Genomic DNA, 57671 nt, shown 5'->3' with positions numbered 1-57671 from the left:
TTTAGGGCTTTTATGACTGAACACTATTTTAAAAACGCCTTGAGTATTACTTCAACTCAATTTGCAAATTTGCCTTTAGCTAGTAACAGTATTTTATTATTTAATGCTAAAACACTTGAGCTTAGTGACTTTAATTTGCCCGATTGCTTAAGCCTGTTTGAGTTAGCCATTATAAACCGCCGCAAAAGCCCGCAAGCTAAGCAAGAGTATTTAGCTACGCGGTTATTGTTAAAGCACCTTATTAAAATAACGCAGCCGCAACATGCGCTCGTAGCACTTAATAAAATGAGTACAGAATTTGACGAGGCAAGCTCAAAGCTGCAACTACATGTAAATGGTGATGTTATTAATACCTGTATTTCGCACTCGCATGGTTTAGTTGGGGTTGCGCTTAACCTTGGTAAAAGTGAATTTGGTTTTGATATTGAAAAAGTAAGCCTAAAGCGCCCATTTGAAAAACTCGCTAAGCATTTTTATCATAATGATGAAATTACACTTATTACCAAGCCCACTAACGTTCAAACTCAAGCAGATACGTTTTTTAGAATTTGGACATTAAAAGAGTCACTTGCTAAAGCCACCAGCCGCCCTATTGCAAAACTACTTAGCCCTAATGTGTTTGACGAATTAAATAGTGCAAAGCTCAGTGCTTGCAGTAATCGCGTTACTGTAGCTGATAGCAGTGACAGCAATGTTTGTTTTGATATAAGTGTGGTGCATAAAAAAAGCATCGACTGGCGATGCTTTTTATTAACTGATTTTGTTAACTAATTTTATTAAGTAACTTTAATAAATCGCTTTGCTGAATAAGCGCGATTTACGCAGCAAAATCATTTTCTAATAAACGACTATGAATAGACTGTACTACGTTATCTGACTCAGTTTGCTCTACTAAAAAGCACAGGTTGTGCTTACTTGCACCGTGACAAATTAATCGAATGTTAAAATCTTTTAGCACACTCATTAAGTTCATTTCGTGTTGGCGTAATTGAATCTCAGAGCCAATAAGTGCCACCAATGTTAGGTTGTTTTCTACCGAAACATGGCAAAACTCTGCAAGCTTATCTAGGCATTCTTGATCAAGCTCTGGACGCGAGGCATTTTGCGCGTTATCAAGCGTTATAGCTACACTGATTTCTGATGTGGTTACCAAATCTACAGATATATTGTATTCACTTAATAGTGTAAATACGCGTGCTAAAAAGCCGCTTGCTAGTAGCATTTCTGGGCTTTTAAGCGTAAGCAATATTTGGTTTTTACGTTGCGTTACTGCGCGTATACCTGGTTGCTGCGATTTTTCGCGCTCAATCCATGTACCGCCACGCTCTGGCTCGCGGCTAGAACCTACAAACACGTTAATGTGGCTACGGCTCGCTGGTAAAATAGTTGCTGGGTGTAATACTTTTGCGCCAAAGGTTGCCATTTCAGCGGCTTCGTCAAAACTTAAGCGTGCAATAGGCGTCGCTTTTGCGCACAAACGCGGGTCGGTGCTAAAAATGCCCACTACGTCGGTCCAAATATGCACACTTTTAGCGTTAATTGCTTCAGCTAATAATGCAGCGCTGTAGTCTGAACCACCACGTCCTAGCGTTGTGGTGTGACCGTATTCGTCACTACCAATAAATCCCTGAGTTACAATTACTTGAACGTCTAATAACGGAATTAAATGCTCTTTAGCAGCTTGCGCTGTGGCTGAAACATTGGGCGTTGCTTTGCCAAATTGGCTGTCTGTTTTAAGCACCTTGCGCACATCAAAGCGATCGGCATTTAAACCCTGTAAACGAAGTACCTGTGCAAACAAATACGACGACAAACGCTCACCAAAGCTAAGTAGCTCGTCGTGTTGCTGATCGGTTGTTAGTGGCTCTTGAGCCAATGTTTGAAATGCTTTTAGGGTTTCGTTAAAGCCAACCGCTAAATCGGCATCTAGCGATAATTCATCTAAAATAGTTTGTTGAATAGCAAGCACGCCGTTTATGTGTTCTTGGCGCTCACTTGAAGTAATGCTTGATTTACACAGTGCAACTAAGTGATTAGTTACGCCGGCACTGGCGCTCACGGCAACAATACGTACGCTTTTATCTGCAACAATAATTTCGCTACAGCGACTCATCGCTTCAAAATTTGCAACACTGGTTCCGCCAAATTTGGCAACGATGTAATCTGATTTTGCGCTTAACTCTGTTTTAGGCACTGTTTGTGGCGCTGATTGGGTAGTCATTTAGTCTCCTTTCGCGGTATCCAAACCGCAATAAAACAAGAAGAACTTGGCAAAGGAATGCTTGAAGATAAGTCCACTGCCAGAAGCTCTCCACCTATATTGGTGACAGTTTTGAGGATTCAGCCCCATAAACCGAAAAACAATGACGACGTACCATTATTTTCCTCGGCGAGTACTTCCCTCCTTAATGATCATCGGCTTTCGTCGCCTAACATTAAGTACCTAAGTATCGCACCTCTTCTGAATGCTTTATTAACCAGTGGCTAATAAAACAAAACCCCACTAAGTAGCGGGGCTTTGAAAGTTATCGTTTAGACGTCTAGCTGTCAAGCATTTAATAATTTATGAGTTAAATAAAACTGCCCATGTAATACGAGCCCGCATATCCAACCGTGTAACAAATTAATAAATGCAGCGATAAACGCAAGTAGCTCATAAAGGTAAGCGCTTTAACTTTACTCATGGCAATAATGCCCGCAGCCGAACCAATAATAAGCATTGAACCGCCCACGCCCGTTGCATACGTAAACGACAACCAGTGTTGTTGGCTCATTACTATATTGGCTTTTAATAATGCAGCGGTAAGCGGTACGTTATCGACCCCAGCTGATAATATGCCCATTAAGTAGTTTGCGTATTCTGGTGCCATTACCGTGTATAGGTCGGTAAATTTACTCAACATACCAATTTCTTTAAGTGCGCCAACAAGTAAAAGTACACCTACAAAAAACAATAATGTGTCGTATTCTATATCGCGAACAAAATCGATTATGTCTTTGTTTATGTCTTTTTTGCGCATTAAAAATTGCGCCACTAAAAACATCACTGATAAGCCAAACAAAAAGGTTAATAAAGGCGGTACGCTGTAAATTACACTCAACGTAAGTGTGCTCACTACGGTAGATAAAAATATAACAGCAATGGTTATGTCGGTTTTTTCAATGCGGGTTTTACCTGCACTAGCAAACTCAACACGCCCTTTCATACCTATAGACAGTAACGCAGCAAGCAGCATAACGCTTGCAAGTGCTGGCGCTATAAGTAGTAATAAACGAGCAATGGTTACTTTGCCATCTAAAAATATCATTAGTGTGGTTACGTCACCTGTTATTAGCGATACCCCACCTGAGTTCACTCCAAACACAATAAGCGTGGCGTATTTAACGAGCTTTTTAGGTTCAAGCTTTAACGACATAACAACCGCAAGCGATATAAGCGTCGCTGTTACGTTATCTGAAATCGACGAAAACAAAAACGCAAAACCACCCACCAAAAACATGAGCTTTTTTTCGCTAATACTTTTTGGCATAACACGGTGCACAATATTTTCTATAAACCCCTTTGAATTTAAATACGCGACAAAGGTCATTGCAGCCATTAAAAATAGCCATAATGAGGCAATTTCTAAAATATTTTCGTTTAAAAGATGCTGAATCGTATCGGGGCTTTGCCCGTGTAGGGGGTATATAAAAAGAAGAATCCAGCAAAGCGTACCAAAAAACAGCGTGGTTTTAGCTTTATTTACATGGATTATATCTTCTATAACGATCAGTAAAAATGCAATCGCTATCAGGGTTAGAATAATCGAGGAAACCATGGTAGTTAAACAACCTTTGATATAGTTTTAAAGAACACACAAATAACATTCCATTTCATGTGCCTATTTTCGGCGCGAATTTTAGCACTGCCTCTATGCAAAAACTATTATTAAATGGTCTTAAAAACGAATACTATATACAGACAAGGTTAATTAAAAATACGTAATAATGAGTCTTCTAAAAGAACTCAATAATAAAATACTAGGATGTTGTAACCCCTTATGATCCCAGCTAAAAAGCTGCTAAACACCATAACCGAACATTGGGGTGTATTAGAGCTATTATTTAAACGTTTTAAAATGGCTGACTTTAGCCTAAAAGACGTACAAAACGCGATTAAGCAAAAGCAGCCTACGTGGTCAAACGAACGCATTTATAAAGAAACAAATCGTTTGTTAAACCAAGATATTTTAATTCCACTGGCTAAATCCTCTCAACTTGAAATAAATCGTGCCATTGCCGATTTTGCTACTTTTTTACTGCAAGAAGAGCATTTAGGTTTAGCACAAGAAATTAGCGTATTAGTAGACGACCTGGCACGTTTAGGAAATCGCCTAGATAACGCTGGCGAAATAGAAGACTTTGACGACTTACGACGCTACAGCCGCATTATGGATGATCGGGTGCGTAAAATAATGAAGCTTTATACGCACAACGAAAACGCTATTTTAAACATTGTTGAACAAGCTAAATCTAATAATGCAGTGCAATCGCTGCAAAAGCGTTATAAAGCGGTAATAGAAGCCTTTGACGAATACATAGAGCCAATGCTTGAAATGGTTGATATTCGTGGTGAGTTTCATGCGTGTTTTACCCTCATTGAAGAGCAAATAAGTAAGCAAATACTGCACATTGAGCGCTCAGGTAAAGCGTATAACGACAAACGTATGCTGGAGCAATTACGTACCCGTATACTCGAAATGCATTTAATGGGCCGAGAAAGCTTACGTAAAAGTGCTGATATGCTTATGCCACTGCGCGAGGAGCTACGTCGTAATAACTTAATTACTCGCCAAGCAGCCAAAGTACTTGGGCTGGTGCGTAAAAGTGGTGTAGACAATATGCTAAGTGCTGTGCAGCCAAATTTTGTAAGCGACGCGCAGCGATATTCGCTTGGTCAGCAACGCCATATTGTGGCTTACATGGCAAGCTTGGTTGAATTTGAACACGAAGAATACCAATTGCCTGACCAGCAAGACGTGCCTGCATTTGTTACGCCTAATATTCCTGACTACAACGATGTTAAAACCAACTTTGCTAAGCGCTTTAATAAAAAACGCAAAAAGCCGCAGCCCTTGCTGCAATTTTTAGACGAAAGCTATCCAGATCTCGATGCCGACGAAATGCTATTTTTGTATCAAAAATTAGTCAGCGACAGCGATATTAAAATAATTCAAAGCGATGAAAAAGCCCGCGTAAAAATTGCCGGTCAGCACTTTTCTTTATATCCATTTAATTCAGAGCCTCAGCCAGATTCAAAGGCAGGTAAATAAACCATGACACACATAAACTTAGACGAGCTAACCCATCTACAAGCCATTAATAAAAAATTAGTAGCGGGTTATCACATTTGCGAGCAAGACAACGTAATGTGGCAAGAGCTTGACCAACACATAGAAGACTACACCGCCCTATTTACCGCCCTAGGTAACGATTTAAAACACGACAGCCGTGGCTTTTATTATTTTGGTAGCGACGAAAGTACGCCAAATATGGGCAAAATATCTCGCGCTATCGCGCTCACCATTTACATTTTAATTGAGCACTACGCCAATACGGGTAAAGACCCAATGCGCGCATTGTTTGACGACGTAAACGATTTAGAGCTTATGCAAACGCTGGTGCAAATTAACAAACATTTGTTTGATCAGCTTGAGATATTTTCGGGATCGGATTTGCGTAAAGACGTTTACCTGCGCATGGTGCGCTTAGGTTTAGCCCGTGAAGTAGAAGGCGGCTTTATGCTACAAGCGCCAATTCACCGCTACATAGATGCACTCATGGAAGTAAACGAAGAAACCTACATTACAGAGGACGAGGAATGAAAAATCTATACGGACTAAGCAAACTCGCCCTACTTAACACCGCAGGCTATGCAAAGTGTGTGATCCCGCTTGATAAAAGCAGCTCTATTTGCGCGCCCAATAACACCGGTAAAAGCTCGGTTATTAACGCCCTGCAGTTTCCGCTTATTAACGATTTGCGCTTAACAGAATGGGACGGACACGATTTAGATGAAACCCGTAAGTTTTATTTTTCATCCGATCAGTCGTACATTTTACTAGAAGCTAACTTGCCTCATGGCTCGGTAGTAATAGGCGTTGCGGGACTTGGTAAAATTGCCGGTTACGCGCATCAGTACTTTTGTTATCAAGGAAAGCTTGATTTAGAGCAGTACACGCAAGGTAAAACTATTATTAAATTTACCAAGCTGTTCAACCATTTAAAATCGCTTAACTACAACCCTATTGAGCTTAAAGCACAAGAGCTAAACGCGCTACTTACTGGCGGCGCAACGCCTTTTGACGGCGACATTAACCTAAAGATGATCCCGCTTAATAATGTCCAAGACTCCTCTATTTATAAAGAAATATTTAGACGTATTCTTAACTTACACAAATTGGGCGCAAGCGACGTAAAACGCTTTATGTTACGCGTTTTTGAACGCCATATGTCGAACTCTAAGGTCGACTTTTATGAAGTATGGCGTCGCTCGTTTGATAAAGTAAACCGCTCAAAACGCGAATTAAAAGCCCTTGAGTCAATGCAAGAGCCAATAGCCGCGCTTGAGTCAATGCTTGAAAACCAAACCGTGCTTAAAGGTAAATTGGCGGCGTACGCCCCTAAAATTGACCAAGCACTGATTGATTTTGATACCTATCAAGAGTCGCAACTCTCTGAGCTTGTCATCGCGCTTGAAGATATAGAGCACGAAAAACACGAGTTTGAGCAAAAGCAAAGCCTATACGTACAGCAATCGCGCGATATAGAGCGCAGACAAACACAAATTGAGCAGTGGTTTTTAGATTACGATGCGCTTAAAAGTGAATTTGAACTGGTAAATAAAGCCACGCTTAAAACCAGCCTGACTCAGTTAAAGCAAGATTACGAGTCGCTTTCGCACTCTATAACCAGCGCACAAGGGCAAAGCCTACATACGCTTGACTACCGCATTAGCGAAACACAAAAACAAATTAAGAGCTTAAAACTGCAACTTAAAAACCTTGAGTTTAATTTGTTTACCCGTATGCGCGAAGACTTATCGTTAAAAGAAGTGGAAGAAATATCGCGCATTTTAAACCCCGACATTCTCTCGTTTGCGACCACCACCAATGGCGATATAACCATTGATGACGAAGATGCATTTGGTGAGTTTTTATCGCTATTAAGTGAAAACGTAAAAGGCGGCGTATTAACGCTACCAGGTGCGAGCATTAAACTTAAAAAGCTATCTCCTGTGCAAATGCAAAGCGGCGAAAACAAAGAGCAATTAACCGCTCAGCTAAGCGCACTTGAGCATTCACTTAAAGAGTTTAAGCAACAGCGCGATGTTGCTGCAAACGTTGCCGACAAACAAAAAGAAAAAGACGAATTATACGATGAGCTAATGAGCCTTGAGGGCGCCCTAAAACGCTTAGAGCAGTTTGAGGTAATGCAGCAGTCGGTTGAAGCGCAAGCCATGCTAAAAGAGCAGTTATTAGCTGAGCGCGAACAAGTTGACGACTACCTGCAAGATATTCAAAAAAATAGTGGCTCAATTGCCGACCGCCGCTCGTTAATTAAATCGAAACAAGAGCAAATTAATCGTCAAACTGAGCGTCTGCGCCAAGTTAAGAGCGAGCGAATTGATCACACGCTTGATTTATACAGCGGTAAAGTAACTCCATACATGATTGATATTACAGTCGACTTTGATAACTTAAGCGACCTTGTTCATCACTTTAATAAAGACTGCCAAGAGCTGCGTAATTTTGACATAAACGTACGCAACACCTATTTGCATGTATATAACGCGGGTATTACTAAATTCGACAATGAAAACGACGAGTTTACTAAATACCAAAAACTAATAAGCGCCTTTCATAATATTGATAACGAACGCGATGCCGTTGAGCGCCAAGCACGCGTTGCGCTTACCGAAGTGGCCGCAACTATTAAAGGCTTGCGAGAAGATTTAGACCGCCTTCGCCGCGAAATGAATAGCTTTAATAAAGGCATAAGCCAGCACCGTATTTCAAATCTGCAAGCGTTTAAAATTAACGTAATACCTCGCAAAATGCTGGTTGATAGTATCGATACCATTATCAGCACGTCGCATCAGTTTGAACAAGGCGACACGCTTGATTTACTTAGCCAAGAACCTTATAGCGAAAGCGCGGTAAACGAAGCGAAAGATCACTTAATTAAACTCGCCTCAGATAAAGCGGGCTTAACACTTACCGATTTATTTGATATTCGCTTTGAAGTGGTTAACCGCGCAGGTGAAACCGAACACTTTGAAAAAATAGATTCTGCAGGTTCAAACGGCACACGTATTACGATTAAGTTATTGTGTGGCATGTTGTTTATTCGTTACTTATTAAGCGATCAGGAACAAAACCTATACCGTATACCTATTTACATAGATGAAGCGGCCGACATTGACCCACAAAATCAAAAAGCAATTATAGAAACCGCACTAAGCTTTGGTTTTGTTCCTATATTTGCCTCAGTTAAGCCGCAAATAAGTTGTGACTACATTGTGCCGATTCGCTCGGTAAAAGACGGTGCACAAAACTGGGTAGATGAAAAAGATTGGATTGAAGTTGAACACAATTAATTGGCCGTTAAGGCAAACCAACTAAACTAAAATATAGGACGTTTAAATAATACACATTTAAACTATGTGTGTTATTTTAAATTAATGCATTTTATTGGAGCAAACGTAATGAAAAATATACTTATTGTTGCAGCGCTAGCACTACTTACGGCCTGTACACAAACCCCTGATTGGGATTACGATAAATCAGCTAACTTTAGCAATTTTAAAACATTTGCTTGGGTAGAAAACGCCAGCCTAACTAAAGACACAAATAACTATCAAATAAATGGCCTAATGGAAAAGCGTGTTCGCACTGCCGTAAACGCAGAGCTGAGCCAAACATTAGGTATGAGCTTAGTTGATGCAGCACAGGCTGATGTGCTTGTTAATTATCATGCATCGGTAGACAAAGAGCTTGAAGTAGATACATTTAATGTAAACTACCGCCCGCATTGGGGTTATTGGGGTACTGGTTTTCAACGTGATACAACCGCGCGTGAATACGAAGTGGGTACGTTGATTATTGATATTGTAGATCGTGAATCTAACCAGCTTGTATGGCGCGGTGCGAAAGAAGGTCGATTAAAGAAAAATCAATCGCCAGAACAACGTGAAGCATCAATTAATAAAACAGTGAGCGAAATTTTAAGTAACTTCCCGCCGCAAAAGCAGCTGTAAGTTAAAATTAGTTTTTAAAAAGCTCACAGCATGTGAGCTTTTTTGTGGGTGTGTATTTTTGGAACTTTTAAAATAAAGTAATTACGAGCTACGCCCGTCACGCCAGCAAGCTGCACGTCTACAAAAACACCGTGTTAAATTTTATCTGTAGGCGCTAAGCTTGCTTGCGCGAGAAGCGATAGCTTCTAATTACTTGCCCTTATGTACTTATTTTTACTCTAAATTACGAGCTACGCTCGTCACGTCAGCAAGCTGCACGTCTACAAAAAACACCGCGTTAAATTTACGATTTATACTTATGCAGTAACTCAAGCGGTATATGGCAATAGTCATCAGGATGATTAGTTAAGCGGTCTTGATGCTCAGGATCGCTTGGCACGTAGTTAGTTAGCAGCTCTACTCCTACCACAATTTTATCAGCATCACTTCGCTGGCTTATATAATTGCTAGCAACCTCTAAATGATCTTGGCTTTTGCTATAGATGGCAGTGCGATATTTGGGGCCTACGTCATCCCCTTGTTTATTAATGCTGTATGGGTCAATAATTTCAAAAAAGTAGTCATACAGCTTATTTAGGCTAACGACTTTTGGGTCAAAAATTACCTTTACGCATTCGGCATAACCATCGTATTCGCCGTTAGTGGTTTTGCTTGTACCATTAGCGCGCCCTGCTTCAGTACTTATTACGCCTGGTAAGTGCTTTAAAAATTCTTGTACGCCCCACAGGCAGCCACCAGCAAAGTAAATAGTATCATGTTGTTTTATATTCATAATAAATGTGACCAAGTTTGTTAGATGCATTAACTTTGCAAATGATTATCAAATGCAGTTTTTAATGAATTAATGTACAATCGCGCCAAAATCGCAGTTGTTTAATTGAATTATTTTATCACGCCTTAAAAGTGTGTTCTGAATTTAATTGTTATCGTAATTGCATATAAAAAATGAGACACACAACATGAAATGGTCACCGCACTTTATACTCCCTGCACTGCTATGCAGCGTGAGCAGTTTTGCCTACGGCGAAGCTGTAACTGATAAAACTGAAACATCACCGGCAATCGAAAAAATAACAGTTGAGGCATCGCCCACTGCAAACACGTTACCTGTAGGTACATTTGACTCTCCAGTATCTAATTTAGAATATGACCCACGTGTTGATTTACAATCACGTAATATGGCTGAAGCGCAAGCCGATGTAACTATACGCGGTGGTATTTTTGAAAACACCGGCTTTAGGATTGGTAGTGCTACTTTACTTGACCCACAGTCTGGGCATTATTTTGCTGAAATTCCTATTGCACCGCAAATGCTTACCGGCCCTTATATTTTAACAGGCGCAGACAATGCGCTTAATGGAGCTAATAGCTCTGTAGGCACTGTATCGTTTGGCTGGAAACCAATTAGCACGGGCGGCAGTGTATCGGTAGGTACTGGCACAAACGATTTTAACTTACAAAGCTTACATGCAGGTGTGAGTATGCCCCTTGAAGGCGCAAAGGATTGGAAGCTTGGTTTTGAAGGTGAGATTTCTCATTCACAAAGCGATGGCACTATTGATAACGGCGATCACGACTTTACGCGTGCATCGGGTCGCGTTCAATTAGCTAGCGCTGATTCTCAAACAGATTTATTTTTTGGCTCACAAGATAAGTTTTTTGGTTGGCCAAATTTGTACACTCCATTTGGCGTTAACGAAACAGAAGAGCTAGAAACTCGCTTATTAATGCTAAACCATAAGCAAAATTATGCACAGGATAGTAATTTTGAAGTGTCGGCATATTACCGCACACACGACGATCATTATATTTACTCTCGCGAAAATCCAAGCGCTTTTGAAGCGTTTCACAAAAGTGAAGTTAAGTCGTTAGCGCTATCGGGGCATCATGCTCAAAGCGATGTATTTGCTGTAAATTATTCAGTACAGTTTATTGACGACTCAATTGAATCTACCACGCTTGAAAACAACTTTACCTCTCGTAAGTATTATAAATTAAGCGTATTGCCTGAATACAAAATGGCGCTTGAGGGTAACAAACAACTTACATTTCGTTTAGGTGCTGCGTTTGACGATACAAATAGAGACGACTCTGAACTGTCACTTATTGGTGATATAACGCTTAATACACATAACAGTAAAGGTTTTGAGCGCACGTTTTATCTATCGTACGCAGAGGCGAGCCAAGTAGCAGGCTATACCGCCATTGGCGGAAGTGATTCAGGCGGGTTATTTAGAAGTAATTACACCCTTGAGCGCGAAACGACTAAAAGCCTAGAGCTAGGTTTATTAGTTGATGAGCAAACTTGGCAACTTAATTCAGCTATTTTTTATCGCAAAGATGACAACTTAACCGATTGGACGTTTAATTTTGATTCAAGCTCTGCGCGCTTTGCAAACCCTGTAGATATAAATACGACGGGCATTGAGTTTTTAGCAACTAAACACTTTGAAACAACCGAAATTGTAGCGAGTTACACCTACCTTCATAAATCAGAAAATTACGGTGCGGCAGATATTGACGCTAGTTTTTACGCATTAAACTTTCCTGATCACCGCCTAACACTCGGCGCAGTTTGGAATCCTACTGATATATTGCAGTTTAGAATAGATAACGAGTGGCGCAAACAGCACGAAAATGCGCTGCGCGGTAGTGACGACGATGCTTTATTTACTCATTTAACGTTAAAAATTACGCCGCCAATGCTAAAAAACTTATTTATTACTTTAGCAGCAGATAACCTCTGGGGTGAATCGTTTGAAGAGATACCAGGTACACCAGGGCGAGGTGAGCAATATACGTTAAGCGCAACGTATAGTTGGTAAAATTGAGCTATCACATCCAAAGGCCTGTTTATTTAAAACAGGCCTTTGGATGAATGTTTAGCAAGGCATAAACAGCTCATCAAATATTAAGAGCATTGATTACTCAGCTTATATTGAACCAGAACGACATTGTCTTTTTCTTAGCTCATTATCAATTTGTAAAGGGCGACTAAGCTCGTCTGTAAGAACCTGCGAAACAACTGTACCGGTTTCGACCTCTTGTATCCAAATTGATATTTTATCCCCTTCCCTTTTTCTATTTAACATGTAACTTTTATCAGAATCTAAATTAACGTTAAAATTAACAAAAGCTTCTTTTTGACTGTTTAAAACATCAGGGTTTGAAACACTCGCCTTTACCCATAAATCATGCTCACCACTGTTATACTGCTTTGGTTCAGCCCATTGTGTCGGTTTTTTGTTAAAGCACATCAAGTGGACATATTCTCTATCTACGCCTTGCTCTCTTTTAAAGTTCTCGAGCCTAAAGTGGTCTTCTTTAATATCGGTTTTAATGGGTAAGTTTGAACAACCTAATAAAGTCACACCTAATGTAAATGCTGTAAGTAAATTTTTCATTTTTCTTTCCTTTTAAAAAATTAAGATTGAACGAAATCACCTATAGATAAGATGTATAAAAAGCATCTTACAATTTCCCATATTAGCAACAAAATTAAATATGTCTAATATTTCACCATTAAATAAATTAACGACTGCTTTTAATTGCTTTGTGAAGATTTTTATTTTTATAAATAATATATGTAAATAGATGTGTATTAAAAACGAAAATTAAGTTAGCTCTTCGAGCTCTGTAATAAGCGCTAGAGCTTGTGCATTTGTTGACCCGCACACATCAAGCGTAGCGCTAAAATCACTACATACTTTAGGTCGGCTTGAATCACCAAACAACTTACATAAATTACGTTCGTCTAGCTGAATACAGCGCTCTCCGGCCTTTTTACCATTTGGCATACCTGGAATAGGCGAACTAATACTTGGCGCAATACAACATGCACCGCAGCCTAGCCTGCAACTCATCGATTCGGTTTTCATAATATCCTCTGAATAAAACACACTTACATTAATTCCTTTTTAGGAACGTAATTAGCCGCATGTTGAGTTGTAATGTACATATGTAATGCTTTGTTACATCTTAAAACGCCTTGTAAACACTTTATTGCGTATTATTGCTCTGTCACCATCAATTATGAAGGAATGCCTTGTGGCTACTACAAAACAAATAATACTCCCAATTGCTGTTTTAGCAGGCGGTATTGCTTTAGCTTTCGCCTTTACGGCAATGAAAAAACCACCGGAAGAAAAGCCAGAGCAAGATTTACGCCCTTTAGTTGCAACACAAAGCATACTTTTAGATTCTATAACGCTCGATGTTAAATCGTACGGCATTGTTAAACCAAAGGACCGTACCGAGCTGATAGCACAAGTTAGTGGGCAAGTTATTTCGGTATCAGATCAATTTGTTGAAGGCGCGTTTGTAAAGCAAGGCGATATTTTAGCACGAATTGATGCAAATGATTACGAGGCAGACTTTATTGAAGCGCAAGCAGGTTTAGCACAAGCAAGCTCAGCACTTGAAATAGAACGCGCACAAGCACACGTAGCAAAAGCTGAATGGGAGCGTATTAAATCGGACTCAAGCGAAGCTATTGCCTCAGAACTTTATTTACGTAAACCACAACTGGCCGAAAAACTAGCGCGTTACCGCTCTGCTCAAGCAAGTGTTAAACGTGCTAGCCGCAATCTTGAACGTACTTATATTAAAGCCCCTTATGATGCCATTATTAATGAGCGCACAATTAGCTTAGGCTCCGTGGTAAACCCAGGTAATAGTTTTGGTGCATTAAGTGCAACCTCAGTTGCAGAGGTACGTTTACCAGTTGCCGACCAAGAACTGCAATATTTAAAAAATGGCGGCGTAGGCTCAAATGTTACATTTAACGCAGAATACGCGGGTAAGCAAACAATGTGGCAAGCCAAAGTAATTCGCACCGAAGGTGTGGTTGATCAAACAAGCCGTATGAGCTACTTGGTTGCACAACTTGCAACACCTTATGGCGATAAAACACGCCCTCTTCGTTTTGGTTCATATATTAACGCTACCATTGAAGGTCGCCCGCTTGATAACGCGATTATTGTTGCGCACCATTTAGTTAAAGATAATAAAATTGTAATTTTAAATGACGATTTAACATTATCATTTAAAACTCTCAATATTATACGCGAACAAAACGGCATGATTATAGCCAGCCAAGGGTTAAAGAATGGCGAGCAAATTGTTACCTCAGCGCTTGAATACCCAACTGAAGGTATGGCAGTAAAAATTGAAGATATTGCGCCTGATAAAACTGATGTAACTCAACTTGCGCTGAAAGAGGAATAATCATGAACACTCGTGAAACAGGGTTAATAGCATGGTTTGCCCGAAATCCCGTTGCTGCCAACCTACTAATGATATTTATATTAGTGGGCGGTATTTTAATGGCGATGACCATTCGCAAACAAATGTTCCCACAGTTTGAAAGCAACTGGATAAGCGTACAAGCAGTTTACCCAGGTGCAGCCCCGCAAGAGGTTGAAGAAGGCATAACCATAAAAGTTGAAGAAAACCTCGAAGGTATTGAAGGCATTAAACGCCTAATTACGTACTCTAACCGTGGTTTTTCACAAGCGTGGATTGAAATAGAAGAACAATACAATCCACAAGAAGTACTTGATGAAATTAAAGTACAAGTTGATTCAATAAACACCTTTCCTGCGGGAATGGAGCGCCCTGTTGTGCGCCGCGATAAGTTTGAGCAAGAAGTAATGATACTTGCGCTTTACGGCGACATGAGTAACTACCAGTTAAAAGAGCTTGGCAACGATATAAAAGACGAACTACAAGCACTGCCTCACGTTAACCTTGTTAATTTTAACGGCGGCTTAGAATACGAAATTGGTATAGAAGTCAGCCCCGATAAACTGCGCGAATATGGCTTAACATTTAGAGATATTGCAGGCGCGGTGCAAAACTTTTCGGCAAATATGTCGGCGGGACAAATACGCTCTGAAAATGGTTATATTTCGATGCGTGTTGAAAAACAAGCCTACCGTGGTTTTGAGTTTGAAAAACTGCCACTTATTACCCTTGCTGATGGCGCACAAATTTATTTAGGCGATGTTGCAACTATTAATGATGGCTTTGAAGAAGGTCTACAATATTCAAAATACAATGGTAAAAATTCACTCTCGTTTGAAGTAAACGCATCAAAAGATCAAGACATTACCGATGTAGCAAAAGTACTTAAAAGCTACATGGCAACTAAAGAGCCACTTTTACCTGCAGGCGTTAAGCTCTCTCCTATTGTTGATTTAACTTACTACCTTGAAGGTCGACTCGATATGATGGTCGATAACATGATTTGGGGTGGCTTGTTAGTAATGATAGTGCTGGCACTATTTTTACCGCTCCGCTTAGCATTTTGGGTAATGATGGGCTTACCGGTTTCGTTTTTAGGCGCATTTTTGTTTATGCCTATTGGCTTTTTAGATGTAACAATTAACCTAGCCTCTCTTTTCGCCTTTATACTTGTACTCGGGATTGTTGTTGATGACGCCATAGTTGTGGGCGAGTCAGCCAGTGCCGAAATAGAAAAATACGGTCACACACTTGATAACGTTGTACGCGGTGTAAAACGCGTTGCGATGCCAGCAACCTTTGGTGTACTAACGACTATTGCGGCATTTTTACCTCAAACACTCGCAACCGGCCCTGGCGCTGCTTTTTCTAAGGCCATTGGTGGCGTGATTATTTTATGTTTGATTTTTTCACTCATTGAATCAAAACTTATTTTACCTGCGCATATTGCAGCAATGAACCCACGTAAACCAAATCCTAAAAACCTATTACACCGCTTACGTATGGTGATTGATAGCAGCTTAAAAAGCTTTGTGAATAACTATTACCTTCCTTTTGTTGGCCGCTGTATTCATTATCGCTATACAGTGATTGTCGGCTTTATGTGTTTGCTTATTGTAAGCGCAGGTATGTTTGCAGGTGGTTTAGTTAAGTTTGTACCAAACCCTAAAATACCGCACGACTTTCCGCGTATTGATATAGAAATGAACCTTGCCTCATCTGAGCAAGCAACGCTTGAAACCGCACGTAAAATAGAAAGCGTGTTGTTACAGGTCGATCAGCAACTACAAGAGCAATACGGTAAACCGATGATCCGCGATTTATCGGTAAGCCTTCGCGGACGAACGCAAGCAAATATTATGGCTATTTTGGTAGAGCCTGATTTACGCCCTATCGACACCTTTGCTCTAAGTGCATTATGGCGCGAGCAAATGCCCGCTTTACCGGGCATTAAAACCATGACCATTCAAGACAGTATAATGAATGGCGGTCGAGATGATGGCGACGTTAGCTTTAAACTTGAAGGCAAAAATGCTGACGAGCTAAAAGAAGTGGCTGGTAAATTAAAAGCTAAATTACAAACAATGGAAGGCGTTGGCGACGTAAACGATTCAATGCAAAGCGCTACCGACGAAGTACAACTTGATTTAAAACCACTGGCTTATAGCATGGGATTAACGCTTGCTGATGTCGCATCGCAAGTAAGCTTTAGTTACTACGGCTTAGAAGCGCAGCGAATATTGCGTGAAGGCGAAGAAATTAAAGTCATGATCCGCTATCCAGAAGACGAACGTAACTCAATAAGTGACATAGCAAGTGTGCGTATTATTACGCCTACAGGCGCTGAAGTACCGCTAAGTGAAGTAGCCGAAGTTAAGCTGGTTGACGGTGTAAACCGTATTCGCCGCGAAAACTCTAAACGTACTGTAAACGTATGGGCTGCGGTAAATACCGACCAAGCCGAACCATTTGCGATTGCAGAAGAAATTCGTGATGAATACTTACCAACATTACTTAAAAGCTACCCTGGCGTTACAAGTGATGTAGCTGGGCGCATTCAAGAAGAGATGGATAGCGCTTCAGAGCAGCTTCGTGATTTTGGTATATCAATGATGATTATATTTGCCTTGTTAGCGATTCCACTTCGCTCTTACTCGCAGCCACTTATTATAATGTCGGTTATTCCGTTTGGTGTAGTTGGCGCGATGTTTGGGCATATGATTTTAGGCATGACCATGAGTAGCTTATCGATGTTTGGCATAATTGCTGTAGCGGGTGTGGTCGTAAATGACTCCCTCGTTATGGTCGATTTTGTAAACAAAGCCCGCGCTGAAGGTGTTTCGATTAAGGATGCTGTAATGCAAGCCGGTGCTCGTCGCTTTAGAGCAATATTACTTACCTCAATCACTACCTTTATTGGTGTAATGCCAATTATTTTTGAAACGAGTTTACAAGCTAAAATTGTTATCCCAATGGCTGTATCACTTGCTTTTGGTGTGTTATTTGCCACAGTAATTACACTGATACTTATACCGTGTCAGTATGTTGCACTAGAAGATGCTAAGCGATTAGTACGTAAAATGCGTGGCAAGCCACCACTAGTAGATGCCCAACCAGCGCCTACTCACAGCTAAATTAAGTAACATCCCAACCAAAAAAGCTCGGCATATTATGTCGAGCTTTTTATTTTTAGCTTAAAAATGATATTCACCTATTTGCTAACAATACTTCTATTACTTATTTTTTAACACGCAGGATAACTTTGGCAACAGTCCTAATAACTGAGAGAAATATTGCTCGTTTTTTATTCTTAATGCGTTATGGTATTTAAATAATAAATAGACATAATAAAATTAAGGAACAGCCATGAATACATCCCCCTCTGATCACATTCCTCAAGAAGCCTTTGATTGGTATGACGAGTACGCCCACGGTTTAATGGACCGACGTACTTTTATGAAGAAACTCGGTGGCCTTGCTGCACTTGGTTTTTCAATGGCTGTACTTACATCAGCATTATTACCTAATTACGCGCTGGCTGAACAAGTGTCGTTTAACGATGACGATATAACGGCAACGTACGAAGAATTCGATTCGCCAAACGGGCACGGTAAAGGCAAGGGTTACTTAGCAACCCCTAAAAACATAGAAGGTAAGCTCCCTGTTGTGCTTGTGATACACGAAAACCGTGGATTAAACCCATACGTAAAGGATGTAGCAAGACGCTTAGCGAAGGTAGGCTTTATTGCATTTGCACCCGATGCGCTCTTTCCACTGGGTGGCTACCCTGGTAACGATGATGAAGGACGTGCTATGCAAAAAACCATGGATCGCGCTAAAATTCAAAACGATTTTGTAGCCGCAGCGCACTTTTTAAAATCGCATGCTAACAGTAACGGTAAGTTAGGCGCTGTCGGTTTTTGTTTTGGTGGCTACATTGTTAATTATTTAGCGGCAGTAGATAGTAATTTAATCAGCGCCGGAGTGCCTTTCTACGGTACTCCAGCCAGCGAAAGTTTACGTAAAAACATTGAAGCGCCATTAATGATTCAATTAGGCGAGCTTGATAAACGTGTAAACGCGTCGTGGCCACAGTACGAACAAGATTTAAAAGCTAATAACGTTGAATACACTATGCATATGTATAAAGGGGCAAATCATGGATTTCATAACGACTCTACAGGTCGATATGATAAAGACAATGCCGAGCTTGCATGGCAGCGTACCGTTGAGTTTTTTAATAAAAAGCTAAGTTAGCGAATAAAAAATAATGCCACCTGCTCAAAGTAGGTGGCATTATTAAAGTACTTAGCTATTTTTTGCTTTAAACTTTTTTACTACGCATAACTAATAACGACAACAAAACGAGTAAATAAATACTCAAAGAGCCTCCGCTGCTAGAGCCATCTTTATTTTCGACTTTTGCAATTTTTTCTTCTTTAACACGTGTTTTAAACCTTGCTAGTTCTGCATCTAAATTAGTACTCATATCACTAACCGCTAGATTAAAACCTTCAGCCGACTTTTCAGATAACGTTTCATCAATACCTATTGCTGTTGTTCTTTTTTCAAGCTTACTTATACCAGGTGCTCTAAATAGCATTTTTCTACTTTTAATATCAAAAACAGCTGTATCCACAAAGGTTTGGATTGTATTTTCATTACCTGGAATAACGTACATACCCACTATTGTCCAATAAAGTAAGGCTGCATTATTTTCATAAGATTGCGTAATTTGATCATATGAAACCAGTGCCATTACATCTACATCGTAAAGTCGCCCTACTTGCTCGAGTGTTGTAAAACCTTCACCACCCTTTAAATAGGTGCTTGGTATAACTTCAATGCGGTCAATGTAATCATATTGAAGAAATGACTTTTTTACTTTTTCGAGTAATTCGACTTGGTTTTGGGTCTCTAGCCCGTCTGGCTGCCAGTTTTTAGACGGTACAAATGCAATTCCGACGGTAACAGGAAGTTTTAAAACAGGTATTTCAGGTTTATAGGTAGCACGGCTTTGTTGATCAGGATATAAAAAATCCATTAAGCTACTAGATTGTGTATTTTTACCTGTATTGTTACTCATAAACGAGCTACAAGAAGCAAGTAAGGCCGCCATCAAAATGATTATATATTTATTAAATTTCATATTTATTCCTTTTTATTTTTAATTTAATTCAGTTACGTGCCAAAGCTCACCCGATGGTCCCCATAAGTAAATAACGTACCCCAAGGGTCTAGGGCGTGTTGACCTTTGGTGGTTGAATTTGCAGCTGTGTGTTTGGTATTTAGGCAAGGCAGAGCCTATGATATGTGGTTGTTCCCCATACATAGGCGATAACGTAGCATAAAGACCAAACATACGCTGCCCTTTGGGTTCTTTCTAGGGGCGATTGACTCTTTGTTGCTCGGTTTTTACTTAGCCCACTAGGTTACAAACCCTGCGCCGCGATTAAATCGCCCCTAGATTGAACAAATTTCAATCCATAAAGTTCAACACGCCCTCGTTTTATACCCTCAAAGCGGATGTCAAAACCGTTTAGGTTACTAATGAGTTCGTATGCTTCATCTATATTTAACACACAAAGTTGCAGCATTAAGTTTTCAGCAAACGTTTTATTATAATAACGCTGTAAAAAGAACGTACATTCGCCAAAGGTACACACACATAAATCATTTGAGGCATCTTCAATCTTAAATCCAAGCGCTATATAAAAGCGCTGAGATTGCTCATAGCTTTTACAGGGAATAAAAACCCTAATATCATCAACTTGCATAACTCTTCCTTAATTAGCTCAGTACACTTTTATCAATAATGCCTTTATTTACCAACTGCTGCAAAATAGCTTGGGATTTTGCTCTGCATGCATCACGTAGTAAACGCACCGCAGGGGTTATTGACTGCCTACTTGGACAAATAAGCCAAAGTTCACCATTAACATGTTGATAATTTGGCATTACGGTAACCACCCTGTCGTTAAGCAAATCGTCGGCTATATCAAGTGCCGACTTTACAGCTAAGCCCTTACCCGCAACGCACCAGCGCCTTACTAAATCGCCGTCGTTTGAGGCGCGCCTGCCACCCATTTTAACTTTATATTTTGACTCACCATCACTGAATTCCCACGTATTATTTATAATATCCTGCAACTGATAAAACAAACCTTGATGCGACGCTAGATCATCAGGATGCACGGGAGTCCCGTTTTGTAAGAGGTATTCGTCAGTTGCACATAATAAGCGTGGTACGTTACAAATTTTAAAACCATAAACACTTGCATCATTAGGCGAGCCATAACGAAGTGCTATATCAACTGAGTCACGATAAAAGTCGATATTACTATCACTTATATGTGTTCGTAGGCTTAACTTAGGATAACTATCCATGAGTTCATCAATCCATGGGATCACTAAATTGCGCCCCAAATCAGATGAAAGTGCAACACGTAACTCCCCTTCGATTTCGTCATGTTCACCTTTAAGGTTTTGCTTTGCAAGTTCAAGCACTGCTAAAGCCTGCTCACATTGTGGTATGTAGCGCTCCCCAGCAGCCGATAACCTTAAATGACGTGTTGTACGAACAAATAGTTCACTACCAAGCGCAGACTCAACACGCTTAATAGCAGCGCTTGCTGTGGCTGTACGCATATCTAATTTAGCAGCTGCAAGCGTAATGCTTCTAAACTCAGCGACTTTTAAAATAAGTTTTAAATCTTCTATATTCATATTATCTATTTATATTTGATAATGATTCAATGATTATGCGATTTATTTAATGCAAAGCAAGCTGTATTATTTATACATAAAGTAAATGACGAATACTTTGTACAGCTAATCTTATTTATTTTGGAGAAACCAATGACTCACCCTATTATTAATGACTTAGAAAAGCGTTACACAGCAAAACGTTACGATGCAACGAAACGTGTATCTCAAGACGATTTAGCAGTTATTTACGAAGCTATGCGCTTATCTCCATCATCAATTAACTCGCAACCTTGGAAATTCATCGTAATTGAATCAGATGAAGCCAAAGAGCGTATGCACAGTACATTTGCTAATAAATTTGCGTTTAACCAGCCACATATTAAAACAGCGTCGCATATAATATTATTTGCTCATAACCCTAAATATACCCGCGATGATTACGCACAAATCATTGATGCAGATATTAAAAATGGCCGTACTAAAGCAGAAAATCGCGAACAAGCTTTTGGTGCTTATGCGTTTGTGGATATGAATACTGATGAGCAAGGCGGTAATGAAGAGTGGACTAAAGCACAAACTTACATTGCACTGGGTAACACTATGCATGCAGCTGCACGTTTAGGGGTTGATTCTACTCCAATGGAAGGCGTAGATGCCGAGCTGATTGGCGAAGTTTTTGAAAAAGAACTCAATGGTTACGTATGCGACGTGGCATTAGTGCTTGGCTATCATGATAGCGCTGAAGATTATAATGCTAAACTACCTAAATCTCGCTTGGCAAAAGAGCAAGTTATTCAAGTTTTATAAGTAATACGTTGTAAACTTAAATGATAACAATATTATAAAAACCACTTATTTAAATAAGTGGTTTTTTTCTTCAAAGCGGTTTAACTTACTTGAAGCTGCGCAGCCTGAATGTATTGTACTAAATCTTCAATAGAAACCACAGTCATATTATGTTTATTAGCATAATCACTCACCTCAGGTAAGCGCGCCATTGAACCATCAGGATTTGTTAGTTCGCAAATTACACCAAATGGTTTTAAGCCGGCAAGCTGCATTAAATCAACCGATGCTTCAGTGTGGCCACGACGAACTAATACTCCGCCCGATTGTGCTTTTAAACCAAATACATGCCCTGGGCGCGATAAATCACTTGGTTTAGCGTTATCGGCTGTCGCCGCTTTTATAGTCGTTACTCTATCAGCAGCAGACACACCTGTTGTAACGCCATGCTTAGCTTCAATAGTGACTGTATAAGCGGTGTTATTTTGACTCGTGTTGTGGGTAACCATTTGCGGTAAGTCGAGCTGTTTAATACGCTCCTCCCCCATGCATAAGCAAACAATGCCGCTGCCTTCGCGGATCATTTCGGCCATTTGAGAAGTCGTTAAATGCTCAGCTGAAAATACAAAGTCGCCTTCATTTTCACGGTTTTCGTCATCAACAACAAGTACGCCTTGCCCTTGCTGTAGTGCAGTAATTGCGCTTTGTACGCGGATTTGGCTTTCGCCGAATTGAGTAAGTAGAGACTGAATCATCATTATATTCCAAATAAAAAATAATAGATTCAGGACACTGAAAGGCATGGCAAAGCCATACAAATAAAATTGCATGAATTAAACCAAAACAGCATTAAAAATGCTCACCAAAAAGCTACGTTTTGGTGTACATAAATAAGCTATATTCTCTTTCATCCGGACTCTAACCGTCGGCTCTGGCATCTCACCAGATCTGCTTGACCTTTACTTAACCGTAAAAATAAGTTAAATAAAGCGCTCGCGGGCTCGTTTGAGTTACAAGTAACTTTAAACATACCGCCGGTGGGGAATTTCACCCCGCCCTGAGAATTTACAGTAAGCATTAGCACTTACTGCAGGCACATTATACGCCTGTACTTATTTGTTTTTCAAAACTAAATGCGATAAAAACTACGAAAGTTGAATATTTAACGATGCACTGTTTACTATACCTTCATTTATATCAGCAATAAGCGTACACGTAGCGCCGTTAACTAAATTTAAGTTAGGTTGAACATGCCCTATGTCAGCATCAAAAATGACTGGGAATAAACACCCACCCAGTGCTACATCAAGCGCATGTCGATAGTCAAAGGCATCATAATGACTTTGAGTAATTTCACTTCGCCCTAAAACCAAACCATTAATGTCGTCAAATATGCCAGCTAATTTTAATGACAGTAAAAATCGTGCAACGGTTGTAGGTGTAAGTTCTGAGTTTTCAAGGTATAAAATAAGCCCTTCGGGCGCACTGTCCTTTTTAAATTCATGTAGTGCTAAAAATGGTGAGTCGAGCAGTAAACCTACTGTATCTAAACATCCGCCAAATAAGCGACCTGACATTTCTATGGTGCGTTTATCTGTGTAGTTTAAACATTGCCATTTTGTTGGCTCGCTAGGACTTAGTAATTCATTTGGGTTTTGCGCGTAGCTAGGCTTGTTTTTTTGATATAAAGAGGAAGGCCCTTGCTCAAATTTACTACCCGCTTCGTAAGTAAGGGTTTCGAATATTTGTAAGCTATACGGATTTTTTTCATCAGGATGCAACTGCATAAGGTTAGCACTGTGCAGGGTCGCCCATTGGCACTTAGCCGTTAATGCACAGGCAATAGTACTCACATCAGAAAAGCCAACTAACCATTTAGGCTTTGCTTGTTTAATGGCATTAAAATCAAGCAGTGGCAGTATTTCCATTGCCAGCTCACCACCCATTGGCGGCATAATTGCATCAATTTCTTCATCTAATAAAAAGCCCATTAATTGCTGAGCATGTGCTTTAGCATTAAGCTGTTCACGCGGTTTGTTTTGACGTAAAAACTCGCCTTCAACAACATCATACCCTCGATTTTTTAATCCATTTATAACAATGTCTAATCGTGCATGGAACTTTTCTTTAAGACCTGCTGAAAGTGAGCAAATTGCTATTTTTGATCCTACTTTTAAAGGCGCAGGGTAAAGTATATTAGCCATTGAGTGTTCCTTTTAATGAAGTGATTATGTACCTATATCATCATGCCTACTCTTTATGCAATATGAACGCCCTTATCAGTATAGTAATTTATTTAAGACATAAAAAAACCGATGTAATTACATCGGCTTTTATTTAAAACGTTAAAGTGAGTTGTGCGTTAAAGATACTCAACTTCAATGATTTCGTACTCAACAATACCTTTTGGTGTTTCAATAGACACTGCGTCGTCCATTTGTTTACCAATTAAACCACGCGCTATAGGCGAGTTAACAGATATTAAATTGTTTTTAATATTTGCTTCATCATCGCCCACAATACGGTATTTTACTTCTGCATCGGTTTCTACATTTACAATAGTTACCGTAGTGCCAAAGATAACTTTACCAGTATTCGGCATTTTAGTTACGTCGATAATTTGAACATTTGAAAGCTTTGCTTCAATTTCTTGAATTCGACCTTCACAAAAACCCTGTTGCTCACGCGCAGCGTGGTACTCAGCATTTTCTTTTAAGTCACCATGTTCACGTGCAACCGCAATATCACTTACGATTTTAGGACGGGTAACTGTTTTTAATTCGTTAAGCTCTTTACGCAGTAAATCTGCGCCACGAACTGTCATCGGAATTGATTGCATACTTTTCTCACTTAACACCAAGGCCCTAGTTGGCCTTGGCACATTTCCTTAGTTCAATCGCAGGTGTAGCTCTTGAACTGACGTCACTTTACTGCGGTCATCTGCTTTATTAGCAGTACAGTTAGCGAATGCCGCGTTCAAGGTTGTCGTATAGTTGGTTTTATTTTGCAATGCACCACGACGTAACACCTTCGAATCTTCGATCGCTTGGCGACCTTCGGTGGTATTAACGATATAGCTGTACTCTTTATTCTTGATATAATCAAGAATATGCGGGCGGCCTTCATATACTTTGTTTACACGTCGTACTTCAATGCCAGCTTCTTCAAGAGCTTGTGCCGTGCCACCAGTTGCGTCAAGTTCAAAACCTAAGTCGGTCATGATTTTGGCTAATTCAACAATACGTGGCTTATCGCTATTACGAACAGATAATAGCGCGCGACCACCGCGTGGTAAAGTGTTGCTTGCACCTAATTGTGCTTTTGCGAATGCTTCGGCGAAAGTATCACCAACACCCATCACTTCACCCGTTGAACGCATTTCAGGACCACGGATTGGATCCACCCCCTGAAACTTAGCAAACGGCAGTACAACTTCTTTAACGCTGTAGTATGGAGGAATCACTTCTTTAGTAATACCTTGGCTTGCTAAAGACTGACCTGCCATACAACGTGCAGCTACTTTTGCAAGCGCCACACCGGTTGCTTTAGATACAAACGGTACAGTACGTGCAGCACGTGGATTAACTTCAATTAAGTACACTTTGCCATCTTTTACTGCAAACTGTGTATTCATCAAGCCAACAACACCAAGTTCAAGCGCCATGTCGGTTACTTGCTTGCGCATTACATCTTGCACTTCTTGCGATAATGAATGTGCTGGTAATGAACATGCTGAGTCACCTGAGTGAACACCCGCTTGTTCAATATGCTCCATGATACCGCCGATGATTACTTGCTCGCCATCACAAATTGCGTCAACGTCAACTTCAATCGCATTATCTAAGAAACGGTCCAGCAATACAGGCGCTTCGTTTGATGCTTGCACAGCTTCGGTCATGTAGCGACGTAAATCATCTTCGTCGTATACAATTTCCATTGCACGACCACCAAGTACATACGACGGGCGTACAACCAATGGGAAGCCAATTTCAACTGATTTAAGTAAAGCTTCTTCAGTTGAAGTTACTGTTGCGTTTTCTGGCTGAAGTAAGTTTAAACGTTCAACAAGTTGTTGGAAACGTTCGCGGTCTTCTGCACGGTCAATCGCATCAGGTGAAGTACCAATCACTGGCACGCCATTCGCTTCAAGCTCACGCGCTAGTTTAAGTGGTGTTTGACCACCATACTGCACGATAACGCCTTTTGGCTTTTCAACACGTACGATTTCGAGTACGTCTTCAAGTGTAATTGGTTCGAAATATAACCTGTCAGATGTATCGTAATCGGTAGATACCGTTTCAGGATTACAGTTAACCATGATGGTTTCATAACCGTCTTCACGAAGCGCAAGCGAAGCATGTACACAACAGTAATCAAACTCAATACCTTGACCGATACGGTTAGGGCCGCCACCAATAACCATGATTTTATCACGATCAGTTGGGTTAGCTTCACACTCTTCATCGTAAGTTGAATACATATAAGCAGTGTCTGAGCTAAATTCAGCTGCACACGTATCAACACGCTTGTATACTGGCACGATGTTTAATAGATGACGCTTTTTACGAATTTCAGCTTCAGATACACCCGCAATTTCAGCTATACGCGGATCTGCAAAGCCTTTGCGTTTTAGTTTACGTAGGAAGTCGGCATTTAAACCAGCCATACCTACTTCACCAATTTTTGCTTCGTCTTTTAAAATGTCTTCTATTTGTACTAGGAACCAGCGGTTAACTTTAGTCAGTTCGTAAACATCATCAACGCTCATGCCATGGCGCATTGCATCGGCAATGTACCAAATACGCTCAGCGCCTGGCTCGCGTAATTCGCGGATGATTTTTTCTTTTGCTTTAGGGTCATCAAGTGCAACTATCGGGTTAAAACCTGTTGCACCCACTTCAAGACCACGTAATGCTTTGTGTAATGATTCTTGTTGGTTACGACCAATCGCCATTACTTCGCCAACCGATTTCATTTGCGTAGTTAAACGATCGTTCGCACCGGCAAATTTTTCAAAGTTAAAGCGAGGAATTTTTGTTACAACGTAATCGATTGAAGGCTCAAAAGACGCTGGTGTTTTACCGCCAGTGATGTCGTTTTGAAGTTCATCAAGCGTGTAACCTACTGCTAGCTTTGCAGCAATTTTAGCAATTGGGAAACCCGTTGCTTTAGATGCTAATGCAGATGAACGTGATACACGTGGGTTCATCTCAATAATAACCATACGGCCATCAGCAGGATTAATACCAAACTGTACATTCGAACCGCCAGTTTCAACACCAATTTCACGCAATACCGCCATAGAGGCGTTACGCATAATTTGGTATTCTTTGTCGGTTAGCGTTTGCGCTGGTGCAACGGTGATTGAATCGCCAGTGTGAACACCCATAGGGTCAAAGTTTTCAATAGTACAAACAATAATACAGTTGTCGTTTTTATCACGTACAACTTCTGTTTCGTACTCTTTCCAACCAATCAGTGATTCATCAATTAGTAATTCGTTTGTTGGCGATAAGTCTAAGCCGCGCTCACAAATCTCTTCAAACTCTTCCATGTTATACGCTACACCGCCGCCGGTGCCGCCCATAGTGAAAGATGGACGAATAATACATGGCAAGCCAATGCGAGTCATTGTGTCTTTAGCTTCTTCCATTGTGTGAGCAATCTCAGCACGTGGACATTCAAGACCAATATTTTTCATTGCAATGTCAAAGCGTTCACGGTTTTCTGCTTTGTCGATTGCATCAGCCGTTGCACCAATGAGTTCAACGCCGTGCTTAGCCAATACACCGTGCTTGTCTAGTTCAAGCGCACAGTTTAATGCTGTTTGACCACCCATTGTAGGCAGCACTGCATCTGGCTTTTCTTTTTCAATAATTTTTTCTACCACTTCCCAATGAATTGGTTCGATGTAGGTTGCATCGGCCATATCAGGGTCGGTCATGATAGTTGCAGGGTTTGAGTTAACTAATATAACTCTGTAGCCTTCTTCTCTAAGTGCTTTACACGCTTGTGCACCAGAGTAGTCAAATTCACAAGCTTGACCAATTACAATTGGGCCTGCGCCTAAGATAAGAATGCTTTTTATGTCGGTACGTTTTGGCATTATTACTCCAGTTAAATTAGTGTTTACGCGCTTGCATCAAATCGATGAAGTGGTCAAATAATGGGGCTGCATCGTGCGGGCCAGGGCTTGCTTCAGGGTGACCCTGGAAGCTAAACGCAGGTTTATCTGTACGATGAATACCTTGAAGCGTTCCATCAAATAACGATTTGTGCGTGGCACGAAGCGTACTTGGCAGGCTTGACTCTTGAGCTGCAAAACCATGGTTTTGAGCCGTGATCATCACTACATCGCGGTCTAAGTCTTTAACTGGGTGGTTAGCGCCGTGGTGGCCAAATTTCATTTTTTCGGTTTTAGCACCTGAGGCAAGGGCTAATAACTGATGACCTAGACAGATACCAAAAATAGGTGTGTCGGTTTCTAAAAAGGTTTTAATTGCATCAATAGCGTAAGTACATGGCTCAGGATCGCCAGGGCCATTAGATAGGAAGATACCATCAGGGTTTAAAGCCAGTACGTCAGCGGCAGAGGTTTGCGCTGGTACTACTGTAAGTTTACAGCCTCGGTCTACAAGCATACGTAAAATATTACGCTTTACACCGAAGTCGTAGGCAACAACATGAAACTTTTCATCAGCAGTATCGAGGGTTTTAAATCCTTCGCCTAATGTCCAGCTTGATTCGCGCCACTCAAAATTTTCCTTGGTTGAGACAACTTTTGCTAAATCCATACCTTTTAAACCTGGGAAGGCTTGCGCGGCTTGTAACGCTTCTTTCTCGTCTAACTCGTCGCCAGCAATAATACACCCGTTTTGTGCGCCTTTATCACGCAAAATTCGAGTTAATTTTCTGGTGTCGATGTCCGCAATACCTAAAATATTACGTTCTTTTAAGTAATCATCTAACGATTGCTCGTTACGGAAATTACTCGCTAGCAGTGGCAAATCACGGATCACTAGGCCTTTAGCCCAAATTTGATTCGCTTCTTCGTCTTCGCTGTTGGTACCCGTATTACCGATGTGTGGGTACGTCAAAGTTACGATTTGTTCCGCGTATGATGGATCAGTCAAAATTTCTTGATAACCAGTCATAGACGTATTGAATACTACTTCACCGACAGACATGCCGTCAGCGCCGATTGCAGTACCGCGAAACACTGTGCCGTCTTCTAGGACTAACAGAGCGGATTTAGTCAAGTTAAACCTCCTAACAGTAAAAAACGGGAGTAAGCATATGCCTAACACCCCGCCAATACCCAGAGGGTTCGTCAAAACCAGATTTTTGTGAGCTTAAATTGTTTTACGCAGTCTTAAATGATGCAGATGTAAACCACTAAACCTTCAATCATTTTTCTTGCCTAAAACTATTTTTATTCCCACTGAAACCCTGGATTTACTAGCCACTTGGGTATAATTGGAAACACGCATTTAGTAATTTTTGGCAAATTGGCTGCATATTACATGAATATGCTATTTAGGTCTAACATTATTTGGTAAATTGTTACAAACAAGTCACTGTAGGTAAAATTAGACCCAAACAGCTAAAAAAGTAACTAAACTACTTCAGATCTAGTACATCTTGCATATCATAAAGTCCTACAGGTTTATTTTTCAACCAGCTTGCAGCCCTTACAGCACCTAGAGCGAATGTCATTCTTGAACTTGCTTTATGGGTTAATTCGAGTCTTTCGCCCATTGTGGCGAAGTATGCGGTGTGTTCACCTACTATATCGCCCCCTCTTAGTACCGAATAACCAATTTCGTTTTGCGATTTAGCGGTCTCCACTTGGCTGCGGTCATATACAGCAACCTCGTCGTGATCCCAGCCTTTTGCCTCTGCGATTGACTCACCTATAGCGAGCGCAGTACCCGATGGTGCGTCTATTTTATGGCGATGATGCGCTTCAAATATTTCAATATCTAAATCGTCACCAAATTTAATCGCTGCGGTTTGCACAAGGTTCAGTAATACATTGACTCCTACACTGTAGTTCCGCGCAAATACAATAGGAATATGCTTAGCGGCATCGTGTAAAAGTGCCATATCGTCGCTTGTTAAACCCGTTGTACCAATAACCATAGGAATTTTTTGTGCTACAGCGGTTTTTAAATGGTTTTTCATACCCGCGGGAAGCGTAAAGTCGATTAAAACATCTACATTATCTATTGTGGTTTCTTCGCTAAAGCTAACACTATTATCGGCTGCGCTATTTACTTGATTTACATTAATACCTAATAACGATGAACTGCTACGAACGTATGCACCTGTAAGTTCTGTTTGCTCTTTAATTGTTGCAGCTTCCAGTAATGCTAAGCCCATTCTGCCGTTAGCACCAAAAACGCCTATTCGATTTGTAGTCATTGTTTTTACCTAATTTAAATTTGAATCCGTTTTTTACTAATCTGAGTATATATCCGGAGCATTGCAAATACGCGTTTGGGCATTTTTATGCAGTTGGACAAATATTAATCGCTGAAAATAGCGTTACTTTGTAGATATTATCTAAAAGTCATGCAATAGTCAGGTAACCCTTTAATTAAATAATAATAACAATACCAGTTTACTTTAGCCATCTATACATTTAAACTTCTCTTTCGCGTCGATTTGGTCTTTGGCTTGCGGGCGCTGCATTCTCCTAATTTTGTTAATGATTAACATAGTAGGTAGATTTGCTAAATTCAGCTAAAAGAGGAATTTTTGGCTGTTGTAAATTAACTGGTTTCGAGGATTATGATGCAGCCATCATTTAACAAAAACAAAGCAATACTTTCTTTACTACCCCTTTTAACCTTTGTAGCACTATTTTTGGGCTCTGGTTTATATTTACAATCTCAAGGGGTTGACTACGCTTTTTATCAACTTCCTGCTCCAGTGGCTATATTACCTGCCATAATGCTTGCGTTCATTTTAAATAAAGGCACAGTAAATGAATGTGTAGAAACCTTTATTAAGGGTGCCGGGCACAACAATATTATTACAATGTGTTTAATCTACTTACTTGCAGGTGCTTTTTCTGCCGTTGCCAGTGCAACCGGTGGTGTGGATGCGGTAGTAAATGCAGGCTTATCTCTTATTCCAGCTGCGTTGTTGCTTCCTGGCTTATTTTTAATTGCAGCGGTTGTATCCACAGCAATGGGTACGTCTATGGGAACGATTGGTGCTATTGGGCCTATTGCTTATGCTGTATCAATTAAAACAGGTATAGATCCAGCTTTAATGGCAGGTACGATTGTATCTGGTGCTATGTTTGGCGATAACCTATCAATTATTTCCGATACCACTATTGCAGCCACGCGAACTCAGGGCTGTGAAATGAAAGACAAGTTTAAAGAGAATCTTAAAATTGCAGTCCCTGCTGCAATACTAACTATTGGCTTATTGTTTTATTTAACACCTGCGGCGCAAGTTGTTGAAACCAAAGATTATGATATTTGGTTAGTACTTCCTTATGCCTTTATTTTAGTGTTAGCCGTTGCTGGCTTGAACGTATTTGTAGTGTTGTTTAGCGGTATTATTTTTGCTGCATTAATGGGCTTTACAGGAAGTTATGAAGGCGCAAGCTTTGTAAAAGACATTTACAAAGGCTTTACCGATATGCAGGAAATATTTTTACTATCAATGTTTATTGGTGGCTTATCTGAATTTATTCGGATTAACGGTGGCCTTGATTACATTGCTCAAAAAATTCAAGCCATAACTAAAATCATCGCAAAATGGCACCGTAAAGTGGCCGATCAATTAGGTATTGCAGCATTGGTTATGACAAGTAATATGTGTATTGCCAATAACACCGTATCTATTATTGTTGCTGGCCCTATTGCTAAAAAGCTGGCAGATGATGGTGAAATAAGCGGTAAACGCTCTGCAAGTTTACTTGATATATTTGCTTGTGTAACGCAAGGCTCACTTCCTTATGGCGCACAAGCGCTACTGTTAGGTGCTACGTTTAAAATTAGCCCGTGGGAAGTATCAACGTCTTCTTATTACTGTTTTATTTTAGCATTTACGGCGATTACTATTATTTGTTTACGCCGTAATAAAGCGTAATAAATTGAGTTATTACATGTTGCAGCTTATTAAGTAGGCTGCAACATGTGTTAAATTAGCGATCAACAAATCAATCTCTTCTGCTATAATTGCCGCTTCCGCGTGTCACTAAAATTATAGTTATTAAACAGTTATGAAATTTAAAAAATTACTCCCTTTTATTACCCTTACTTCTCTAGCTTTATCATCGTCGGCTTTTGCTGCCAATTGGAGCAGTACAGCACTACATATAAATAATGGCAGCCAAAAAAATCCATTCACTGAGCAAGAGTCAGACACCACAGTTTACTCGGTTCAACATGCATCGGGCTATGACTACGGCGATAACTTCTTTTTTATCGATTACAGTAAAGACGATATAGATGATGGTTACCAAGATGCTGATTTTTATGGTGAGTGGTATTCAACGGTAAGCTTATCTGCCATCACTGGTAAGCAAATTGGCTCTGGCGCATTATTAGATGTTGGCCTAACGGGCGGTATTAACGTTGCTGGCGATGCAAAAGTAATGAAGTATCTACCAGGTGTTAAATTAAGCTGGGATGTACCTGGGTTCAACTTTTTTCAAACGCTGTTCACAGCCTACATTGACGATAGTGAAGGTGTCGCAAAAGGCGGCGCACCTATTGAAACTAATAGCTGGATGCTTGATGTAGCTTTTGAATATCCTTTCACTATTGGCTCACAAAAGTTTAGCTTTAAAGGCCACGCTGAATACATTGCAGAGCGTGAAGATGAATTTGGTAACGATGTAGAAGCGTGGATACTCGCACAGCCTATTTTAGTGTGGGATATGGGTTACGCCCTTCAAATGAAAGAAAACACACTATTGCTAGGTATGGAGCTTCAATACTGGCACAACAAATTAGGTACTGAAGTGACCGAATCGGTTCCACAAATACATGTAGAGTGGACATTTTAAACAGCCACACTGCGTTAAAATTACATATATTGGAGCTCTTTTAAGCGCTCCCTTTTTTATGCATAAAAAGTATTTAATTGAACAGCGTCTAATACTTAGCTATTGTCGTACTTCATTTAAGCCACACGCTTGCCTTACTAGGAGTATCAACATGTCATCAATCAAAGTTATTTGTTTTTCTGCATTGTTAGCTTTAACTAATAATGCTTTAGCAAGTAGTGAAGTAAATACAGAATCTCTATCTTACGATGCACTTTTAAGTAATTACGAATACGATTTTAAAGTAAATTATTTTGCACTTGAGTCGCAAAAGCAATCATTAAAAATGGCCTATATTTACTTAAAGCCAACCAAATCCGACATGCCTACAGTTACGCTTATGCATGGCAAAAATTTTAATGCAGATTACTGGACTACAACTGCGCAATACCTGCAATCTTTAGGTTACGGCGTATTAATCCCTGATCAAATTGGTTTTGGCAAATCGTCTAAACCAACGGATTATCAATATTCATTTGCGGCGCTTGCTCATCATACTCACGCGTTAATAGATTCACTTAATATAAAGGAGTCGATTGTATTAGGGCACTCAATGGGCGGGATGCTAGCGAGTCGTTTTGCTTTAATGTATCCAAACACCACTAAAAAGCTAATTTTAGTAAACCCTATTGGGCTTGAAAACTACTTGCAGTATGTTGATTACAAAGATACTAACTTTTTCTATAAAAATGAATTAGCAAAAACACCTGAAGGTGTAAGAAAGTATCAACAAAAAAATTACTACGATGGTAAGTGGAATACAACATATTCAGCCTTAACTGACTTTATAACAGGGCAAATACAAGGCCCAGATAAAGAAAAAATGGCGTGGGTAAATGCTAAAACATATGACATGATTTTCACTCAGCCTGTAATAACCGAATTTAAAGATTTAACTGTGCCGGTTAAATTAATTATTGGTACACGAGACAGGACCGGTCCAGGTCGCAACTGGAAAAAAGACGGTGTTGATTACGAGCTTGGTCGATACGATAAGTTAGGTAAGCATGCTGCATCACTTATCCCTAATGCTCAACTATTTGAACTGAATAATTTAGGTCATTTGCCGCAAATTGAAGATTTTGATCGTTTTAAAGACGTATTTAACAAGGCACTTAATACTAAATAACCTGAATACTAGATAATAAGTTTTTATAGTAAAAAAACAAAAACCCTGTAAGTAAACTATTTACAGGGTTTTTATTATATAAGCTAAATTACAGCTTACATTGTGGGTTTTTACCCTGCGCTTTAGCTGTACTTTGTTCGCCAAGAGCCTTGCTCATTTGCGCTTGTAAGTTTTTAATACGGTTAGTTGGCGCTGGGTGAGTTGATAAAAACTCAGGTGTTGTACCACTGCCTGCAGCACTCATATTTTGCCAAAGGGTTACTGATTCTTGTGGATTAAAGCCTGCTTCCGCCATTAAATCTAAGCCAATTTCATCAGCTTCTGACTCGTGCGAACGGCTAAATGGCAAAACAACACCATACTGTGCGCCTAAGCCTAGACCCTGCATAATTTCGTTACGGTATTGAATATTACCCATTTCAAGTGCTGCACTACCAAGTTGCATACCGGTATCTAAAATAGAGCTTTGTGAAACACGCTCATTAGAATGCTCAGCAATAACGTGCCCTACTTCGTGCCCTAGCACTGTTGCTAATTGATCTTGATTCGTGGCTATTTTTAATAAGCCCGTATGAACCCCAATGTAACCACCAGGTAGTGCAAAAGCGTTAGCAGATTCATCTTCAAATACAACTACTTCCCAATTTTGCGACGCGTATTCTTTTGGTAATACAGCCACTACTTTTTCAGCAATGCAATTTACATATGCATTTGTTTTTGCATCTTTATTAATTGGTTGGTTTTTTTTCATATCTGCAAAACTAGCAGTGCCCATTTCACTCATTTGTTGATCTGAGTAAAGCGCTATTTGTGTGCGTCCTGTTGGCGACGTTTTACAACCGGCTAAAACAGCTGTCGCTAATACTGCAAGTACTAGTTTTTTCATGGTAATTCTCTTAAGTAATAAATTTTTTATTGCTTGTAGAATAGCAAACACAGTACCAATTTAAAATATTTGCTTTATATACCTTTATATTAAAAGATGCGATGAGACGATAAACTTAGCAGGCAAACTAAGTTTATCCAAATACAATGCCCTGTTACACTATAACCCTTGTTTTTAGTGATTGTTGAGTTTACACATGGACGCCTCAGCCTCGTCTTTTAATACCCGTATTTTATTGCCTTTATTAGCCAGTATCGTAGCGATTACTCCATTGGCGATTGATATGTATTTGCCCGCCATGCTGGTAATTGCAAACGATTTACAAACTAATATGCCAAATGTACAAATATCGTTGAGTATTTACTTAGCTGGTTATTCATTAGGTATGTTATTTTTTGGCCCTATTGCCGATCAAATTGGCCGTCGTAAGCTCGCACGTATTGGCTTAACCCTATTTGGCGCAAGCTCACTTGCACTGGCATTTACCACCGAAATCCATGCATTTTGGACTCTTAGAGCAGTGCAAGCATTTACGGGAGCTGCAGCAACCGTAGTCGTACCGGGTATTATTCGCCATATTTATCAGCAAAATACAGCTAAGGGAATGTCGTATGTGTCGATGATCATGATGGTAGCACCGTTAGTAGCCCCCTCTGTTGGTTCGTTTATTTTAGGGTTCTCTGTTTGGTCGAGCATATTTTTAGTACTTGCTGGTTATAGCTTTTTAATATTAGCGTTTGTACAAGTGTATTTAATAGATATACCTATTCATACAAATGAAAAAAAGGGCCTTGCTCTGTTTTTTGATAGCTATAAAACAGTACTCAGTAATAAAGACGCACGTGCGGATATACTCAGTTCTATGTTTGTATCGTTTGGATTTTTTTGCTTTTTAACCTCAGTACCTTTTATATATTTAGATTTATATGAGGTTTCAGAACAATTATTTGGTGTGCTATTTGCGTTTAACGTAATGGCGCTGATGTTTGGTAACTTTTTAAATACGCGAATTGTACCAAGGCTGGGCTCTCGAAAAATGCTCTATATTGGGCTTGTATGTGGGTTTGTATCGGGGCTTTCGCTGTTAACATTTAGCATATTGCACTTATCACTTTATTATATTGTGGCTGCTATTGCGCCATTAATGATGAGTTTAGGTGTCACTGCAAGTAATGCTGATTCGCTAATATTAATGAAATTTGAAAGAAACACAGGTACGGCAACGGCCGTAATTGGCACACTTCGTTTTGGTAGTGGTGCATTAGTTGGCCCGCTACTTGCCATTATGCATGCAGAAAGCGCAGTGCCATTTTCAAGTTTAATGTTTAGCGCCGTGTTACTCACTATGCTCGTGCAGTTAATTCACTATAAAACAGACAAAAAAAATGCCTCAATATGAGGCATTTTTATCAAAGCTAATAATCTTAAATTAATTAAGCATCAGCAGCTTTAGAAACCATAACCATCGCAGGGCGTAATAAACGACCATTCAATGTGTAACCTTTTTGCATAACAGCAAGCACTGTATTAGGTGTTACATCGTTACTTGGCTGAATTGACATTGCTTGATGAAAATCTGGATTAAACTGCTCACCTTGTGGGTTTACAATTTCAACACCAAATTTAGAAACAGCGTCATTAAAGCTCTTAACCGTCATATCAATACCTTCAAGCAACGGCTTTAAAGTCTCATTTTCTTTATCAGAAAATTCAATAGCACGTTCAAGGTTATCAATTACAGGTAATAATTCGTTGGCAAATTTTTCTAGTGCAAATTTATGTGCTTTTTCTACATCTTGTGCTGCACGACGACGAATATTATCTACATCTGCTGCGGCACGAACAACACCGTCTTTTTGATCAGCAATTGTTTGCTTTGCAGCTTCAAGCTCTGCATATAACATAGCAATTTCTGCTTCAGGGCTTTGCTCTTGTTCTGCATGCTGATCAGCGGCTTCTACTGCTGCTTCTACATCAGCCTGCATTTTAGAAATTTCTTCGTTTAATTCTACTTCTTGCTCAGGGTTTTGTGTCTGCTCAGACATAAAATACGTGCTCCAATTCTTTACAACTGCGGTAATTATGGGGATTGAATAAAAAGATTCAAGAGTTAGATGCCTCAATTAATTTAAATTCTTGAATTATTTCTTCAATCTGCGCTGATTTAGGACAAATTATACAAAAGCGGCTTTGATATTCTTGATTTTGAAAGTATGGCACACTTATTACAATCAATTCGTTGCACTCAGTAAAAGGCAGCTTTTCGCTATTAAGTACTGATAACCCGTTTTTAAAAGCGAGCTTATCTTCTACGTAATTTAAAAATGAAACACCAATATTTAAGCTCTGCTCGCAATCAATTTGTTTGTAGAGGTAATTTTCACCAACAACAATACTGTTATCTGAGCCTAATTTCTGGCTCAATTGTCGCGTCCATTGATTAAGCGAATCATGGCAATTTCGAGGCGCTGTATTTGCCATAGCTTGCATACGGTACAAACCTTCCATTAAGGTTTGTTGGCTAAATACTGTATTTAACCATGTGGCAAATTGATAACGAACAGAGTCTGACGAATCATGAGGTTTATCAATACAAATATTGTGACTCTGCCCTGCCCTATCTATTAATAAAATAAGCCAGTCGGTAGAATCAAAATCAAGCACTTCTACTCTAAATACTTGCTGTGAGCTGGCTTGAGGTAAACCAACACAACAACAGACTTGATATTTTTGGCTCAAACCATGGGCTAACTCAACGAGTTGTGATTGCTGTGGTTGCCAATAATTAGCGATATCGCCAAGCACAAAAAATTCGTCAAACCAATAATCAAATCCTTCATTTGTCGGCACTCGCCCAGCGGATGTGTGAGGTGAATACAATAAGCCCACTTTTTCTAAGCGAGCCATAGCATTACGAACTGTAGCCGAACACACTGCCATGCCTTTGAGCTTGGCAATTTTTGTTGATGGAACAGGCAAGCCTTCACCATTACAGTACATGTTCATAACAGCTGAAAAAATTTGCTGATCTCGTGAGTTTAGTTTCATGGTATCTACATCTTGTTGCATGAAAGAGATATCGGGGCGTTTAGTTCTTTTTCAAGTCGTGCAGCTAACTCACTGCGAATAAAATTGAAGGTTTATAATATTGCTATAATCTGTATTTTCAAACACTTCTGTTTTGAGTTACTCTACTATTATTAAATCTCTTTGTGCGTACATTATGGACTCTCCTTTTAACACCATAGGCCTAATTGGCAAACCTAATCACCCGGGAGCAGCGGCTACTCTGCAGCGTTTACATACCTTTTTACTTGCGCTTGGCTTTGAGGTAATAGTAGAAAAACGTACAGGGAGCCAGTTAGACGATATTCCGCATGACAAACTTGTTAAGTTAGTCGACTTAGGTGAACAAGCCGATTTAGCCATTGTTGTAGGCGGTGACGGTAACATGCTTGGCGCAGCACGCGTGCTTGCACGCTTTAACATTGCTGTAATTGGTGTAAATAGAGGTAACCTAGGCTTTTTAACTGATTTAAACCCTGAAGGGTTTGAAGCAAGCTTAGAGCAAGTACTCAGTGGTGAATACTTAGAAGAAAAACGCTTTTTATTAGAAGTAGAAGTATATCGACATAATGAATTAAAAAGCGCCAACTCAGCTGTTAACGAAGCGGTACTTCATGCCGATAAAGTGGCGCACATGATTGAATTTGAAGCTTTTATAAATAATGACTTTGTGTTTTCTCAGCGCTCCGATGGTTTAATAGTATCAACCCCGACAGGCTCTACAGCCTATTCGCTATCAGGTGGCGGGCCAATCTTAACGCCCGAGCTAAATGCAATCTCGTTAGTACCTATGTTTCCTCATACCTTATCTAGCAGACCTTTAGTGGTAGATGCCGATAACGAGGTTCGTTTAAAGCTAAGCCTAGAAAATACAGATAGCCTTCAGGTAAGTTGCGACAGCCATGTAGTTCTTGCCGTATTACCCGGCGATGAAGTAGTAATTAAAAAAGCCGATAAACAGTTGCGCTTAATTCATCCAAAAAATTACTCTTACTACAACGTTTTGCGTACAAAACTAAATTGGGGTAGTCGTTTATACTAATTTTATTGCTAAAAGCAGTACTATAGAGCAAAATGTCACTATAAAAATAATTAACCATTTCAGGAACGGATAATAATGACTTATGTTGTTTTTTTTGCTCTATTGTTATTGATTACATTACTAGCTACTTACCTTAAAGTAGAAAGTAATCGTAAAAAGGCAATTGAAGCTAGAAAAAAGCTATTTAATGAACGTGTTTCGCATGTAAATACTCGCCTTAAAACAAAGCTTAATGAACTACTTGATGCTAAAATAATTCGCCCAAAATACATTCCTCGCATTCAAGCTATTGTGAATAATTTTTTTGTAGTTCAACCACATACAGACGAGAACTTGCAACAGCTTGAAGATATCGCCGACTTGCTAATTAACACGTTGTCTAACGAGTTAATTAAAACTAATCAGACAAATATAATTCAACCATTGATTGATAATATACAGTACTTTGTATCTGAATTACCTCAGCAAGGAATTTTATACAATAAGAGTTTTTATATAAATGTACTACCTCCCCTCATATCTCTAATTAAAACTGAAGACACTGTACAACTTACTGATATTGTTTATGATAAAATTGATACCTCCTCCCAGACTACCGAAACACAGTTTACTCAAGATGTAAGTGTTGCGTAAATAATACAAAATTAATTTGCAAAAAACCAAAACACTGTATAAATTAACAGTTAATTGACTGGATGGATAAACAGTATGTTAATTGGTTTAGAAGTTAAAAATTTCGCAATCGTGAGTAATTTAAGCACCGAGTGGCGCAGCGGTATGACCGCGATCACAGGTGAGACAGGTGCTGGTAAATCTATTGCTATAGATGCCCTATCCCTGTGCTTAGGTGAACGCGCTGAAGCATCAGCAGTGCGCCCAAGTTCTGATAAAGCAGAAGTATGTGCACAATTTGACTTAACAGATCTACCGCTTGCTCAAGCATTTTTAGAGCAACATATGCTAAGCACTTCAGACAATGAGTGCTTGTTGCGTCGTGTTGTTTGCAAAAACGGCCGTAGTAAAAGCTATATTAATGGTAGTTCAGTTACCGCGTCACAATTAAAAGAACTTGGACAATATTTAATATCTATTCATGGACAACATGCCCACCAATATTTATTAAAAGCTGAGCATCAGTTACAGCTTTTAGATGCCTATGCAGGGCATCACCACTTAGTTAACTCGGTAAATAAAAACTATAAACAGTTTGCTAACTTACAAAAAGAATTTAAACACTTAGAGCAACAGCAGCAGCAGCAAGCTGCGCAAAAACAATTATTAGAATATCAAGTTGCTGAACTTGATGAATTTGCATTGCAAGAGAATGAGTTTGATTTAATTGAAGCTGAGCATTATAAGCTTAGTAATAGTCAAACGATATTAGAATCGTGCCAACGCGAATTACAACAGTTATACGAAAGTGATGAGCAAAATGCCTGTTCATTACTCCAGCATAGTGCTCAACAATTTACTGAGCTGGCTCAATATGACGAAAGTTTAGCAAGCGTAGCTGCTATGCTTAGTGAAGCCGCAGTACAAGTTGAAGAAGCAAGCCGTGAAGTGCGTAATTACACTGAGCAAGCAGATTTAGACCCTGCCCGCTTAGTTGAAGTAGAGAATAGACTAAGTGGTGCGATGGATTTAGCGCGTAAGCATCATATAAAACCCCAGCAGTTAGTTGAGTTTCATCAATCAATTGCTCAAGAGCTTGAGTCAATAAGTAATAATAGTAATCGCCTAGAGCAACTTGAGTCAGAAATAGAAAGCGCATTACTTAGTTATAAGCAAACTGCTGATGAATTAAGTAAAAGCCGCTGTGAGTATGCTAATACACTGAATATATTAATAAGTGAAAGCATGGCTAATTTATCTATGGAAAACGGTGTTTTTGAAATAGCCTTAACTCAAGAGAGTAATCGTACACCAAACAGCTTAGGCTTTGATAATGTTTCTTTTTTAGTATCAACTAATCCGGGGCAACCACTTCAACCATTAGCTAAAGTAGCATCAGGTGGTGAGCTTTCTCGTATAAGCCTTGCTATACAAGTTATTATTGCCCAAAAAGTAACAACTCCAACACTTATTTTTGATGAAGTTGATGTCGGTATTTCTGGCCCAACGGCATCTGCTGTAGGTAAGTTATTACGCCAGTTAGGAAAGTCGACCCAAGTAATTTGTGTGACTCATTTACCGCAAGTTGCCAGTAGTGCACATCAGCAATTTTTTGTAGCTAAAGAAATAGCACAAGGGGAGACATTTACTCATATGCTGCCTTTAAATAAAGATGGCCGCATTAATGAAATAGCCCGTTTACTAGGCGGTGACAATATAAGTAAAACAGCTAAAGCAAATGCTAAAGAACTAATAATGGCTCACGCCTAATATGTTAGTAAATAACGTCTTCAAGGATTAAATAATGCACAGTACTTTAGTTGATTTTTGTATAATTTTAAGTTGGTTGTTATTAGTACTAAGCACCTGTTTAATTATATTTAGTAAATATAAACATACTTGTTTTAAACAACGCTTATTTCGTTTTTTAAATAGCTTTTTAGTTTTTCACCTAGCGGTTGTGGCCTATTACCTTGCAAGCGAAAAAGAAAATGGATTAAGTGGTTTAGGTATTACTTATTGGGCTTTAATCACGGTACAAGTTGCGTGCAATATATTTTGCTATATGAGCGTAAAACGCAGAAAAGCTAAAATAAGGCCATCTCTAGATTCGTTCTCGATGGATTGAAATAAACATTTAAAAAGAGCACGTTCTGTTTTTACCTTGCTCTTTTGCTTTATAAAGTAGTTCATCAGCATGCTTAATATCTAGGTCAATTGAGCGCTCAGCGTTTGCAGCTGTGATGCCAATGCTTAGCGTTATATTTACACTATCAGAGAATAGGCTTACAGCTGAAGATTCAAGGGCATTATGGATTTTTTCTGCAACGAGCTCCCCCTGCTCAACTGTTGCATCTGGAATCACAATTAAAAACTCCTCACCACCCCAACGGGAAGCAATCGCATTTTGCGGAATATTATTTTCAAATGTTTTGGCTAAATGGATAAGAGCTTCATCGCCAAAATCATGGCCAAATTGATCATTAATTTTTTTAAAATTATCTACATCAGCTAATAATATTACAAACGGAATATTATTGTTTTTAAGCTCATTTTTAAAAACTATAAGCTTATTCATAGTGAAACGGCGGTTTGGCAGATTAGTGAGTGGATCTATAGTTGCTAAAAATTCATTTTTTTGGCTTAAAGCAATTAATTTACTGCTGTATTTTTCTCTTGAAAATTCGTAATAACCACTCAGCGATGCAACAATTATAAAAGCGAGTATGATTCTGACTGGAAACTGCTCAGGATTGTAGTCATATATATTAAATGTATCAGCGCAATAGAAACCGAGAACAATCGCCGATAAAAATAAAACAATATCATAAGTACCTCGCTTAAGCCCACGTATTGAATAAGTAACAGGAGATACTATAAATATCCATATTGGTCCTGTTCCTTGTGCTCCACCGGTGAGGACTAGGTAAAACATCAGTGCATAAAGGTTGTATAAAATTATGGTTGCAGATTTCTCTACACCTCTACCTATATTGAATGCCAATAAATAAACAAACGAAGAAGCTACTAAAGTAAATGCTAATAAATAGCTATTATTGATAAACGCTAAGCTAGCCATCGAAAAGGTTGCTATAAAGCCTATCGAAGAAAAGAATCGGACAATGAGCTTCCTTTCTGAATTGTTTGAATATTCGTACATAATTTATATTTATTTTATCATTATAATAAGAGCCAACCTTATTATATAAAGTAAGCAAACCGTAAACAGCCTTTAATAATGAACTGACTTTATATTTAAATCAACTATTAAGGTTAGTAATTAGCACTGACAATTGTGCCTATATATTTAGCCTTTTGCACTTATCCCAGATAAATACATTTTTATGAAATCAAATTACTTAGTCCTAATACCATTTTCTAAAATCATTTAAGTTTGCCCTTTTATTTCTTTAATAATTGAACTGACTGGGTGTAGAGCAATAACATAAACCTGCTCAGCTAAAGGTGGTAATAACGGTTCTATGAATTGTGTGTGGACCTAGTACACAACACATTAATTAATTTCAGAAGTTGAGCTTAATGCTAGCTGCGTTAACGCTTGTGAGATACGACTGCATGAATGCAGAGTACTGTAAGAGGACTTAACGAGAACAGCTAAATAGCGAAAATTTAGCCTTATTATCGACACGATTCTATTATCTCAAGATAGACCACTTAATTAACCGAACTAGTATTAGAATATAAAGAATAAAGGAGTGTCGGAAACGTTTGTATGTATGAAACTAGCCCATAAAGCTGGTTAGTAGATGCCAAAGCAAACGCATTAGGCTTAGAAAGAACAACCACTAATGACAAAGCAACTTTTTCTGGTAGTTACTATATGAAGTTACTGTATGAAGTTAGTAACTGGAGATATGGCTAAAGAAAATCATACAAAAGGCGGTGTGAATATAGCCCCGTTTGCCACAAATTACGTTGATATTACATTCGAATAGAACAAATAAAAAAGCAAGCCTCTTGGCTTGCTTTAAATATCATTTAATCAATACGAGCAATTAAACTTTTAAGTAATCCATAATACCTTCTGCAGCGTTACGTCCTTCAAAAATAGCAGTTACCACTAAATCTGAACCACGTACAATGTCGCCACCAGCAAATATTTTAGGGTTAGTAGTTTGATGTGTAAACTCACCTTGTTCTGGTGCATTGATGCCACCCCAGTGGTTTATTTCTACATCGTATTTTTCTAACCAATCCATTTTGTGAGGTTGGAAACCAAACGCCATAATAACTTGGTCTGCTTCAATAACATGCTCTGAACCAGGTACTTCTTCAGCGCGGCTTCTGCCTTTTGCGTCAGGTTCGCCTAATTTAGTTTTAACCATTTTAACGCCGGTCACTTTACCTTTATCGTTCAATACAATGCCTTTAGGCTGAACGTTATACGTAAATATAACGCCTTCTTCTTTCGCGTTTTTAACTTCACGTTTAGAGCCTGGCATATTTTCTTTATCACGACGATAAGCACACGTTACTTTTGCCGCATTTTGTCGAATAGACGTACGTACACAGTCCATCGCTGTATCACCACCGCCAAGTACAACTACTTTTTGATTAGCCATATCAATACACGGTTGTTTTGTCTCGTCGTAGCCCATTACACGGTTCGTATTACCAATCAAAAACGGCAATGCATCGTGAACACCTGGTGCATCTTCGTTTTCAAGGCCCGCACGCATACTCTGATACGTACCAACCCCTAAAAATACAGCGTCGTAATCAGCTAAAATTTGATCAAGTGTAATATCAACACCTACTTCAACATTTAACTTAAACTCAACGCCCATCTCAGTAAATATTTCACGGCGCTTTTGCATTACTGATTTTTCAAGTTTAAAAGAAGGAATACCAAATGTGAGTAGTCCGCCAATTTCTGGATGACGATCGAACACCACTGGTTTAACACCATTTCGTACTAAAATATCAGCACACCCTAAACCTGCAGGGCCCGCACCAATAATAGCTACTTTTTTGTCGGTCCATGTTACATAAGACATATCAGGCTTCCAGCCCATTTTAAATGCCTCATCAGTAATATACTTTTCAATATTACCAATTGTAACTGCACCAAACTCTTCGTCGAGCGTACACGAGCCTTCACACAAGCGGTCTTGTGGGCAAACACGCCCACAAACCTCTGGTAAGCTATTTGTACGATGAGAAAGCTCAGCCGCCTCGATAATACGGCCTGTGCGTATTAACTTTAACCATTGTGGAATGTAGTTATGTACTGGACATTTCCACTCACAGTATGGGTTACCACAATCTAAACAACGGTCAGCTTGTGAGTTAACCTGATTCTCTGAAAAGGGTTCGTAAATTTCTACGAAAGATTTTTTACGTGACGAGATTGGTTTCTTGCGTGGGTCTACACGCTGCACGTCTATAAATTGATATACATTTTCGCTCATACTGCCCCCTTATTGCGCCTGAACACGTAGTTCGGCACTACTGCGAGCGCGATGCCCGAGTAAACTTTTTACGTCGCTTGATATCGGTTTAACTAATTTAAACATAGGTAAGTACAATTCAAAGTTAGCTAAAATACTTTCTGCACGGCATGAGCCTGTAAGCTCTAAATGCTCGGCAATTAAGCCGCGTAAATGCTCTTGATGCGATGTTAATTCATCCAGTGTTACTATTTCTACAAGCTCTGGATTAATGCGTTTTTCAAAATCATTTCGTTCATCTAAAATATAAGCAAAACCACCTGTCATACCCGCACCAAAGTTAACACCTACATTGCCCAGTACACATACAACGCCGCCCGTCATGTATTCACAACCGTTGTCACCTACGCCTTCTACAACCGCTTGCACACCTGAGTTACGCACTGCAAAACGCTCGCCAGCACAACCTGCAGCAAATAGTTTGCCACCCGTTGCGCCGTATAAACATGTATTGCCTGCAATTGTTGCTTTATGACTTTCAAAAGACGAACCAAGTGGTGGACGAATTACTAGCTTACCACCCGCCATGCCTTTACCTACGTAATCATTAGCATCACCAACCAGTGTCATTTCAAGACCCCCAGCATTCCACACACCAAATGATTGACCCGCAGTACCATGTAGTTCAATTGCTACAGGGTCTGCCGCCATACCTTGATTACCATATTTATCAGCAATATAGCCAGAAAGCATTGCACCAACCGATCTGTCCGTATTACAAATACGACTTACTAGTGAAATACCGCTTGATGCATCAATTGCTTCTTGTGCCTTAGCAAGTAGGCTCTCATTGAGCTTTCCTAAATAATGCGAGCTATTAGGTACACTGCAATAAAGAGTCTCACCTGTTGGGTTATTTGGCTGAGCAATTACAGAAGATAAATCAATTTTCTTTTGCTTCGCTGTTTTACCTTCAATTTCTTCTAGTAAATCCAGGCGACCAATTAAGTCAGTTAAATTTGCAACACCTAAGCTTGCCATAATTTCACGCGCTTCTTGAGCTATGAACTTAAAGTAGTTCATAGCCATTTCTGGTAAGCCGTGGTAATGCTTTTGACGAAGTGTTTCGTCTTGTGTTGCAACACCGGTCGCACAGTTATTTAAGTGACAAATTCGTAAGTATTTACAACCAAGCGCAACCATTGGGCCGGTACCAAAGCCAAAGCTCTCGGCACCTAAAATCGCTGCTTTAATAATATCTAAACCTGTTTTTAAGCCACCATCTGTTTGTAAGCGAATACGATGACGAAGGCCATTCTCAACAAGTGCCTGCTGCGTTTCAGCAAGACCAAGCTCCCAAGGGCTACCAGCATATTTAACAGAAGTAAGCGGACTTGCGCCTGTACCGCCGTCGTAGCCAGAAATAGTAATTAAATCGGCATATGCTTTAGCAACACCTGTTGCAATAGTTCCTACGCCTGGTTCTGAGACCAGTTTTACAGAAATAAGTGCTTTAGGGTTAACTTGTTTTAAATCGAAAATCAGCTGTGCTAAATCTTCAATTGAATAAATATCGTGATGTGGTGGTGGCGAAATTAACGTAACACCCGGTACCGAATAACGAAGTTTTGCAATATACGGGGTTACTTTTTCACCCGGCAATTGTCCACCTTCGCCTGGTTTTGCACCTTGTGCTACTTTAATTTGAATAACGTCAGCACTGCGTAAGTAATGAGGCGTTACACCAAATCGACCTGAAGCAACTTGTTTAATACGCGAGTTTTTCTCTGTACCATAACGCAGTTTATCTTCGCCGCCTTCACCAGAGTTTGAGCAACCACCTAAGCGATTCATTGCAATTGCTAGCGCCTCATGCGCTTCTGGAGATAGTGCACCAATACTCATTGCTGCTGAGTCAAAACGCTTGTATAGGTTTTCTGCAGACTCTACTTCATCGATGCTTATACCTTGCTCAGGTAATTTAAGCGCTAACATATCGCGCAAAGTCGCTATTGGGCGATTATTAACTAAATCAGCGTACGCACTGTAGTCTTTATAATCACCTGAACGCACCGCTTTTTGAAGCGTTTGAATAACATCAGGGTTATAAGCATGATACTCACCACCGTGAACGTACTTAAATAAACCACCGTGGCTTAATAATTTACGCTTACTTAAAGCAAGCTTGTGCAAACTTTGCTGATCGTCATCAAAGTCAGTAAAGCATGCACCTTGTATGCGACTTGCCACACCTTTAAAGCACATGTCAACAATGGCATCAGATAGACCAACTGCTTCAAACAACATTGAACAACGGTATGACGCAACCGTACTTATGCCCATTTTAGACATAATTTTGTATAAGCCTTTATTAATGGCTTTACGGTAAGCAAGAGTAACCTCGCAGTACGATTTATTAATAATTTTGCTGTCGCTCATCGCAACAAGCGACTCATACGCTAGGTATGGATAAATTGCTGTAGCACCAAAACCTAATAACACAGCAAACTGGTGCGCATCACGCACACTACCTGTTTCAATAATAATATTTGATTCACAACGAAGGTTGTTATCAACAAGGCGCTTTTGTACAGCGCCTACAGCCATTGCCGCAGGGATTGGTAAATTCGTTTCATCAAAATTACGGTCAGTTAAAATAAGCATGATACAACCAGCGGCTGCTTTTTCTTGTGCTTGGTCACAAATACGCGTAACCGCGTTTTCTAAACCCTCTTCAACTGTGTAAGTAATGTCAATTTTACAGTAGCTGTAGTGCGCTTCATCAGCATTTAATAGCTGCTGCATATCTGCGTACATTAAAATTGGTGTATCAAACTGTAGGCGTTTAGCGTGGCCTGTAGTTTCGTTAAATACGTTTTGCTCACTACCAATACAGGTTGCAAGCGACATTACATGGTTTTCACGCAGTGGATCGATAGGTGGATTTGTTACCTGCGCAAATTTTTGGCGGAAGTAATCATAAAGCGAACGGTGTCCTTCACTAAGCACAGCAAATGGCGTGTCGTCACCCATAGAGCCTGTCGCTTCTTGACCATTTTCACCCATTACACGGATAACGCTATCAAGCTCTTCGTTGGTATAACCAAACATTTTTTGATATTTAGCTAACGTTTCGTCATCAAATGAGCGATTACCGGCGTCTTGCTCAGTCAGTTCTTCAAATGGAACTAAACGCTTAACGTTTTCTTCAAGCCATGATTTATAAGGGTGGCGAGATTTTAAATCTTGATCAATTTCATCAGAGTGCCAGATTTTGCCAAGTTTAGTATCAATGACTAATAATTCACCTGGACCAACACGGCCTTTTTCAACCACTTCATCGGCAGTGTAATCCCAAATACCTACTTCTGATGCAAGCGTAATAAAACCATCTTGTGTAATTACATAACGCGCAGGACGAAGCCCATTACGGTCAAGGTTACAAGCCGCAAAACGACCATCCGACATAACAATACCGGCGGGGCCATCCCATGGTTCCATATGCATAGAGTTAAAGTCGTAAAATGCACGTAAATCATCGTCCATTGCACGGTTTTTTTGCCATGCAGGTGGCACGAGCATACGCATAGCGCGGAATAAATCCATGCCACCAGCTAAAAACAGCTCAAGCATATTATCTAGGCTTGATGAATCAGAACCGGTTTCGTTTACAAACGGCGCTGCGCTTTGTAAATCAGGAATAAGCGGTGACGCAAACTTATATGAACGTGCGCGTGCCCACTGGCGGTTACCTTCAATAGTATTAATTTCACCATTGTGTGCTAAATAGCGGAAAGGTTGAGCTAAAGGCCAACGCGGTTGTGTATTAGTAGAAAAACGCTGATGAAAAACACAAATCGCACTCGTCATACGAATATCAGCTAAATCTAGATAAAAATTAGGTAAATCTGCAGGCATCATTAAGCCTTTATAGATAGTTACCAAACCAGATAGACTTGCGATATAGAAAGCTTCGTCATCAACAATGCGCTTTTCAGCACGGCGGCGCGCTACGTACAAGCGACGCTCTAAATCTTTAGAGCGCCAACCTTCTGGCGCGCTAACAAAAATTTGTTCAAAACCCGGTAATTGCTGTACAGCAATAGGACCCAGCATTGATGGGTCGGTTGGTACTACACGCCAACCTAAAATATTTAGCGTTTCTTTTTCTAATTCTTCACTAAGTATTTTTTTTGCAGCTTGCGCTAAAACGGGATCTGAATTTAAAAATATCATACCCACTGCATAGTTTTTGCCTAAGTGCCAGTTGTGTTCACTAGCAATAGCACGGAAAAAGCTATCTGGCTTTTGTAATAATAAACCACAGCCATCACCTGTTTTACCATCAGCAGATATACCGCCACGGTGTTGCATGCGATCAAGCCCCGTAATAGCTGTACGAATAAGCCTATGGCTAGCTTGACCATTAACTTGAGCTATTAAGCCAAAGCCACAATTTTCTTTTTCTAACTTTGAGTCGTATAACATAGACCCCTCCCCTTGCTGCACTGTTAGCGTGGATGAACTACTCGACGATTTGCTAACAGACGGACAAAACTAGCCTCTATCTTAAATAGAGTCAATAGCACTTTGAATACATATTCACATTCTTGAATATTTCTCACTTCATAGCAAGATTTCTTTTTACCATTACTTTTAACATTTAGCGTTATTTTAACCACTATTTTTTCATGACACTGGTGTCAACTTTAACATATTGTAAAAAATACAAGGCTTCGTCGTGACAGCTTACGTAAACGTAAAGGTAGCAAAAAGTGAATAAGTATTCAGCAACGGAGGGGCTATTCAGTTAACATTTAGATAGTTTTGTGCTATTTCATTACTTTAATGACTTAACATCCCCGATTATTGCTGCTCATTAGTATAGTTATGAAAGTTCATGTCATTTTTTGTACGTTAATAGTGAATTTTTATTTAAACCAGTGTCCGATGCGGACACACAAACTGTCCGCGGACATGAATTTAAAGAACAAAAAAAATAAAATCACTTAAATATCAATACCATAATTGTTGGCATATTAATCGTATAGCTTTATATATAATCGCTAATTGGAATTACTATGTTTACTCTGAGCTTATTTTTACTCTCTCCTATTGCCGCTATTTGCACAGCAGCTTTATTACTGCTGTGCGAAAAATACATAAAAGCAACTTAGGGGAAATTAAATGATTAAAGATACCAGCGCACAAGACGTACAAGTAAAGGCTCCTATAAGCTATAAAAAATACGCGATAATCACTGCGATTGTTTTCATTGTGGTCTCTGCAATTGCTTATATTTTTTTAACTAGCCATAGCGCTAAAAGCTCTATTAGCCGCTCAATAGTGCAAATTGCAAAAGTACATGTTAAAGCACTTATTCGGGACATTGCCGCCAGTGGTAAAATTGTTGCTGCCAATGCCCCTCAAATCTATAGCCCAGAACGTGGATTTATAGATTTAAAAGTAAAGGCCGGTGATACAGTAAAACAAGGCGACACACTTGCCCTGCTGCAAAGTCCTGAGTTGACTAATGAATTAAAGCAACAGGAGTCTGTACTTAAAAGGCTTGAAGGCGAGCAGCAAAGGCAACATTTGCAAGCAAGACGCCAAACACTCACCTTAAATAAAACACTCGATATGGCACAAGTTGAGCTTAACGCCGCTGAGCGCGAAAATCGTCGTGCGCAGTTATCAATTCAAAAGCACTTAATCAGCCAAATTGATCTTGAAAAAGCAGTTGATGATTTATCACGTGCAAGGCTCACATATAAGCATGCACAACAAGAAGTATTACTTGCCAAAGACACGCTCGCCTTTGAACTACAAGCAGCTAAAAGTGATGTAATCCGCCAACAACTTATTGTTGATGACTTAATCCGAAAAGTAAGAAACCTATCTATTAAGGCTACCGTTACAGGGATTGTGGGTAACCTATTAGTGCAACAAAAAGCCGCAGTGACGCAAAGCCAACCTCTTATGACTCTCGTCGACTTAAGTAATTTTGAAGCCGAACTCCAAGTTCCTGAAAGTTACGCAAACGAATTAGGGCTCGGTATGGAAGTAGAGCTTAAGTTAGGCAATGAAACAGTGATGGGGAATTTATCCGCCATATCACCAGAAGTAAATAATCGTGAAGTAACAGCACGCGTCCGGTTTAAAGGTGTTACTAACAATATTCGTCAGAACCAACGCTTAACTGCACGTATTTTACTCGACAACCGAGAAGGTGTAATGCAAGTAAAGCGTGGTGCATTTATGCAGCAAGGCGGAATTATAGCTTATAAGGTAGAAGGCAATATTGCAAAGCGTATACCTATTACAATAGGCGCCACCAGCATTAATGCGGTTGAGCTTTTAAGCGGACTAAAAGAAAACGATGAAATTATTATTTCAAGCTACAGCGACTTTAAGCAAGCCAACACGATTTTATTAAATTAAACAGACGTTCTCAACCAACGCTAAAAATAATTAGGAACAACCATGTTACAAATGAACAATGTAAGTAAAGTATACCAAACAGAAATGGTACAAACCCATGCGCTTCGAGATTTTAATCTGCACGTAAAAGAAGGCGAATTTATTGCTGTTACTGGTCCTAGCGGCTCAGGAAAAACAACCTTTTTAAATATTGCAGGTATGCTCGAGCCTTTTAACGAAGGTGAATACCTGTTGGATGGCGTTAATGTTGGCAGCCTAAACGATAACCAACGTGCTGATTTACGTAATCAAAAAATTGGCTTTATATTCCAAGGCTTTAATTTGATCCCCGATTTAAATTTATATGAAAACATAGAAGTTCCTCTTCGCTACAGAGGGATTAAAGCAAATGAGCGAAAACGTCGAATTGAGCAATGCCTTGAACAAGTTGGTTTAGCATCTCGCGCTAAACACTTACCTCAACAACTCTCTGGTGGCCAGCAACAACGTGTGGCAATAGCCCGTGCGCTTGCTGGTGAACCTCGTTTTTTACTTGCCGATGAGCCAACAGGTAACCTTGACAGCTTAATGGCTCGCCAAGTTATGGAGTTACTTGAACAAATCAATCGCGACGGTGCCACTATTGTAATGGTAACGCATGATAGCGAATTAGCCCGTCGTGCTCCGCGTAATATTCAAGTAGTTGATGGACAACTTGCCGACTTTACGCTTTATCAGGGCGCGCAAACTATAAAAACAGCATCGGGGGTTTAACTAATGTTTATTCATTATTTAGATTTAAGTTGGCGCAGCTTCAAGCGCACCCCACTGGTTAGCTTTTTAATGGTACTTGCCATTGCGATAGGTATAGGCATAACAATGACCAGCCTTAGTGTTTATCACATGATGTCGGCCGATCCTATTCCAGAAAAAAGCAGCCAACTTTACAGTGTGCAATTACAAACAATGGACGATGGTATTACGTGGTGGACAGAAGATAACATGCCACTGCAACTGACCTATCAAGATGCAGAGAACTTATTAAACGCACCCACGTCAGAGAAAAAAGTGGCTATGATGCGTACCGGCTTTTCAGTTTATCTAGACTCCGACAAAATAAAGCCTTTTATAGGTAATGCTCGCATGACAACGCCTGACTTTTTTAGCATGTTTAATTTGTCATTTCTATACGGAGGGGCTTGGAGCAAAGAGCAAGAAAACTCAGCCGCACCTGTGGTTGTTATTACCAAAGAGATAAACGATAAACTATTTGCAGGACAAAACTCCGTCGGAGAACTGATTTACTTAGATGATGCAAGCTATCAAGTAGTTGGTGTTATTAACCATTGGCCTCTCAATATTAAATATTATGATTTAAATAACGGTGCATTTAATCAAGTAGAAGAGTTATTTATGCCCTTTAGCTTAATAAAGGCAAAAGAGCTAGTAAGTTGGGGCAATAGCAATGGATGGAAACACGAAAACACACCAACCTTTGCAGATAAACTGCAATCTGAGCAAGTATGGATCCAGTTTTGGGCAGAGCTAAATACGCTTGAACAAAAAAAAGTCTATCAAAATTACTTATTAGCCTATATGCAAGAACAACAAAAACGTGGTCGATTTAATCGTAAAGAACTTGAGTATAAACTTCGCGATGTAAACCAATGGATGCAATACAACAACGTCGTCACCGAAGACAATAAAATTTTAGTGGGCCTGAGCTTTATGTTCTTAGGTGTCTGCTTAGCCAATATTTTAGGTTTACTTTTAGCTAAGTTTTTACGCAGAGCGCCGGAAGTAGGTGTAAGACGCGCATTAGGTGCTAGTAAAAGGCAAATATTTTTACAGCACTTAGTTGAGGTCGCCATGCTTGGCTTTATAGGTGGCATGCTAGGAATTGTACTAGCACAACTTGGCTTAATGGGCGTAGGACAAAGCTACGACTACTATGAAAACTTAGCGACAATGGATTTAACCATGCTATTGAGCGCCCCATTGATTGCAATTACAACCTGCATTTTAGCTGGTTTGTACCCAGCTTGGTTAGTGTGTAAAACCAATCCTGCTATTTATCTTAAGAGCCAATAAGGAATGTCACAATGTTAGAAATAAAACCTATATTTAACGCCTTATGCCGCTCAAAGGTGGGCGCTGTATTACTACTAATTCAAATTGCAATCACAACGGCAATAGTCAGTAATGCTGCATTTATCATTCAAGACAGAATTAGCTATTTAAACCAAGAAACGGGCTACCCTGAACAAGATATATTTAAGTTTAATGTAATGACCTTTGGTACTGATATTAACTTAAGTCAGCAGTTTGAGCTTGATGAAAGCATGCTTAGAAAAATGCCAGGCGTGGTCGATGCCGCATTAAGCAGTAGTATTCCACTATCAGGGAGTGGCAGCGCTTCGAGCTTTAATTTAAAACCTGCTCCACAAGAAGGCCTAAGTGTCAGGACCGCTTATATTTTTATAGATGACCACGCAATTAATACCTACGGCGTTAACTTAATTGCAGGGCGAAACTTTACCGAAGATGAAGTGCTCGTTACAAACGAAATTACACAAAAGCGTACCAACGTCACTATAGTCACTAAAGCCTTACTTGATGAGCTCTACCCTGATGGAGATGGTTTAGGGAAAATAGTTTATTTTGGTGACCTACCACTTAAAGTTATTGGCGTGATCGGAAAAATGAAAGGCCCGTGGCTCAAAGACAGTAAACCCGATAATCTTGCGTTTATTCCTTATATTAAAGCAGCAAGTTATGCACAAGTTGCCGTTCGTACTAAGCCTGGTCAGCGAGCAGCTGTAATGAAAGAAATAGAAAATGCTATGCTCGAAAATTACAGCAAACGCGTTATTAACAACATTAAAGGGCTTGATGAATTAAAAAATGAGTATACCGCTCAAGATCGCCTTATGATGCGCATGCTCATAGTATTAATCACTATTTTAGTACTTATAACCGCTCTCGGTATTTTTGGCTTAACCTTATTTAATATTAGCAAACGTACTAAGCAAATTGGTACACGCAGAGCACTTGGCGCAAGAAAGTCAGCTATTGTTAGCTACTTTTTAGTAGAAAATGCATTAATTTGTAGCCTAGGTTTAGCCTTAGGTGTAGTAACAGCAATACTACTTGGGAAAATGTTAATGCAGTATTTTTCTGTAGCCGCACTACCGCCAAGTTATATAGCCGTTACCGCCATTGCCGTATTTTTAATGAGTTTACTTGCAGTATTAGCGCCGGCTAAACGCGCTGCCAATATTTCGCCCAGTATCGCAACTCGCACTATTTAATAATATGTAAATCACTATGCTACACTGCTTAGTAAGGCAGTGTAGCCATTAAAAAATTATAAAAATAACCTATGACTCATAAAATACTCATTGTTGATGATAACCAAGCAGTACTCGACGCACTTTCATTGTTGCTCGAGATCCACGATTTTTCGGTAGTCACTGCAACAAATCCATTTGATGCTTTGCAAATAGTTCGCTATCAGCGAATTGAGCTTGTAATTCAAGACATGAACTTTACCAGCGACACAACCTCTGGCGAAGAAGGTAAAACGTTGTTTTATGAACTACGAGAAATAAACCCACACCTACCTATTATACTTATTACAGCCTGGACCGAACTTGCCACCGCCATTGAGCTTGTAAAAGCCGGTGCTGCTGATTACTTACCAAAACCCTGGGATGATGCAAAACTACTAGTTTGTATCGGTAACTTAATAGAGCTAGGCAGTGCTAAAAAAATAGTGGCGACACATAATCGCCATCAACAAGAACGTGAAGGTACATTTAAAAGCGCAGACCTTGCTGGGCTAATATTTAAAAGTACTGCGATGGAACGACTGGTTACTATGGCGCTTCAAGTGGCTAAATCTGATATATCTGCATTAATTACAGGCCCTAATGGGAGTGGCAAAGAGTGTATTGCGCATATTATTCAAAAAAACTCCCCGCTTGTATCGCAACCTTTTATTAAGGTAAACGCCGGTGCACTACCGCAAGAACTTATAGAGGCCGAACTTTTTGGCGCTGAAGCTGGCGCATACACGGGGATAACCAAACAACGTATTGGTCGATTTGAAGCAGCTGATGGCGGTACGTTATTTTTAGATGAAATTGGTAATTTACCACTTTCAGGACAAATAAAATTACTACGCGTACTACAAACCGGCGAGTTTGAACGTTTAGGCTCAACACAAACACGAAAGGTAAATGTGCGGGTTATATCGGCTACTAACGAAAACTTACTACAAGCAATTCAACAAGGTCGATTTAGGGAAGACTTATATTATCGTCTTAATGTAATTGAGCTCAATGTGCCTGCCCTAAGTGAAAGACAAGATGATGTTTTAGCACTCATTAGCCACTTCTTACCTCACCGAGAGCTGACTATAAACACAGAGCAAGCACTTCAACATTATAAATGGCCAGGTAACGTTCGAGAGCTAGAAAATGCTTGTAAACGTGTAGCGGTACTAAAACCAACAGGTGCGCTTACAGTCGATGACTTTGCACTTTCGTCATCGGTTACTGCTCAACAAGAAGCAAAAGCAGAGCCGACCAAACAGGAAATAGAACACGCAATGCGCGCTCATCAAGGTGTTATAGCCAAAGTGGCCCGTGAATTTGGTTTAAGCCGACAAGCACTTTACAGGCGGTTACAAAAAATGGGTATTGATTATTAATGCCAAACATTATTAGCCACTTTACCCTAAGCCAAAAGGTTCTGTTAATTTGCGCACTTTGTAGCGCGCTGCCTGTTTTTATTATTGCCGCACTTAGTGGTTTTGATATTTACTACACTCTTTTTTTAATATTACTAACGCTTGCATTTAGCACCTTGCTTTCAAGAGCTCTCACCAAGCCAATAAAGCTTGGCATGCAATCGCTCGAAACCGGGTTGCTTAATTTTAAAGATGGTGAGCTCTCCAGCTTACTAGCGTATAAAAGTAATGATGAACTTGGAAAACTATGCCGACTTTATAATCAAACCGCTAAACAGCTTCGCCAAGAAAAACAATGGATTTACCAGCGCGAGTTAATGCTTGATAAAGTATTGCAAAGCTCGCCGCAAGCGTTATTACTGGTCAATGATAATAATACGGTGGTATTTAGTAATTTAATTAGCCGTAGTTTATTTAATAGCGCAACCCGCCTTGAAGGTATGCAGCTAAGTAAATTACTCAAAAATTCGCCTCTGCAATTAATAGCAGCTATAGAGCACGGTGTTGATGGCCTCTTTAATATAGAAATAGAGAATCAAGACTCGCAAACTTGGCATTTAGCCACCGGGGAGTTTTTACTCAATAACCAAAAGCATCATTTATATATATTTAAACAATTAACCCGTGAGCTTAGTCGCCAAGAAGTTGCCGTGTGGAAAAAGGTAATACGCATTATCAGCCACGAATTGAATAATTCACTCGGCCCTATGTCGTCCATGTTACATAGCGCACAATTGCTCGCAAATAAAGTTGATGAGCCCCGCCTTGCCCGTGTATTTGCAACTATTGATGAGCGAATTAGTCATTTAACTGAATTTGTACAAGGCTATGGCAAGTTTGCTAAATTACCTCAGCCACAAAAAACACGGATTAACTGGCAAAACACACTCAATAATTTAAAAAATCACTGGCAATTTAGCTACGAAATAAAAAATTCACACAATGAATTACAAGCTGATCAAGCCCAACTCGAGCAGCTGCTGATAAACCTATTAAAAAATTCACACGAGTCAGGCTCCAACGCCAATGAAATACATATTCAGGTCGAGTTTGTACCCCAAACATGTGTTATAAATGTAAGCGACTGCGGCAAAGGAATGAGCGAGCAAGTAATGGCAAATGCTTTAGTGCCCTTTTATTCAACAAAAAGTACGGGGAGTGGTTTAGGGCTAGCTTTATGCAGAGAAATAGCAGAAGCGCATCAAGGGCATATAAGTTTACATAACAAAATAGAGGGCGGCTTAA

The 57671-nt window shown here is 39.7% G+C and carries 44 protein-coding genes and 2 riboswitches (1 of these 46 only partly in view); of the genes, 24 read left to right on the top strand and 20 right to left on the bottom strand.

The genetic code is table 11. The annotated features are described in order from the left end of the window. Positions 1–12 precede the first annotated feature (12 nt). Positions 13–771, top strand: coding sequence for a 4'-phosphopantetheinyl transferase superfamily protein (locus WNY98_RS06275; protein ID WP_342877408.1), 759 nt, complete (start codon positions 13–15; stop codon positions 769–771). A 46-nt stretch (positions 772–817) separates the two neighbouring features. Here the strand turns inward: WNY98_RS06275 and lysC are convergent, their stop codons facing one another. Further along, entirely contained in the window at positions 818–2221 is a 1404-nt protein-coding gene (lysC, locus tag WNY98_RS06270) for a lysine-sensitive aspartokinase 3 (protein WP_342877407.1), read from the bottom strand. Positions 2222–2296: 75 nt separating this feature from the next. Next, positions 2297–2469: riboswitch (Lysine riboswitch) on the bottom strand. Between the two features lie 101 nt (positions 2470–2570). Beyond that, positions 2571–3818 carry a sodium:proton antiporter NhaD gene (nhaD, locus tag WNY98_RS06265; protein ID WP_342877406.1) on the bottom strand — a complete coding sequence of 416 codons (1248 nt, stop codon included), beginning with the start codon at positions 3816–3818 and terminating at the stop codon, positions 2571–2573. Positions 3819–4040: 222 nt separating this feature from the next. On the opposite strand from nhaD, the gene WNY98_RS06260 reads away from it, so the two are divergent. The 4 genes from WNY98_RS06260 (at position 4041) to WNY98_RS06245 (ending at position 9298) form a co-directional block, all read left to right on the top strand. Continuing rightward, on the top strand, positions 4041–5312 hold the full coding sequence (locus tag WNY98_RS06260; protein ID WP_342877405.1) for a hypothetical protein: 1272 nt from the start codon (positions 4041–4043) through the stop codon (positions 5310–5312). A 3-nt stretch (positions 5313–5315) separates the two neighbouring features. After that, positions 5316–5864 carry a hypothetical protein gene (locus WNY98_RS06255; RefSeq protein ID WP_024605891.1) on the top strand — a complete coding sequence of 183 codons (549 nt, stop codon included), beginning with the start codon at positions 5316–5318 and terminating at the stop codon, positions 5862–5864. After that, positions 5861–8638, top strand: a complete 2778-nt coding sequence (locus WNY98_RS06250) for an ATPase (RefSeq protein ID WP_182748592.1) — start codon at positions 5861–5863, stop codon at positions 8636–8638. Before WNY98_RS06255 ends, WNY98_RS06250 begins: the two co-directional genes overlap by 4 nt. Before the next feature lie 108 nt (positions 8639–8746). Next, positions 8747–9298 (top strand): DUF4136 domain-containing protein, encoded by a 552-nt coding sequence (locus WNY98_RS06245; protein WP_076924166.1) that lies wholly within the window; start codon positions 8747–8749, stop codon positions 9296–9298. A gap of 283 nt (positions 9299–9581) precedes the next feature. Here WNY98_RS06245 and WNY98_RS06240 read toward each other — a convergent pair whose 3' ends face one another. Next, complete coding sequence (locus tag WNY98_RS06240; protein ID WP_342877404.1) at positions 9582–10070, bottom strand: peptide-methionine (S)-S-oxide reductase; 489 nt, start codon at positions 10068–10070, stop codon at positions 9582–9584. A 187-nt stretch (positions 10071–10257) separates the two neighbouring features. Between WNY98_RS06240 and WNY98_RS06235 the strand changes: the two genes are divergently transcribed. Next, on the top strand, positions 10258–12123 hold the full coding sequence (locus WNY98_RS06235) for a TonB-dependent receptor (RefSeq protein ID WP_342877403.1): 1866 nt from the start codon (positions 10258–10260) through the stop codon (positions 12121–12123). A gap of 108 nt (positions 12124–12231) precedes the next feature. Here WNY98_RS06235 and WNY98_RS06230 read toward each other — a convergent pair whose 3' ends face one another. After that, on the bottom strand, positions 12232–12702 hold the full coding sequence (locus WNY98_RS06230) for a hypothetical protein (protein ID WP_342877402.1): 471 nt from the start codon (positions 12700–12702) through the stop codon (positions 12232–12234). Between the two features lie 210 nt (positions 12703–12912). Further along, complete coding sequence (locus WNY98_RS06225; protein ID WP_007581895.1) at positions 12913–13176, bottom strand: YkgJ family cysteine cluster protein; 264 nt, start codon at positions 13174–13176, stop codon at positions 12913–12915. 169 nt (positions 13177–13345) lie between these two features. Between WNY98_RS06225 and WNY98_RS06220 the strand changes: the two genes are divergently transcribed. The 3 genes from WNY98_RS06220 to WNY98_RS06210 all read left to right on the top strand — a co-directional run bounded on the left by WNY98_RS06220 (position 13346) and on the right by WNY98_RS06210 (position 18799). Next, positions 13346–14524, top strand: a complete 1179-nt coding sequence (locus tag WNY98_RS06220) for an efflux RND transporter periplasmic adaptor subunit (protein WP_342877401.1) — start codon at positions 13346–13348, stop codon at positions 14522–14524. Between the two features lie 2 nt (positions 14525–14526). Further along, positions 14527–17676 (top strand): efflux RND transporter permease subunit, encoded by a 3150-nt coding sequence (locus WNY98_RS06215; protein ID WP_342877400.1) that lies wholly within the window; start codon positions 14527–14529, stop codon positions 17674–17676. 232 nt (positions 17677–17908) lie between these two features. Further along, on the top strand, positions 17909–18799 hold the full coding sequence (locus WNY98_RS06210) for a dienelactone hydrolase family protein (RefSeq protein WP_342877399.1): 891 nt from the start codon (positions 17909–17911) through the stop codon (positions 18797–18799). Positions 18800–18866: 67 nt separating this feature from the next. Here WNY98_RS06210 and rhlP read toward each other — a convergent pair whose 3' ends face one another. The 3 genes from rhlP to WNY98_RS06195 form a co-directional block, all read right to left on the bottom strand. Further along, positions 18867–19691, bottom strand: a complete 825-nt coding sequence (rhlP, locus tag WNY98_RS06205) for a rhombotarget lipoprotein (RefSeq protein WP_342877398.1) — start codon at positions 19689–19691, stop codon at positions 18867–18869. A 283-nt stretch (positions 19692–19974) separates the two neighbouring features. After that, positions 19975–20319: a lactoylglutathione lyase gene (locus WNY98_RS06200; protein WP_342877397.1), complete on the bottom strand. Its 345-nt coding sequence runs from the start codon at positions 20317–20319 to the stop codon at positions 19975–19977. Between the two features lie 13 nt (positions 20320–20332). Beyond that, positions 20333–21268, bottom strand: coding sequence for a LysR family transcriptional regulator (locus WNY98_RS06195; protein ID WP_024597432.1), 936 nt, complete (start codon positions 21266–21268; stop codon positions 20333–20335). A 132-nt stretch (positions 21269–21400) separates the two neighbouring features. On the opposite strand from WNY98_RS06195, the gene WNY98_RS06190 reads away from it, so the two are divergent. Beyond that, the gene (locus WNY98_RS06190) at positions 21401–22057 is read left to right on the top strand and encodes a nitroreductase family protein (protein WP_342877396.1); all 657 of its coding nucleotides are present in this window, start codon (positions 21401–21403) and stop codon (positions 22055–22057) included. Positions 22058–22137: 80 nt separating this feature from the next. Here the strand turns inward: WNY98_RS06190 and ribB are convergent, their stop codons facing one another. The 6 genes from ribB to dapB all read right to left on the bottom strand — a co-directional run bounded on the left by ribB (position 22138) and on the right by dapB (position 30460). Further along, entirely contained in the window at positions 22138–22791 is a 654-nt protein-coding gene (gene ribB, locus WNY98_RS06185; protein WP_197186030.1) for a 3,4-dihydroxy-2-butanone-4-phosphate synthase, read from the bottom strand. Between the two features lie 140 nt (positions 22792–22931). Then, positions 22932–23105: riboswitch (FMN riboswitch) on the bottom strand. A 76-nt stretch (positions 23106–23181) separates the two neighbouring features. Next, complete coding sequence (locus WNY98_RS06180) at positions 23182–24240, bottom strand: S66 peptidase family protein (protein ID WP_076924154.1); 1059 nt, start codon at positions 24238–24240, stop codon at positions 23182–23184. 158 nt (positions 24241–24398) lie between these two features. Further along, complete coding sequence (greA, locus tag WNY98_RS06175; RefSeq protein ID WP_024599614.1) at positions 24399–24875, bottom strand: transcription elongation factor GreA; 477 nt, start codon at positions 24873–24875, stop codon at positions 24399–24401. A gap of 48 nt (positions 24876–24923) precedes the next feature. Then, the gene (gene carB, locus WNY98_RS06170; protein WP_024599615.1) at positions 24924–28142 is read right to left on the bottom strand and encodes a carbamoyl-phosphate synthase large subunit; all 3219 of its coding nucleotides are present in this window, start codon (positions 28140–28142) and stop codon (positions 24924–24926) included. Between the two features lie 16 nt (positions 28143–28158). Then, positions 28159–29295 (bottom strand): glutamine-hydrolyzing carbamoyl-phosphate synthase small subunit, encoded by a 1137-nt coding sequence (carA, locus tag WNY98_RS06165; RefSeq protein ID WP_342877395.1) that lies wholly within the window; start codon positions 29293–29295, stop codon positions 28159–28161. A 361-nt stretch (positions 29296–29656) separates the two neighbouring features. Continuing rightward, on the bottom strand, positions 29657–30460 hold the full coding sequence (gene dapB / locus WNY98_RS06160) for a 4-hydroxy-tetrahydrodipicolinate reductase (protein WP_342877394.1): 804 nt from the start codon (positions 30458–30460) through the stop codon (positions 29657–29659). A gap of 372 nt (positions 30461–30832) precedes the next feature. On the opposite strand from dapB, the gene WNY98_RS06155 reads away from it, so the two are divergent. From WNY98_RS06155 to WNY98_RS06145, 3 genes are all read left to right on the top strand, one after another. After that, the gene (locus WNY98_RS06155) at positions 30833–32146 is read left to right on the top strand and encodes a Na+/H+ antiporter NhaC family protein (protein WP_342877393.1); all 1314 of its coding nucleotides are present in this window, start codon (positions 30833–30835) and stop codon (positions 32144–32146) included. 133 nt (positions 32147–32279) lie between these two features. Beyond that, complete coding sequence (locus WNY98_RS06150; RefSeq protein ID WP_024599619.1) at positions 32280–33068, top strand: nucleoside-binding outer membrane protein; 789 nt, start codon at positions 32280–32282, stop codon at positions 33066–33068. A gap of 151 nt (positions 33069–33219) precedes the next feature. Further along, entirely contained in the window at positions 33220–34236 is a 1017-nt protein-coding gene (locus tag WNY98_RS06145; RefSeq protein WP_342875053.1) for an alpha/beta hydrolase, read from the top strand. Positions 34237–34324: 88 nt separating this feature from the next. Here WNY98_RS06145 and WNY98_RS06140 read toward each other — a convergent pair whose 3' ends face one another. Next, the gene (locus WNY98_RS06140; RefSeq protein ID WP_197185994.1) at positions 34325–35122 is read right to left on the bottom strand and encodes a M48 family metallopeptidase; all 798 of its coding nucleotides are present in this window, start codon (positions 35120–35122) and stop codon (positions 34325–34327) included. Positions 35123–35318: 196 nt separating this feature from the next. Between WNY98_RS06140 and WNY98_RS06135 the strand changes: the two genes are divergently transcribed. Then, on the top strand, positions 35319–36521 hold the full coding sequence (locus WNY98_RS06135) for a Bcr/CflA family efflux MFS transporter (RefSeq protein ID WP_342877392.1): 1203 nt from the start codon (positions 35319–35321) through the stop codon (positions 36519–36521). Between the two features lie 34 nt (positions 36522–36555). Here WNY98_RS06135 and grpE read toward each other — a convergent pair whose 3' ends face one another. Together grpE and WNY98_RS06125 are read right to left on the bottom strand one after the other, a co-directional pair. After that, positions 36556–37167, bottom strand: a complete 612-nt coding sequence (grpE, locus tag WNY98_RS06130) for a nucleotide exchange factor GrpE (RefSeq protein WP_007375833.1) — start codon at positions 37165–37167, stop codon at positions 36556–36558. A gap of 58 nt (positions 37168–37225) precedes the next feature. Continuing rightward, the gene (locus WNY98_RS06125; protein WP_342877391.1) at positions 37226–38191 is read right to left on the bottom strand and encodes an HrcA family transcriptional regulator; all 966 of its coding nucleotides are present in this window, start codon (positions 38189–38191) and stop codon (positions 37226–37228) included. Between the two features lie 154 nt (positions 38192–38345). On the opposite strand from WNY98_RS06125, the gene nadK reads away from it, so the two are divergent. The 4 genes from nadK (at position 38346) to WNY98_RS06105 (ending at position 41970) form a co-directional block, all read left to right on the top strand. After that, positions 38346–39230 (top strand): NAD(+) kinase, encoded by an 885-nt coding sequence (gene nadK, locus WNY98_RS06120; protein WP_004335384.1) that lies wholly within the window; start codon positions 38346–38348, stop codon positions 39228–39230. Positions 39231–39305: 75 nt separating this feature from the next. Beyond that, positions 39306–39863, top strand: a complete 558-nt coding sequence (locus tag WNY98_RS06115) for a hypothetical protein (protein WP_342877390.1) — start codon at positions 39306–39308, stop codon at positions 39861–39863. Between the two features lie 75 nt (positions 39864–39938). Further along, positions 39939–41612, top strand: coding sequence for a DNA repair protein RecN (gene recN / locus WNY98_RS06110; protein WP_024598349.1), 1674 nt, complete (start codon positions 39939–39941; stop codon positions 41610–41612). A gap of 34 nt (positions 41613–41646) precedes the next feature. Next, complete coding sequence (locus WNY98_RS06105) at positions 41647–41970, top strand: hypothetical protein (protein ID WP_342877389.1); 324 nt, start codon at positions 41647–41649, stop codon at positions 41968–41970. A gap of 9 nt (positions 41971–41979) precedes the next feature. Here the strand turns inward: WNY98_RS06105 and WNY98_RS06100 are convergent, their stop codons facing one another. The 3 genes from WNY98_RS06100 to gltB all read right to left on the bottom strand — a co-directional run bounded on the left by WNY98_RS06100 (position 41980) and on the right by gltB (position 49741). Next, entirely contained in the window at positions 41980–43002 is a 1023-nt protein-coding gene (locus WNY98_RS06100) for a GGDEF domain-containing protein (RefSeq protein ID WP_342877388.1), read from the bottom strand. Positions 43003–43858: 856 nt separating this feature from the next. Then, positions 43859–45274: an FAD-dependent oxidoreductase gene (locus tag WNY98_RS06095; RefSeq protein WP_024598346.1), complete on the bottom strand. Its 1416-nt coding sequence runs from the start codon at positions 45272–45274 to the stop codon at positions 43859–43861. A 9-nt stretch (positions 45275–45283) separates the two neighbouring features. After that, the gene (gene gltB, locus WNY98_RS06090; protein WP_342877387.1) at positions 45284–49741 is read right to left on the bottom strand and encodes a glutamate synthase large subunit; all 4458 of its coding nucleotides are present in this window, start codon (positions 49739–49741) and stop codon (positions 45284–45286) included. Between the two features lie 699 nt (positions 49742–50440). On the opposite strand from gltB, the gene WNY98_RS06085 reads away from it, so the two are divergent. The 6 genes from WNY98_RS06085 to WNY98_RS06060 all read left to right on the top strand — a co-directional run. Further along, entirely contained in the window at positions 50441–51694 is a 1254-nt protein-coding gene (locus WNY98_RS06085) for an HlyD family efflux transporter periplasmic adaptor subunit (RefSeq protein ID WP_342877386.1), read from the top strand. Positions 51695–51736: 42 nt separating this feature from the next. After that, complete coding sequence (locus WNY98_RS06080) at positions 51737–52447, top strand: ABC transporter ATP-binding protein (protein WP_342877385.1); 711 nt, start codon at positions 51737–51739, stop codon at positions 52445–52447. A 3-nt stretch (positions 52448–52450) separates the two neighbouring features. Beyond that, entirely contained in the window at positions 52451–53764 is a 1314-nt protein-coding gene (locus WNY98_RS06075; protein WP_342875045.1) for an ABC transporter permease, read from the top strand. An 11-nt stretch (positions 53765–53775) separates the two neighbouring features. Beyond that, positions 53776–54984 (top strand): FtsX-like permease family protein, encoded by a 1209-nt coding sequence (locus WNY98_RS06070; RefSeq protein ID WP_294113158.1) that lies wholly within the window; start codon positions 53776–53778, stop codon positions 54982–54984. Between the two features lie 71 nt (positions 54985–55055). Next, positions 55056–56387, top strand: a complete 1332-nt coding sequence (locus WNY98_RS06065) for a sigma-54 dependent transcriptional regulator (RefSeq protein ID WP_342875044.1) — start codon at positions 55056–55058, stop codon at positions 56385–56387. Next, on the top strand, positions 56387–57671 hold the 5' portion of the coding sequence (locus WNY98_RS06060) for an ATP-binding protein (RefSeq protein ID WP_342877384.1). The gene runs 29 nt beyond the window's last position; only the first 1285 of its 1314 coding nucleotides appear in the window; the start codon lies at positions 56387–56389; the stop codon falls past the right edge of the window. Before WNY98_RS06065 ends, WNY98_RS06060 begins: the two co-directional genes overlap by 1 nt.

The sequence above is a fragment of the Pseudoalteromonas sp. AS71 genome (genome assembly GCF_038900275.1).
Lineage (GTDB): Bacteria > Pseudomonadota > Gammaproteobacteria > Enterobacterales > Alteromonadaceae > Pseudoalteromonas.
This window is presented reverse-complemented; position numbering and strand designations above follow the sequence as displayed.

What these genes read in the sequence shown, in the direction of transcription:
- WNY98_RS06180 (WP_076924154.1), bottom strand. Translation starts at nt 24,240, where the DNA reads ATGGCTAATATACTTTACCCTGCGCCTTTAAAAGTAGGATCAAAAATA.
- grpE (WP_007375833.1), bottom strand. Translation starts at nt 37,167, where the DNA reads ATGTCTGAGCAGACACAAAACCCTGAGCAAGAAGTAGAATTAAACGAA.
- WNY98_RS06245 (WP_076924166.1), top strand. Translation starts at nt 8,747, where the DNA reads ATGAAAAATATACTTATTGTTGCAGCGCTAGCACTACTTACGGCCTGT.
- WNY98_RS06085 (WP_342877386.1), top strand. Translation starts at nt 50,441, where the DNA reads ATGATTAAAGATACCAGCGCACAAGACGTACAAGTAAAGGCTCCTATA.
- WNY98_RS06150 (WP_024599619.1), top strand. Translation starts at nt 32,280, where the DNA reads ATGAAATTTAAAAAATTACTCCCTTTTATTACCCTTACTTCTCTAGCT.
- WNY98_RS06080 (WP_342877385.1), top strand. Translation starts at nt 51,737, where the DNA reads ATGTTACAAATGAACAATGTAAGTAAAGTATACCAAACAGAAATGGTA.
- WNY98_RS06230 (WP_342877402.1), bottom strand. Translation starts at nt 12,702, where the DNA reads ATGAAAAATTTACTTACAGCATTTACATTAGGTGTGACTTTATTAGGT.
- WNY98_RS06070 (WP_294113158.1), top strand. Translation starts at nt 53,776, where the DNA reads ATGTTAGAAATAAAACCTATATTTAACGCCTTATGCCGCTCAAAGGTG.
- nhaD (WP_342877406.1), bottom strand. Translation starts at nt 3,818, where the DNA reads ATGGTTTCCTCGATTATTCTAACCCTGATAGCGATTGCATTTTTACTG.
- WNY98_RS06250 (WP_182748592.1), top strand. Translation starts at nt 5,861, where the DNA reads ATGAAAAATCTATACGGACTAAGCAAACTCGCCCTACTTAACACCGCA.
- WNY98_RS06100 (WP_342877388.1), bottom strand. Translation starts at nt 43,002, where the DNA reads ATGTACGAATATTCAAACAATTCAGAAAGGAAGCTCATTGTCCGATTC.
- greA (WP_024599614.1), bottom strand. Translation starts at nt 24,875, where the DNA reads ATGCAATCAATTCCGATGACAGTTCGTGGCGCAGATTTACTGCGTAAA.
- WNY98_RS06215 (WP_342877400.1), top strand. Translation starts at nt 14,527, where the DNA reads ATGAACACTCGTGAAACAGGGTTAATAGCATGGTTTGCCCGAAATCCC.
- WNY98_RS06275 (WP_342877408.1), top strand. Translation starts at nt 13, where the DNA reads ATGACTGAACACTATTTTAAAAACGCCTTGAGTATTACTTCAACTCAA.
- WNY98_RS06075 (WP_342875045.1), top strand. Translation starts at nt 52,451, where the DNA reads ATGTTTATTCATTATTTAGATTTAAGTTGGCGCAGCTTCAAGCGCACC.
- WNY98_RS06065 (WP_342875044.1), top strand. Translation starts at nt 55,056, where the DNA reads ATGACTCATAAAATACTCATTGTTGATGATAACCAAGCAGTACTCGAC.
- ribB (WP_197186030.1), bottom strand. Translation starts at nt 22,791, where the DNA reads ATGATTCAGTCTCTACTTACTCAATTCGGCGAAAGCCAAATCCGCGTA.
- WNY98_RS06135 (WP_342877392.1), top strand. Translation starts at nt 35,319, where the DNA reads ATGGACGCCTCAGCCTCGTCTTTTAATACCCGTATTTTATTGCCTTTA.
- WNY98_RS06155 (WP_342877393.1), top strand. Translation starts at nt 30,833, where the DNA reads ATGCAGCCATCATTTAACAAAAACAAAGCAATACTTTCTTTACTACCC.
- nadK (WP_004335384.1), top strand. Translation starts at nt 38,346, where the DNA reads ATGGACTCTCCTTTTAACACCATAGGCCTAATTGGCAAACCTAATCAC.
- WNY98_RS06125 (WP_342877391.1), bottom strand. Translation starts at nt 38,191, where the DNA reads ATGCAACAAGATGTAGATACCATGAAACTAAACTCACGAGATCAGCAA.
- WNY98_RS06225 (WP_007581895.1), bottom strand. Translation starts at nt 13,176, where the DNA reads ATGAAAACCGAATCGATGAGTTGCAGGCTAGGCTGCGGTGCATGTTGT.
- WNY98_RS06260 (WP_342877405.1), top strand. Translation starts at nt 4,041, where the DNA reads ATGATCCCAGCTAAAAAGCTGCTAAACACCATAACCGAACATTGGGGT.
- WNY98_RS06190 (WP_342877396.1), top strand. Translation starts at nt 21,401, where the DNA reads ATGACTCACCCTATTATTAATGACTTAGAAAAGCGTTACACAGCAAAA.
- rhlP (WP_342877398.1), bottom strand. Translation starts at nt 19,691, where the DNA reads ATGAAATTTAATAAATATATAATCATTTTGATGGCGGCCTTACTTGCT.
- WNY98_RS06105 (WP_342877389.1), top strand. Translation starts at nt 41,647, where the DNA reads ATGCACAGTACTTTAGTTGATTTTTGTATAATTTTAAGTTGGTTGTTA.
- WNY98_RS06195 (WP_024597432.1), bottom strand. Translation starts at nt 21,268, where the DNA reads ATGAATATAGAAGATTTAAAACTTATTTTAAAAGTCGCTGAGTTTAGA.
- WNY98_RS06255 (WP_024605891.1), top strand. Translation starts at nt 5,316, where the DNA reads ATGACACACATAAACTTAGACGAGCTAACCCATCTACAAGCCATTAAT.
- recN (WP_024598349.1), top strand. Translation starts at nt 39,939, where the DNA reads ATGTTAATTGGTTTAGAAGTTAAAAATTTCGCAATCGTGAGTAATTTA.
- WNY98_RS06235 (WP_342877403.1), top strand. Translation starts at nt 10,258, where the DNA reads ATGAAATGGTCACCGCACTTTATACTCCCTGCACTGCTATGCAGCGTG.
- lysC (WP_342877407.1), bottom strand. Translation starts at nt 2,221, where the DNA reads ATGACTACCCAATCAGCGCCACAAACAGTGCCTAAAACAGAGTTAAGC.
- WNY98_RS06200 (WP_342877397.1), bottom strand. Translation starts at nt 20,319, where the DNA reads ATGCAAGTTGATGATATTAGGGTTTTTATTCCCTGTAAAAGCTATGAG.
- gltB (WP_342877387.1), bottom strand. Translation starts at nt 49,741, where the DNA reads ATGTTATACGACTCAAAGTTAGAAAAAGAAAATTGTGGCTTTGGCTTA.
- WNY98_RS06240 (WP_342877404.1), bottom strand. Translation starts at nt 10,070, where the DNA reads ATGAATATAAAACAACATGATACTATTTACTTTGCTGGTGGCTGCCTG.
- WNY98_RS06095 (WP_024598346.1), bottom strand. Translation starts at nt 45,274, where the DNA reads ATGAGCGAAAATGTATATCAATTTATAGACGTGCAGCGTGTAGACCCA.
- WNY98_RS06140 (WP_197185994.1), bottom strand. Translation starts at nt 35,122, where the DNA reads ATGAAAAAACTAGTACTTGCAGTATTAGCGACAGCTGTTTTAGCCGGT.
- WNY98_RS06115 (WP_342877390.1), top strand. Translation starts at nt 39,306, where the DNA reads ATGACTTATGTTGTTTTTTTTGCTCTATTGTTATTGATTACATTACTA.
- WNY98_RS06145 (WP_342875053.1), top strand. Translation starts at nt 33,220, where the DNA reads ATGTCATCAATCAAAGTTATTTGTTTTTCTGCATTGTTAGCTTTAACT.
- dapB (WP_342877394.1), bottom strand. Translation starts at nt 30,460, where the DNA reads ATGACTACAAATCGAATAGGCGTTTTTGGTGCTAACGGCAGAATGGGC.
- carB (WP_024599615.1), bottom strand. Translation starts at nt 28,142, where the DNA reads ATGCCAAAACGTACCGACATAAAAAGCATTCTTATCTTAGGCGCAGGC.
- WNY98_RS06210 (WP_342877399.1), top strand. Translation starts at nt 17,909, where the DNA reads ATGAATACATCCCCCTCTGATCACATTCCTCAAGAAGCCTTTGATTGG.